Source organism: Carboxylicivirga fragile, from assembly GCF_050589805.1.
Lineage (GTDB): Bacteria > Bacteroidota > Bacteroidia > Bacteroidales > Marinilabiliaceae > Carboxylicivirga > Carboxylicivirga fragile.
The window spans coordinates 1-57,671 of the sequence record NZ_JBNGOY010000033.1; the positions used below are offsets into that span (position 1 = coordinate 1).

The window sequence follows — 57,671 nt, forward strand, 5'->3', positions numbered from 1 at the left end:
TAAAATGTTTCGCAAAATCAATTTACAACTTTGAGGGGAAACCTTTAGGGAGTACCCTCATTTTAAAAAATTAGTCGGTCACTAGTGATTGTTTTTATATAATAATCAAAAACAACAAGGAAACCAACTGCATTACTTTTGCCAAGGTATTTATTCTTAATATCAATAATATCAAAAGGTTTACCAATAGAAACAAGTTGATTATAAAAATCATTTAAGTCAGTGATAATTTTTTTAAGGCGTGTGTTGTAAGTCTTAGAAGAAGGAGTTTTCGAATCGATTTGTTGATTTATCTCATTCCAATCAAGCGGATCTATGCAAATTCCTGTTGACAATTCGACTCGTCTTTGATTCAATGTGACTCGGATGTACAAAGGACATGTACCGTCTTTTTTCACTTTGCTCTTCTTAATTGCATAATTTGTTATTAGTCTCATAATTAACAAGTTTTTTGATTGAAAATAGGTCTCGCTAACTTCTTCAAGTTAAGATGAGAAACTTTTACAACCAAGTTCAAATAATATCAATTTGAGTCAATTTGTATACTGGCAATCAGAGAGGTGCATTTTGCCGAGACCTATTTTATTTTTGAAACCATAGGTCTCGTTTTAGTCTCGTTTTTCTACTATTTCTTTGCTTTTTAATGAGTTTTCACAAAAATAAAAAAGCGCTTAAAACATTAGTTTTAAGCGCTTTTAGATCAATTTGATATATTGATCAGTACTCGAGGCGGGACTTGAACCCGCACGTCCAGATGGACACAAGATTTTAAGTCTTGCGTGTCTACCAATTCCACCACTCGAGCATCCTTGGAGCGAAAAACGGGATTCGAACCCGCGACCCCGACCTTGGCAAGGTCGTGCTCTACCACTGAGCTATTTTCGCGTTCAATACTTGCAATCATAAGCGCTTCGTGTAAGACTTATTTCCCGATTGCGGATGCAAATATAGACCTATTTTTGAAATCTCCAAAAGAAAAAAATACGATTTATTGAATATTTTTTACCCAACAAATCTATTTCACTCCTGTCCACCGCTTTATCTCATTTAATTTATTTAATGCTTCCACAGGAGTTAGGTTATTTACATCTATATTTAGTATTTCATCTCGAATTTGAGTCAGCACAGGATCGTCTAATTGGAAAAAACTTAACTGCATTCCTTCACGATTATTTGAAATATCGTCAATCGGTTTTGACAAATCCCCTCTTCGATTCGAGTTTTCTAATTCTCCCAGTATATCATTGGCCCTTTTCACCACGCTTTTGGGCATACCGGCCATACGCGCCACATGAATACCAAAACTATGGTTACTGCCTCCTGGAACAAGCTTACGCAGAAAAATCACCTTATTATCGACTTCCTTTACCGAGACATTATAATTCTTACAACGCTTATGCGTTTTCTCCATTTCGTTCAGCTCATGATAATGGGTTGCAAATAGCGTTTTGGCGCTTGCCCGCTTACTGTTATGAATGTGCTCAACAATGGACCAGGCAATGGAGATACCGTCGTAAGTACTAGTTCCACGTCCTAATTCATCGAACAACACCAAACTTCGTTTAGTTAAGTTATTCAAGATACTGGCCGCCTCGTTCATCTCAACCATAAAGGTTGATTCGCCCAAACTAATATTATCAGAAGCCCCAACGCGTGTAAAGATTTTATCCACCACCCCTATCGATGCTGATTCAGCTGGCACATAACAACCAATTTGCGCCATTAAAGTAATCAAGGCAGTTTGTCTTAGCAAAGCTGATTTACCTGCCATATTTGGCCCTGTTATGATGATTATTTGCTGTTTGTCATTATCCAGAAACACATCATTTGGCACATACTCTTCACCAATAGGCAATTGTTTCTCAATAACCGGATGACGACCTGCTTTTATATCAAGCTCCAAACCGTCGTGAATAACCGGCTGAACAAATTTAGAATCGATGGACAAAGTATTAAAAGCAGTCAAAACATCTATCTTGGCAAGCAAGTTGGCATTTAATTGAATGGCCGAAATAAATTCTGAAACAGCCAATACCAGTTCATTGTACAGCTTAGTTTCTATCCCTAATATTTTTTCTTCTGCCCCAAGAATTTTCGCTTCGTAATCCTTTAATTCTTCTGTAATATATCTTTCGGCGCTTACCAAGGTTTGTTTACGAATCCATTCTTCCGGCACTTTGTCCTTGTGTGTATTTCTAACTTCGATGTAGTAACCAAATACATTATTAAAGGCAATCTTGATGCTTGGAATATCCGTTTCTTCACCAAGACGCTGCTGCATATTGGCCAAATAATCTTTACCCGAAAATGCTATTTTGCGCAATTCATCCAGCTCTTCAGAAACCCCTTCGCTAATAACGCCTCCTTTCGAAATCAGCACTGGCGGTTCGCTCTGTATTTCGCCATGAATACGCTCACGAATGGTAATACAAGCATTAAGTTGATCACCAATATATTTCAAATGCTCGTTATCACTTGCCAAACAACCTTCCTTAATTGGATCAATGGCATATAAGGCCGTTTTTAATTGCAGTAATTCACGAGGTGTAATTCTGCCAGCAGCTACTTTTGCAACCAGTCGCTCCAAATCACCTATCGAATGAAGCGCTTCCGTAATAATATCCTTCAATTCAGGTTGCTTGAAAAAATGCTCAATCACACCCAAACGATCAACAATTGGTTTTACATCTTTCAATGGCAAAGCCAACCAACGTTTCAACATGCGCGAACCCATCGGACTTATGGTTCTATCAATCACATCAATTAATGATTTCCCTCCCTCATTTAACGAACCAAACAACTCAAGATTACGAATGGTAAACTTATCTAACCACACATATTTATCTTCGTCAATACGCCCAAGGCTAACAATGTGCTGAACTTTATGATGCTGGGTTAAATCGAGATAATGCATAATGGCACCAGCAGCAGTAATTCCGTAGCTCAGATTATGGACACCAAAACCCTTTAAGGAATTCGTCTCAAAATGCTTGAGCAAACGATCGTGTGCCGAATCAGGTGCAAAAGCCCAATCATCGTAGGCATATGTGTAAAATTTTGTTCCAAAAGCATCTTCAAAGATCTGGCGCTTGCCTTTTTCAAACAAAACTTCTTTTGGTTTGAAGTTGGTCAATAACTTCTCAACGTATTCGAACGAACCCTCCGAAGTTAAAAACTCACCAGTTGAAATATCCAAGAAAGCTACTCCAGCCACTTTTTTATCGAAATGAACACTCGCCAAAAAGTTATTTTCGCGATGCTCAAGTATATTATCATTAATTGCCACACCAGGTGTTACTAACTCCGTAACTCCTCGTTTGACAATTGTTTTTGTCATTTTAGGATCTTCCAGCTGATCACAAACAGCCACTCGCTCACCCGCTCGTACCAACTTTGGCAAATAAGTATCTAAGGCATGATGCGGAAAACCAGCCAACTCAACATACGAAGCCGCTCCATTGGCTCTACGTGTTAAAGTTATGCCTAATATCTCAGATGCCTTAATGGCGTCATCCGAGAATGTTTCATAAAAATCACCTACTCTAAATAGCAAAACAGCATCGGGATATTTTTCCTTAATGCTATAATATTGTTTCATCAATGGTGTTTGAACAACGCCTTTTTTTGCTTTTGCCAATGTATATCGTTTTTAACCTTCGTTCTAACTTAATTTATTCAAAACAAACAATTTCAAAAGGGATTATTCCAAATAGAAACCATTCAACTCAAACTCTGAAATGCAAAGATAAAAATATCAACAGGTCTTCGAAATGTTTCTTTACTTCACTTCAAATCCTATCAGAAACCATACTTTTCGTTAATCATCAATTTTTGATTTAGATCATTCTTTTGTATATTTAGACATACCTAAAAGAAAAATCTCTATGAATCAGTTTTTGAAAAATTTCGGAATTATCTTAATCATTATTGGCGTTGCCGTACTGGCTTTTTACACCATTAATAGCCCTGTAAGTAATACTCCATTGGTATTTGCCGGTATTTTAATGATTGGAGGAATCGCCGCTCACGTTATTCTTAACAAACTAATTAGTTAAAACATTTATGTCACAACAGGTCATTTGTACCTGTTGTGCATTTTATTGAATCACCTTCCCATATTGCCAAGATTGGTACCTGATCAATCTGAAAACAATAGTCTAAATCAGCTTCGTATCCTTTTTCTTTCAACACATTGTAATGGTAGCCACCAGATGCTATACTTATTAATTCTTGATGCGACACACTAGCCATTTGATGTAACATTAAAGCCGCATCGCTCAAATCGATATTATTGGAGATAGCCTTCAAACCCTCAATAATTTTACCAGCACATAAAGCATCCTCAATGGTAAACTTTCCATTGGTTCCTGAACAAACCAATACGACATCGTCTTTGCCATTCAAATATTTTACAAGGGCAGATAAATTTGAAAAAGCCCCAATTAAAAGCTCTTTGGCAGATAAAGAATTATTTATGGCAAGTGTTCCATTACTGGTAGTCATCACCAAGGTCTTTCCCTTAATGCCATGATGCATATATGAAAGCGGTGAATTTCCGAAATCGAAGCCAGATATGAGCTCTGCATTGCGCTCACCACCCAAAATTACATTACCCCCTCGTTTCAACTTCAATGCTATTGCCTCATCAGGAGTTAATACGGGTATAATATCCGACACACCAAATTTAAAGGCAGTTAACATCACAGATGTAGCTCGTAAAACATCAATTACCACTACCGTTTTACCTTGCACCTGTTCCTTCTCAACTTGCTGTGCCGTCAATACAACATCTATCTTCATCCTCGTAAAATATCTTAATTTACATTGTAATTTCTACGGTATAAAACTCTGAATCGCCAAAGTAAAAAAACGCCCGCAGAAGCCAAACCAACCAAATACCCAACCCAGATACCAAGCGGCCCCACATTAAACAAGAATGTTACAACATAACTAGACGGCACTGAAATTAACAAATAAGCTATTCCAGCTCCAATAACGGGAGCCACAACATCTTCCATTCCTCTTAATATGCCCAATGTAACCACTTGAATTCCATCAAATATCTGAAAGAGTCCGGCAATAAACATTAATCCAGCCGCAACTTTAATAACCTCAACATCATCAATAAATAAGGAGGGCAAGAAAAAGCGTAAAAGCAAGAATAAAATACCAGTTAATGTCATAAAGACAACGACTATATGCAAGGATGCAAAGGCCGTATTCTTTACTTCTGCAAAAAATTTCTTTCCTCGAAATATGCTCACTTTTATTGTTGTGGCTGAGGCCAAACCGGAGGACATCATATAGGTTATACTGGCCAAACTAAGAACAATCTGATGAGCCGCTAAACTAACCGCGCTGATCCACCCCATCATGATACTGCCAATACTAAATGCAAACACTTCTATAACAAACTGTAGACCAATAGGCAAACCTAAACTCCACATCTTCTTAAATGCTACCCAAGAAAAAGCATCATGATTTAATCCTCGAATCGTTTTATACAGCGACAACTTTGATGTTAAATAAGCAAAGGTCACAGCCATCATAACTCTTGAAACTAAAGTGCCAATACCAGCACCAACCAAGCCTAATTCAGGCGCACCAAAATGACCGTATATAAGAATGTAGTTTAGAATAACATTTAACACATTACCGCCAATGGTTATAACCATGGCTATTTTAGTATTACTAAGGCCTTCGGTAAATTGCTTATAAGCATTAAAAAGCTGAAATGGCAAAATTGAAAGAATTAGCAAAATATAGTATGGCTGTGCTTCTGTGGCCACATTTTCCTCTTGCCCCATATAGGGCATTAAAAAATAAATAGCTCCAGCCACCAAGGTAAGCAGAACACCAATAATTGCATTCGCAAATACCCCTTGCCTGAACCAGTATGCACACTTTTCTTTATCCCCACTACCAAAAGCCTTTCCAACCAAAGGCGTTAATGCAAACGATATTCCAACTCCGAAATAAAGCACATTAATGAAGATACTATTGGCAAAAGAAGCTGCTGCCAAAGGAGCTGTTCCCACCTGCCCCACCATCAGTGTATCAGCTAAGTTAACTAACATCTGACCAGCTTGGGCCAAAACAACTGGCGTAGCTAATTTAATATTAGGCCAATAATGTGCCGTATATCTATTGTGTAGGTTCATTTATTAAAAATTGAGCCACAAAACTACAAAGAATACAGCTATAAAAATCAGCTTCGCGTATGATGTTGAATCATTTCGTAGAAACGGCCTTTCTTTTCCAAAAGTTCATCATATGTGCCTGATTCTAAAATGTTGCCTTTTGAAAAAACATATAGATCGTCAGCTATGTCGATGGTACTTAATCGGTGTGCTACCATCACAACAGTCTTACCTTGCTCGCGAAGTTTTAATATTATATCTTTTACCTGCTGCTCGGTTCTATCATCTAAAAACGAGGTAGCTTCATCAAATACGTAGATTTCAGGATCGAGATACATAACTCTTGCAATTGCCAAACGTTGCCTCTGGCCACCCGATAACTGAATAGCATTTTCGCCAAGCCAAGTATATAAGCCCTCTGGCAAAGCATCAATGATATCATGTAAGTTTAAACGATCAATAATATCATTGAGTCGCTTCATGTTAGGCGAATAATCTCCCAAAGCAATGTTCTCAATAACATTACCCGCAAAAAGCTCAATGTTTTGAGGAACAACACCTACAACCTTTCTTAGTTGCGATAGTGGTACATAGCCCAAATCAACACTCCCAATTGTAATGCGACCAGAAGAAATAGGATATAAACCTTGTAATAAATAGCCAATGGTTGATTTTCCTGAACCGCTATCACCAAGCAATGCTGTAATACTGCCCTGTTTTATTACGAACGACAGATCCTTAAAAAGATCCTGTTCGAGTGTATACGAAAAGTCAACAGATTTAAAGGACACATCACCCTTTAGTATTAAAGCTTCGGTATTATCACCATCTGCTTCATGCTCACTCTTAAGATCCAATATTTCGAACAAACGATCCGAAGCAATCAATGCACCTTGCACCGTTTTATTCATGCCTAATAAACGCGCAATTGGGCCAGTAAAAAAGCTCGTGATTGCGAAAAAAGACATTAATTCACCTGGGGTTAATTTATTTTCGATTACAATGCCTGCGCCGATCCACAAAACAACAATGGTTAATAATCGATTTATCGTCAACATGGAAGAACCAGATAGAATATCAATTTTACCCGAACGATAAACTTCCTCCAGAACATTCATTAAACGATCCTCAGACTGCTCGGTAAAATACTTCTCTGCTCCCATTTGCTTAATGGTTCTACTAGCTCTAAGCGATTCCACCAATTGTATTTCAAGCTCGGCGGTTTTCTCCATTTTTTTTCGCTCAACCTTTCGGTTAACTCTATTGGTAACAAGAAAAACCAAAAGGTAAACAGGAATAACCAAACTTGTAAGTATAGCTAAATGCCAATTAACAACAAACATTACAAGAAAGGCAATCAGAACAATCAACACATCAACAACAGCCTCAACGGCAACTTGATTAATGAAATTCCGAATTTTAATAGCATCATTTACCCTTGAAATTAATTCTCCCACACGCATGCTGTCGAAAAAACGCTGAGGAAGCTTCATCAAATGCTCATAATAACTTGTTATTAAAGTTGTATCAATATTCTGACCAACTCGCAATACAAACCACGATTGCAGCATTCCAAGAACAACCTGAAATAAAACCAAGGCAACCATGATAACCCCCATTAAATTAAGAAGATTTTTGTTGTGTCCTACCAATACAAAATCAGTAATTTTCTGGATATAAATGGCTGTAGACACTCCAATAATTGAAAACGCCAATGCTCCAAAACCAGATTGCACAAAAACATGTCGATGTGGACGAACCAATGAATATAAGCGACGAGTAAGTCCCACTTTTTCATTACCTGCTGTAAAATTCAATGATGGAATCATAAGGATCGCTACACCTGTCCATTTTTCCTTGAAATCTGTCAAGCTAAGATGCAGCATCTTCCCCTCGGCTGGATCCATAACCTTAACAGCTCTCTTTCCAATTTTATATACAACTACAAAGTGATGTTGCCCATTTGATAGCTTTAGGTGAGCAATGGCAGGCAGCGGTATTTCAAAAAGTTCATCTGAGGTAATTTCAATTCCTTTGGCATCAAAGCCTAATTTCTCTGCTGCATGAATTAAACCATAGGCACTTGTCCCAATTCGATTAGTACCTGCTAATTGACGTATTTTCCAAACAGGTAATTTCAAACGATAATACCGGGCTATGGATGCCAAACAAGCTGCTCCACAATCCGTTTTGTCAAATTGTTGCACATTAAAACTCATGAAGCAGTTTTTGATTTTATTATTTTAGGATTTAGCCAATCATCTAGATTATCAAATATTAACTGAAACAAAGTACGCCTTGTAACCACAAAACGCCCAGTCAAGCTCATACCTTTTTTTACTTTCCCCTCCAGCCCATTACTTAATTTTAAATAAGATTCTGTCATTCTACTTCTTACAACATAAACGTAAACATCATTAACCTTAGTAACATCTTGCGCAATCTCAATGACCTCACCCATCATTAAACCCCATTGGTTATAATTAAAGGCATCAATCTGAAATCTAACTTCCATACCTTCATTAATTAATCCAATATCTGAAGAAGGTACGTAACTCTCAACTATTAGGTCATCCTCTGGGGATAAGTATGCGATGATATCATTTTCATTTACAAAACTTCCAATTGCCACTCCATTAAAGTCAATAATATGCCCATTATAAGGTGCGATTATGCAATGTTGCTGTTTTTCCTGCTGCAGTATTTTAAGGCGTGTAAGCACATCTTGACTCGAAACTGTATAGTTTCTTTTTTGCATTTCCCATTCTGCCTTAAGCTGTGAATCAAATGCCTTTAGCTCATCTTCCGATTCTTTTAAGTTAAAAGAATCCTCCTGCAATATAACTTCGGCCACCACCCCTTGCTCAAACAATAACTTTGTTCGATCAAAATCAACACGCAGCTTATTTATTTTACGTTGTAACTTGTTCGAATTAGCTTTAAAGTCAATATATTCCTTCTGATATAGCTTAGAACGAATTTGCTTATCTGCGCCAGGCCTTACCAGCTCCTCAATATCACGAATATATGTAGTATATAAATCTAATTGCTCTTGCTTTATACTTAGCTCACTTTCCAAACCACTTTGATCAAAAACAAGAAGTGTATCTTTTGCATTCACATACAAGTTCTCAGAGATTCTAACTTGTAAAACCTTTGCGGTAATAGGTACAGCTATCGGACTAATTTTATTAAATGTTTTAACCAGTCCTCTACTTTGAACGGTAACATCAACTTTAATAATAGCTAAGGATATAAATGAAACAAAGAATAAAAAAAGAAGTATCCAATACAATAAACTACCCCTGTAATGATAGTTTGAATAAGACACATGCTTACGGAAATTTAACTGCGGTATTTTAGTTTTGGGCATAGTGGTGTTTCAAAGCGCAATGAAATTACAACTTTTATATGAAACTGCCATGCGGAAGAATATTTCAAAAAGAAAGGGTGTTCTATGATAAAAAAAATAATTGTAGATAAACTAATCCTTTATCCACTTCAAACCATCTTTAAAATGGCCAAGATTGATGTATTCAAAAGAGGTTTCATCTTTAGAATAGGTAATTTGAGCCCCTAAAGATTTCATCATATCTAAATAAAAATAAAGCATACGAACCGACATGGATAATTTACCAGCCAGTTGTATTGGAGAACCTGTGCGTTTAAATCGGATTTCTTTATCAATCCAATCGATCGTTCGATTTATTTCAGTTATAGCCATATCACAAAATTTACCCGATTAATAAAAGTAGGAAAGAGAAGAAGAGGAGATTAAGAATCGGGAATCTTGGGGGCTCCTGCTTCTTCTTTTCACTAACAGCGGTACCTACGTTAAGATACCATTTCTGAATTGAGATATTTTCTAGCTCGTGCCTTAGCACCTATATCTTTATATTGAATCTGACTCGTCCAAAGTCCTTTTCAATTAAATGGATACTTATTAAATCTTAACCTTATTACTTTCATCTTTAGCAATTCCATCTCCACCTACAATCTTTTTTAAAAAATCGCTTTGTTTTGCGTCAAACTTGTTAAATTGATTGCGTTTTTTAATATTGTACTTGATTGCTTTCATCACACATTGTTTTAATTAGTTTACATGGGTTAATTGCAAAAAGATAGAATCGTAACACCTTTTTTTAATTTATTTTTAATTTATTTTTAAACTCATGCTTCAAATAAGGTTCATCATATTGATTATCTTGATATTAACCCTACCTAAAAACAATTCCGCACAAACAACTATCACTAACATAATAATAATTAAGAACGAATTCAACTCCCATTCTTACGAATCAGTTATTCAAAAAGGAAACGATTATTTTATAAGTAAGAACAAAACATTACTAGAGGATGAGGAATTACACGCGCTTGCCTGTGTTTTAAAATCATTCAACTATACAGAAAGAGCTAAAGAAGCTACAGATTTTCTAACCATTATAGAACAAAAACAAAAATCCGTTTTATTTGATAACTACATCCAACTCTATAAAGGCTCTTTTTATATCATATTAAATAAGAGAGAAGAGGCTATATCACTACTAGAAGATCTACTAAAAACAGGAGTTAAAGAATTCCTTGTAGACAGTGTTTTGACTAAAATCTACTCCAACCTTGGAACTATTCATAGTATTAATAAGGAGCACAAGAGTGCACTCGATTATTTTGAACAAGCATTCAATATTGACAAGAGATTACTTATTAAAACCGGAGATTATGAAAATTTTAATACAGGTGCAGCCAGTTACTTACAAAAATTGGGTAATGTATACTGTCAATATGAAAAGGTAATTGAGCAATATCATGAAATCTTTGCCTACCCTTTTAATCATGACATTGAAACCCATAATTATTATCTTTTCGCCACCTACATAACTGTCTGTAGTTATATAGGCAATGATGCTGATTTTGAGAAATACACTAATCGTCTCGAAAAATTTTACTTAGAACAATCACCAAACCTAAAGAGCGATCTGGCCTTCTTATATTTTAAAAAAGGAGATTATTTATTTATTCAAAAAAAATATACCGAAGCAAACTCCTACTATAAAAAAGCTATTTCACTTATGGTAGCAGAAGAATCCTACCATAACAAACGACCTAATTCTTTTAAATTATTGGCAATAAGCAACCTAAAACTTGGAAAAGAAAAATTGTCAATTTATTACGCCAAAGAAGCAATTAAAGAAAGTAAAATTCGTAATGGCAAACGAACCCATGAGTATTATGCAATTGCTGCACAGGTCAACGCATTTTTTAATAAACCAAGGATTGCCTTGGCTTATTTAGATTCTGCAATAATCTATAGGGATCATTTTACCAATTCTAAATACAAAAGTGATAAAAGATTTGAAGAACAATTAGCAAAGGTAAATATACACTTAAAGAATTATTCAAAAGCACTTTATCACTTCGAAGAACTAAATGAAATTTTAAACCATGATGCCAATTATGGACAGTTTGAGTTCTGGGAAAACAAAAATAACATTGCTCATTGCTACATTGGCATGGAGCAGTATGAAACAGCTATTTTACTTATAAAAGAATTACATGATGAAATCATTTCCCAATTTCAAAAAGATATCGAAACCAATCCTCAATCACACATCGCACGTTTATTTCGTCGAGCAAACTTAAATTTATCCAAAGCACTTTATCTATATTATAAAAAAACACAGAAGAAAGACGATCTGGAAGAAGCATATAAACACTTATCACAAGCCAATCAATCCATTGATTATTTACGTTCTCAACTAAATTTTGATAGTGACCAGATGGCTACAGGTGAATCATATGCCGAATACATTGAACTTGGAATGAAAATAAACAGTGACTTATATGCATTAACAAAAGACAAGACTTACTTAGAGTCAAGTTATGAATTTGTACAAAAAGGCAAATCGTACTCTCTTCTAATAGGCGTTAATGATAAACAATGGAAAATTAACGCTGGCCTACCAGCCGAACTAATCAAAGACGAAGGTTTCTTTAAAGGTCGGGTGCAATTTTATCAAAATGAATATGAAACGGAGAAATTTAGTTCGGAACCACGAGAAGATATTCTTAGTCACCTGGATGAACGCATGAGTTTTTATATGCAAAAGATGGATAGCATTAATGCAATTATCAAAACTAATTATCCCAGGTATTTCCAACTAAAATATGCCCCACAATACGCATCTATTGAAGACATCCAAAAACGACTTGGGGGCAACCATGTTCTATTGGACTATTACCTACTAAAAAATCAAATCCATACATACACTATAATACCCAATACTTTTCATCACCATATTTCCGAAGTTGACAGCAGCTTTCACCAAAACTTAAATCTTGTTATCAACGAAGTGGCTTCACCATTTATTGCAGCAGGAAATACGATACAACGAATACAAGAATTTGCCAAGGCATCACATCAACTCTACCATGCACTTTTTGAAAATAATCCTGTGGATTTAAAAAACAAAAACCTAATAGTTGTTCCACATCAAGAGTTGGCTTATTTACCTTTTGAAACTTTACTCACCAAAGATGTGTCAGAAGCTAAACCAGATTTTAGACGTTATCCTTGGTTATTGAATGAAAACACAATCTCTTATACTTATAATGCCTCATTGCTTCCTAAGCATTCAGAAAAAGCTATTACTTTTAATAAAGTTACGTCCTTCGCGCCTAAATACACAGGAAGTACTTCGCAACCTGATTCCATTTTAATAGCCATAAGAAGCACTTTAAACAATTTTTTAATGCCATTAAATGCAGCTCAGGAGGAAATACAAAACATTGACAAATTATTCAGGTCAGAAGTATACAATAACGAACAAGCAACAAAAGCTAATTTTTTAAATACCATTGACGAGAACAATGTGCTTCACTTGGCAATGCACTCTCTCAATGATGAAGTGCAACCTTTAAATTCTCAACTCGTTTTTTCAGCGAACAACGACACATCGGATGTATTAAAGGCATTTGAAATATACAACTACAACATAGAGTCACCAATGGTTGTACTAAGTGCCTGTAATACCGGGCGAGGCAAGAAGAAATCTGGAGAAGGACTTATTAGTTTGGCAAGGGCCTTTACATTTTCGGGTGTTCAAACTCAAATAATGACTTTATGGCCTGTACATGATAAATCAGGAGCCACCTTAACCGAACTCTTTTATAAAAACCTCAAGAATGATAACTTCAAGGATGTGGCCATGCAAAAAGCCAAACAAGATTTTATTGCTAACTCCGATGGTATTAGATCTCATCCATACTACTGGGCAAACTACGTAGTTTCGGGCAATACCAGTCCAATAAAGCAAGGCTCACATCTCATATGGTATTTATTAGCGAGTATCGGATTAATAAGCTTAATCACTGTTCTTTTAATTAAACTAAAAAAGCGCCATTGAAAAGAAATTCAATGACGCTCGACTCTTATTCTTATCTTCTATTATAAATCTAATTTCTTTAGTATTTCGGATGCTTTTGCTGAATATTGGTTATTACCTTTAACAACTTCATTCAATAACACCTCTGCCTTACTCTCATCATTATCTTTCAAATAACACAAGGCTAAATACCAGTTAATTTGATCGGAGTAGAATATTGCATCATTATTAATGCCATTTAATATCCCTTTGGCTTTGTCAAAATCACCCATCTCCATGTAACACAAAGCACTGAAAAAACCTGACAATTCAATATTTTCACGTTCTAGCCTTTCGAATTCACTTAATGCCAATGCCATATTACCATTCTGGTAAAAACCAATTGCCTTATCCAATTGATTAAAATGACCTTCACCGCGAACAACCATATCCGTTCCATAAGGCTCATAATATTCGCTAAATGCGTAACTACCCGAGTATTCTGAATTTTGGAAAAGCCCCAACAAACTAGCCAAACCCAACACCACCACAACTGAAGCCGCTGCCATCCATACTCCCGGATGTATTCGATGCCTCTTATCTTGTTCCTCTACAAATTCTTGACTAATATCTTTTAACTGCTGCCTGAAATCCATAGTATCATCGTCGCCATTCTCAATAGCAAACAATACTTCCTGCTGAAGTCTGATATCCTCAAGCAATTGTTCGTTATTATCAACATCAGCCTTAAGCTCATCTCTCTCGTCCTTGCTTAAGTCACCGGAAAACAACTCCAATATTTTATCGTTATAATCCATATTTCAATTCTTTAAATTGTGGATCAGCCTTTATCATCTCTATTAATTTCTTGTTACACATCGATCGGCGATTTTTCATGTATTGAACTGAACTAAATGCCAATTCAGATGTGATATCTTCATTTGAGAAACCAATTGAAACGAGGCGTAGTACATCCTGACAAACCTTTGTAATTTTCTTAAAATATTTCAAATAAAGCAAACGTCTTTTTTCGTAAAGCTTCTTTTCTTCAATTCCATCAGCCTCAATCAATACATTGTCACCAATACCATTTAGTATTTTTTGCTCACTCTTGCGCTTGCGTAGCTCATTCAACCATAAATTTTTACATATAGAATAAAAGTAAGTGCTGAATGCGCAAGTTAATTGAGGTTTCTCTGTTTTTGAATAAATAGCAACAAAGGCCTCATGAATTATATTCATGGCCTCATCCTTATTTCCACTGTTATCAGACACAAAGCTTTGAATAGGTCCCCAAACCATATTCATGATGTGTTTTATAATCTTTCCTTCACGATTATACACCCCTTCTAACAATTCGTTATCTGTATAACGCTCTTTCTTCATCACTAATCGATTTTACGTCCAAAATAACAAAAAATATATGTTAAACCAAATTCTTTTACAAATCTAAAAATTCAAATAAAATTCTTTCATTAGATTTTTAAAATCATCGGAATAAGCATGTCTTCCTTTGTCTTCAACAATTATGGTCCTTTCTTGCAAAGGCTTACCCTCACCCTTACAGAACTCCAACAACACTCTGGCAATTGGCTTCTTAGGTGTAGGTTTTACGTTTAATTTTCGAATAAGGTTATAGTTATAAGGATTTATTTGTTCCAAAAACTCTAATTCAAGATCAGCAGGTATAATAACGGCCAGTCTACCATTCGGACATGACAATTTATGCGCACAAGAAATTAATTGGTTAAATGGCAAAGCATCATTATGCCTTGCTAAATTTCGATTATCATTACTTGACTTAAGACTACTTTTAAAAAAAGGTGGATTACAAATGATTAAATCAAATTGTTTAGTGCTGCTTTTGGCATAGGCTTGCAAAGTGATATTATCAACCGATAAGCGAGATTCCCAAGGCGATAATTTGAAATTTTCATCCGCTTGCTGAACGGCTCCAGGTTCAATATCAATGGCTGAAACTTTAGCGTTCTGATTCCTTTGTGCCAACATCAATGCAAGCAAACCAGTTCCTGTACCAACATCAAGTATCTCTTCACAATTATCGACACTGACCCATGAACCCAAAAGCACACCATCGGTACCTACTTTCATGGCAGCCTTATCTTGATTTACTAAAAATTGTTTGAACTGAAAATAACTATTCGCCATACCTAAAATTTCTCATCAACACCTAAACCAAACAGGGCGAAATCATATTTCACCGGATCATTTATATCCAATTTCCGCAGAGTACGCATTACTTCATCCACAGCTTTTATATCGTTTTGCTTTCTATTTAAAATAGCAAGCTTACGAGTTACATTACCAGTATGAACATCCAATGGAAGTAACAAATCAGCTGGTGAAATACCTTTCCACAAACCAAAATCCACCCCTTTACTATCGCAACGCACCATCCATCTCAAATACATGTTTAATCGTTTCGCAGAGGCTCCTTTCTCGATATTGGCAACATGCTTAAAAGTCCTTTTTTCGGGATTGAAGCCCATAAAACAACTTCTAAACTGAATCAATGATTGTTTAATTCCTCCTTGAAGATAAGCTTGTGTAAATACTTTCTCTAAGCCACCATGATTGCTATATATTTCTTTCAAGGCACGAAGGAAATACAAGCAGTCAGCGGAAGAAAATGTGCGATAATAAAAACTTGCAAATCGATCCCAATCGCATTCATCAGCTTCCGTTAAAAATTGGTAGGGTTGATGCTCCAATAATTCCATTAATTTACATGCACTCTTCAATATTTGATCCCTTCGACCCCATGCAATTGTAGCGGTAAGAAAACCTGCGATTTCAATATCCTCTTTTACAGAGAAGCGATGCGGAATTTGAATCGGATCACTATCGATGAAATTTGGATTATTATACTTGTCCACCTTTTCATCAAGAAATAATTTTAATTCATCGATGTGCATGGTCTAATTACTAATTAAACCATCTTTAATTTCAATCACACGATCACACATCTCAGCTAAGTGATAGTCATGGGTTACCACAACAAAAGTATGATTAAACTCTGAACGCAGATCAAAAAATAATTTTTGCAATTCTTCCTGATTATGAGAATCAAGATTTCCCGAAGGCTCATCAGCGAATACAACGGCTGGTTCATTTACCAAAGCACGAGCTACGGCAACCCTTTGTTTCTCTCCACCACTTAATTCAGCCGGTTTATGCTCCAAACGATGATTGAGACTTAAAAATGAAAGTAATTCTTTCGCTTTCTTTTCAGCTTTCTTACGAGAATCGCCACGAATTAAAGAAGGTAAAATAGCATTCTCTAAGGCCGTAAATTCGGGTAATAATTGATGAAACTGAAATACGAAACCAATTTTTGTATTTCTGAATTGTGACAATTGTTTCTCATTCATCGCCAGCACATCACTACCATCAATGCTTATCTGACCAGAGCTGGGTTTATCTAGGGTTCCTAACAACTGCAATAAGGTAGTTTTTCCTGCTCCACTTGCCCCAACAATCGATACAACTTCACCGGCATCAATACTTAGATCAACTCCCTTAAGTACTTCCAGATTGCCATAACTCTTTCGTATATCAGTACAAGTAACCATAAATTAAATAAATAAGATATAAATATAAGTGACGTAGAGCAATAATAACATGACACCCTTCCAGCGCGAAATAACACCCTTTGAAAGTGGCAACAACAAAACTAGTAACAAAATGGCTATACCAACCATCCAACTATAATCGACTTTTATAAGCTCATTACTTACAGAAATTGGCTTAATAACAGATGTTAACCCTAATACAGCCCAAATATTAAAGATATTTGATCCAATAATATTACCAATAGAAATATCTGATTCCTTTTTAATAGCAGCTATTAACGAAGTTGCTAATTCAGGTACACTCGTTCCAAAAGCAACAACAGTAAGTCCAACAACTCGTTCACTAATACCAAAGTTGATAGCCAAATCTTTTGCACCTCGGATTAACCAGTCGGCACCAAAATACAAACCAATGGTAGATAGCAAAAAGAAACCGAAAGCCTTTAATAAACTAATATCGGGCTTCTGAATTTCTTCAGTATTTTCCTTTGTTTCCTTCCGGCTTTTCCACACCGAGAATAACAAATAAGAGCTTAATAAGACAAGAAATATAACACCTTCGACAAAGGACACCTTGTTATTTATACTCGCAATATAAAGGCCCACAGAAGCAACCATCATGACCAGCCAGTCAATCCAAACCGCTTTACGCTTCACTTTAACGGGGAAAACAATGGAAACAAGCCCAAGCACCAATGCTATATTAGCAATATTTGATCCAACCACATTTCCTATTGAAATATCAGAAGAATCACTAAAAACAGCTTTTAAGCTGACTAACAATTCGGGTGCTGAGGTACCAAAAGCAACAACGGTTACACCTATTACCAAGGTAGAAACATTAAAGTGACGTGCTAAATTAACACTTGCTTTAACCAACCAATCGCCACTAAAAAAAAGTATTACAAAACCAGCAATCAATAATAAAAAGGACATTTACGACAGTTTTAATCTTCAATTATATCTTCTCTTGAAATCGGACCGTCACCTTCAACTTTTTTATCATCTGCAGCTTCAGTTTTATTTTGCTTTTTGGTACTCGTTACTTCTGGTTTAGAATCATCATGCTCTTCGCCTTCATCTAACTTATATGGATCGTAATCATCGCCCAGTTCTGTATTAACCGTTTCCTTAGCCGATTCGATTTCCTTATTCACATAACTACGCGTTTCAGCAACATCTTTCTTTATATCGCTGGTATGCTCATTAAATTCACGCTTAATTTCATCAGAAGCCCTACGAAACTCATTCATTCCTTTACCTAATACACGAGCAATATCGGGTATACTCTTAGCTCCAAATAATAGCAATACAACTATGATTACGATAATAAATTCGCCACCTGATGGAAGAAATAATAAAGTCATACTTTTTCTTTTGATTGATCAAAGATAATAAAATAGAACGTCATCGCTAAAAAAAAGAAAAGCCCCAAGGCGAACCTTGGAGCTTTCTCTCTTAGTATATTTACTTATTTCTTTTTATTACGATTTAAGAAGAAATGTGAAACTGGTGTTGCGATAAATAATGATGAGTAAGTACCAACTACAATACCAATCATTAGTGCAAATACAAATCCGCGAATTGCCTCACCTCCAAACAAGAAGATAACCAACAATACTATAAATGTTGTTAACGATGTATTTACTGTACGACTAACCGTTGAGTTAAGAGCCGCATCAACAACATCACCTTGTTCGCGCTTAGGATAAAGACCAAAATACTCACGAATACGGTCAAACACAACTACCGTATCATTTATTGAGTAACCAATAACTGTAAGTATAGCTGCTATAAATGCCTGATCTATCTCCATTGAGAAAGGCATGATTGAATAAGTTATTGAGAAAATTCCCAATACAATCAGAACATCATGAACTAATGCTACCAAAGCACCTAGTCCAAATTGCCAATTACGGAAACGCATGATGATGTATAGGAATATTACAACCAAACTAAAGAAGATAGCATAACCTGCTTTTTCCTTAATATCACTTGCAATGGTTGGACCAACCTTTTGCGAACTCATTCTATGGTTTGACAAGAATTGCTCTTGTGTAACTCCAGCTTTAAGGTACGATTGCAAACCTTCGTAAAGCTTACCTTCTACCAAGTTATCTGTATCCTCATTGTTTACATCAACCATGTAATTGGTAGCAATGCGAACCTGGTTTCCTTCGTTACCAAACTGCTTCACCTCTACATTAGCTTCGTCAAATGCAGCTACTAATGATTTTTGAACATCAACAGATGATACATTCTCATCAAAACGAACTACAAAAGTACGTCCTCCTGAAAAGTCGATACCTAATTTTAACCCACGCGTTGCTAATGACCCAGCAGCAACAATAAGTAACACACCAGAAATTACGAAGAAAAGCTTTCTCTTTTCTAAGAAACGAATGTGTAGGTTCTTATATAAATTACGAGTAACGCTTGTATCAAATACTAATTTACGATCCTTACTCAACATCTGCTCTAGGATAAGACGTGTAATAAAGATAGCCGAGAAGAATGATGTAGCAATACCAATCATCAATGTTGTAGCAAAACCTTTAATTGGCCCTGTTCCGAATAAGAATAAGATTAATCCAGTTAAGAAAGTTGTTACGTTGGCATCAATAATGGCAGAATAAGCATTCTTATAACCATCCTGAATAGCTAAACGTACACCCTTACCAGATTTCAGCTCTTCCTTGATACGTTCATATATCAGTACGTTGGCATCAACCGACATACCGATTGTAAGCACAATACCGGCAATACCAGGTAATGTTAATACAGCTCCAAACGAAGCCAGAACACCCATGATGAAGAACATATTGGCAACCAAAGCAAAATCGGCAATCCAACCTGCACGGTAACCGTAGTATAATAACATATAAATAAGCACTACAATAAATGCCCAGATAAACGAACTTAAACCGCTATCAACAGCTTCTTGACCAAGAGATGGTCCAACAACAGTATCCTCAACAATACGAGCAGGAGCAGGTAATTTACCCGACTTCAAAATATTTGCTAAATCCTGAGACTCTTGTGGTGTAAAATTTCCTGTAATCTGGCTGCTACCTCCGTCAATTTTAGTATTAACAGTTGGGTAACTCTTAACATATCCATCTAAAACAATCGCTATACTACGACCAATGTTGGCTGCTGTTAAACGCGACCAGGTTTTAGAACCTTCAGCATTCATACTCATGCTAACCTCAAACTCACCTCGCTGGTTGGTTTGACTACGAGCAGAAGTAATAACATCACCTTCCAAAGGAGGACGGCCATCGAAAGTACTTACTTTTATAGCTACTAACTGGAACGCTCTTTCCTTTTCATTAATCTCCTCACCGAAACGAGCAACTAAACGATCCTTTTCAACCGGCTTATCCATCCAGTAAAAACGAACATCATTTGGAAATAAACTACGAATATTAGGATTTGCTATATAAGCGTTTACCTTAGCTGTGTCTCTTGATAATGCCATACCAACAATTGGACCTGGCTGCTGTGGGTGATTTGGCAGCAGAAATGAGAATAATGATTTAGCACCTGCATCTAAAGTATCAACAGATAAACTATCACTTTCTAATTGCCCCAACAAAGATAAGTCTTCAGCACCAGCTTCAGGCTTCTCTTCCGCTACTTCTTCCGAAGCAACAACAGCCTTTTTAGCTTCCTCTAACTCACGAACCTTAGCATCAGCTTGCATTAAGTTCTCGAATAATTCTGAGTTTTCATAGGTTTCCCAAAACTCAAGACTTGCTGTTCCTTGCAATAGCTTACGAACACGCTGCGGATCAGTAACACCTGGTAGTTCAACCAATACACGACCAGCTTTTTCTAATTTCTGGATATTAGGTTGGGTTACACCAAAACGGTCGATACGAGTACGAAGAATATTAAATGCATTATCAATCGCACTTGATGATTCTTCACGGATAACATCAAGAACTTCGGCATTTGTCGAGTTATAACTCACGCGCTCTTTTAGCTCAACGGTATTGAATATGGTTGACAATTGCGCATTTGGATCTATTTTTTCGAAAGCTTCACCAAATAAAGTAATGAAGTCGCTAGATGTATTTTTTTCACCTTCTTCGGCAGCTTTAAGCGCCTTAATGAAAGTTTCGTCGGTATTGTAGTTTGATAAAGCACGCACGATATCGGCAACTTTAACCTCTAATATAAGGTTCATACCACCTTTAAGGTCAAGTCCAAAATTTATCTCACGTTCTTTACACTCTTGATAAGAATAGTCTCTTAAGCCCCATAGAAAACTGTAAACAGTTTCATTTTTCATTGAGTCAAGATAGGTAAACTCAATATTTGAGTTACCATTGGCTATTTCTTTAGCCTCTGCTTCTACACCGCGTGTCTTAAAAGTAAAAAATAGTTGATATAAGCTGACTAAAGCCAATAAAATGGCAAAAAGTCTTATTGCTCCTTTGTTCTGCATTTGTTAGTAATTTTATATTATAAGTTTTGACACTTCACGTTACAATCGCGCAAATATATTGATTTTTTTGATATCCTCTATTCAATTATAGGAGCTAAATTAAAGCGAACACTATCATCATGAAAATCAGACAGTATTATTCTGGTTAAATTGATAAAATAAAGGAAACACAAAGATAGTAACGATTAATTAGGACTCAATCGGTCCATTGGACGCCATTTGGTAGGTCTGATAAAAAACAGAAATAAAGGCCAAACCAAGAACAGGAAGTGCCAACAATGGGAAATAATACAAATGAATAAAACTATAATATGAGTAACTTGCAATCCATGCTTTCAAGGCAATAAAAGCAGGTATAAATGCAATTACAACTCCCACAAAAACATAAACACTAAAGGCCGATAATACTTGCAGAATAACCGACTGCCTTGGGGCGCCCAGCAGTTTTTTAATGCCAATTGGTCTAGCTTTATACTCCATCATAAACGTAGCTAAAGCCACAATACCCATTATGGTCATGAATAAGGCTAAAATGGCAAAGACTGAAATTATTTTCACAATCCGCTTATCCTCATCATAAAGCTTATCTAAGCGCGATTTCATCATTGACCACACAAAAGGATCTCCATCCGAATGCTTGCTCCAAACATCTTCTATTTTACCTAAATCGGAGTTTGTATAATCATCATCAAGCTTCACCAAGATATAGTCAAAGCGCATTTTCTTACCTAACAACACCAAAGCTAATGGCCTTATATCTGCATAGTACGATTCGAAATGAAAATCTTTAACCACACCAACAACACTAAGTGCCCAATTCTTATTCCCCAATACCTCTATTGTTTGATTCAATGGCTTTTTGAGCGCATACTCTTCTACGGCAGTGGAATTAATGATTATTCCTAATGAATCATTCTTCTTATCAAAGAAACGACCATTCTTAAGCGTTACATTAAGTAATTCTAAATAATCCTCCTCTACATAATTTAAAGGCACCATAACCACTTTCTCTCCACCACCTGACTCTATCTTAAAGGTTCCATGAAAGTAATCATCCCCAGGCATGCTGCTACAAGCACTAACCAACTCAACTCCCGACAGCTGATTTACCTCCTCCTTAAATAAATCAAACTTTTCACCAACCGCATTACCTCGCTCAATAACCATTACTTTATCATAGGCAAAGCCAGGATCGTTATTTTTCACAAATTGAATTTGCCACCACATACCAGCTACAACAATTAACAAAAACATACTAACTGCAACCTGACAGCAAACCAATAGACCGCGAATTGTGATACCAATTTTTTTCACTTGATAATTTCCTACCATCACCTGCTCAGGCTTTAATCCGGCATAAAACATCGCAGGAAAACTACCGGATAAAATTCCGACTACAACAACAAGCAACAACACCCAGAAGAAATCTAACCAACCACTTAAAAGTGAAAACTCAAGATTAAGGTGAAAATAACTATTTAAAAATGGCAGCAAAAGCTCTAGCAATACCAATCCAAAGAAAGTGGCTCCAAAACTATAAACAACTGCTTCAGTTAGAAATTGAAATCCTAATTGACGGCGTGTTGCACCAATCAACTGACGCACACCAACTTCTTTGAAACGCCGATGCGACTTAGCCGTTGTTAGATTTATGAAATTAACACAGGTTGTAAGCAATATAAAAACCGCTATAAAAACAAAAAGCTTAACGTAAATAGGTTTAGAATTAACAGACAATTCGCCACTGAGGTGCGATGATAAATGAATGCTCGTAACAGCTTGCAGATAAAAATTCAATTCTATTTCATCAATGTCTATTTCCGAATTTAACATACCCGCAACTTGCTCTTGCAAGGCAAGTTCTTTATCCTGATTCAGCTTAACTTCATATTTGCCACTATCATAGCCTTCTTTCAACTTTACATAGGTATATCCATTGAGATACAACCAATCTGATTTCCAATTCTTAACATAGGCACTATCGCCCTTCTTCAACAAAATATTATCAATGGTTGAAATTGATGCCGCAAAACTAAAATTGAAATGAGTAGACGAAGGAAGATCCTCACAAACACCTGTTATAACATAATCAATGCCGGCTCTATTTATAGTTTGCCCCATTGCTTTAACATCACCAAAATATTTTCGTGCAACTTTTTTGGTCAGCACAATAGACTCCGGTTCAACTAAAGCTGTTTTTGAATCTCCCTCAATAAATGGAACATCAAATACCTGAAAAAAATTAAAAGGAACAAAACGAAACTCGTCTTCATTAAATTGTTTAGCTCCATTACTAACAACATTGTTAGCTCCAGGAATCATAAAAACGACCTCTTCCACTTCATCATATTTGCTAACAAATGAAGCCAGAGGCATAGGGCTAGAGGCACTATTAATAAAATTATTGCCCAACACCCCTTTGGTTGTATACCTATATATCCGCTGACTATCTGAGAAAGATTTATCAAAATTCAATTCATATTTTACCAGCAACAACACAAACAAACTCATAGTAACACCAATAGCCAAGCCCAAAACATTTAGCAAAGAATACATCCCCTGCTTTTTTATGTTTCGAATTGCAACTTTTATATGGTGCTTAATCATCATGTTTTATAAATCCCCTTTAATGCTATCAGTAATAATATGCCCATCATACAACTGCACTACCCTCTGAGTTTTTTGCGCTTCATAAGCTGAGTGAGTAGCCATAACGATAGTCGTTCCTTTTTCATGAAGCGAATATAATACTTCCATAAAACTACTTCCCTCATTCGAATTTAAACAGCCGGTTGGTTCATCAGCCAAGATTACGCTTGGATCAATTACTACAGCCCTGGCCAAGGCAACCAATTGTTTTTGCAAACCGGTTAAATGCTTTGGAAAAAAACCTTTAAGATGCGAGACACTCATTTGCTCAAGAATTGAATTTACTTTCATAACTCTATCCTTGCGCTTATATCCTAAATATTGAAGAGGTAATTCGATATTCTCAAAAACAGACAATTCCTCAATCAATCCAAAATCTTGAAAAACAAAACCGATACTTCCACGTCTTAAATTTACTCTTTGACGCTCCTTTAATCTGGTAATGTCGTGTCCCATAAACAACAACTCCCCCGATGTAGGAAGCTCAATTAAGCCAAACATATTCACCAAAGTTGACTTTCCTGAACCGGATGGACCAAGTAAACCAACAAAATCGCCAGCTTCAATATCAACATTGACATTCTGTAGGATTTTGCGCTCTACTCCACCATTACGATGGACCTTGGTTAAGTTACGTGTGTGAATCATGATAACTAATTGTGTCCGTTTATGGGATATTAGCGTCCGCTATCGTACACTAACATCTCCTTCATTCTTATAAATAACAACCCCATTGAGGAAGATAATCATACGCCTCCCAATCCCAAAAATAATCGTAACTAACTAATATTACGACCATTAATCAAATATTACTAATTCAATGAATAACCCAATACTACTACATTACGATTAATACTATGTCACTTTTTATGCCATTATCATTAAACCCTTATAATCAAGCTAATTACCAAAACGGCACTCTTTTTGATTATTCAAAAAACGTTCGTTAACGAACATTTTTTAGTTCCATTTACCTTTTAATGTGGTATATTTAAACAAAACTTTAACACATGACACAAAAATCGGGTCGAATATTAGCCATTGATGATAACGCGGATATCTTATTTGCTCTTAAACTTTTGCTGAAACCACATACTGAACATATAGTTACCTCAACAGATCCAACAAAAATACCAGCTTTAATGGCTGACGAAACCTTTGATGTTATTCTGCTTGATATGAATTTCACCAAAGATGCCATTAGTGGGCAAGAAGGTTTTAATTGGCTAGAGAAAATATTAGAAATTGATCCAACTGCAGTAGTATTATTTATTACTGCCTATGGCGACGTTGAAAAATCAGTTAAGGCAATTAAGGCCGGAGCTACTGATTTCATATTAAAGCCTTGGCAAAACGAAAAACTTCTTGCCACGGTGTCATCAGCCATCAAGCTGCGCCAATCTCGTCAAGAAGTTAAAGAGCTAAAGACTAAACAGCGCGAGATGAACACCATTCTCGACCAGCCTTTTGCCGATTTCATTGGTGTTTCACCGGGGATGCAAAATGTATTTACCACAATCAAAAAAGTAGCTCAAACAGATGCTAATGTACTTATACTTGGCGAAAACGGAACAGGTAAAGAATTAGTAGCACGTGCTTTACACCGTAATTCCTTAAGAAAAGACGAAACATTTATAAGTGTTGACCTTGGAGCTCTCAGCGAATCATTATTTGAGAGCGAATTATTTGGCCACGTAAAAGGTGCCTTTACAGATGCAAAAGCTGATCGCCCAGGACGATTTGAAATGGCATCGGGCGGTACATTATTTTTAGATGAAATTGGCAACCTTTCCCTACCTCTTCAAGCCAAGCTACTAACAGTGTTAGAACGTCGAGAAGTAACACGTGTAGGGGCAAATAAGCCAATCCCAATCGACATACGTTTAATTTGTGCGACTAACATGAATTTAAAACAAATGGCGAGTGAAGATACTTACAGACAAGATTTAATTTACCGCATAAATACAGTTGAAGTAGAACTGCCACCTTTGCGAGAACGTCCAGAAGATATTCCTGTTTTAGCAGATCACTTTTTATCAATATTCTCAAAAAAATACAAGAAAAAAGTTAACAAGCTTTCTTCAAAAATCATTAAAAAACTCACTAATTACCCATGGCCTGGTAACGTTCGTGAATTTCAGCACATCGTAGAACGCACAGTAATCATGAGTGATTCCGCCAACCTTGATGAGGCAGATTTTCAATTATCTTCTCTCCCAAGTAATTCGGAAGGTTTTGAATTTGACACCTACCATTTAGAGGATATTGAAAAACAAATCATTGAAAAAGTATTACGTTTAAACAGAGGAAACGTATCTAAAGCAGCTGCTGATTTGGGACTCACCAGAACTTCGCTTTATCGTAGATTGGAAAAACATGGTTTATAATAAGTTTCGAATTAATTTTATCATTAGAACCTTGCTTCTGGCGGGTTCTATTTTCGCTTTTTTCTATTTATATTTCACAACAGAACTAACGATGACTTTGGTTTTGATTGGCCTGCTTATTGCCTTTCAAATTTTCGCCATGATTCATTATGTAGATCGGACCAATCGCGTATTAAACAATTTTCTTGAATCCATTCGCTATTCCGATTTTACAAGAACTTTTCAGGTTGAAAGCTTAGACTCATCATTTGACAAACTTAAGAAGTCATTTAATGAAGTAATTAAAGATTTTCAAGAAGTAAGAGCTGAGAAGGAGGAAAACTATTACTATTTACAAACGGTTATTCAACACATTGGGATAGCACTAATTGCTTATAGCAAGGATGGAAAAGTAGAACTAATCAACAATGCCACCAAAAAGCTTTTTCAGGTTAGATCTCTTAACAACATCCAATCCTTAAAAGATTTTAGTCCTGAACTGGTTCAAAAACTATTGAGCATCAACCATGGCGAAAACACTCTTATTAGAGTCCAAGAGAAGGATGAGCTATTACAATTGGCCATTTATTCGACAGAGTTTAAAATTCACAATCGCACCATTCTTCTGACTTCCATAAAAAACATACAAGATGAACTGGAAGAAAAAGAAATGGAATCGTGGCAGAAACTGATTCGTGTTTTAACACACGAAATAATGAATTCAATCACACCTATTTCATCACTCTCATCAACCATTACTCTTATATTAAAGGATCTTTCAGAAAACCTTAAAGAGAAAGACATACCTAGTGATGATCTGGAAACCATTGATGAAATTAAGGGAGCACTTGAAACAATTCATAAGCGAACTGATGGTTTAATGCACTTTGTGAACACTTATCGCAACTTAACAAAGATACCAACACCAACTTTTTCGATATTCCCTATCAGCAGATTACTAAACAACATTAGGGGATTACATGCCGAAGATTTAAAATCGAAAAAGATTGATTGCAAGGTAATAATTGAGCCACAAACTTTGGAATTGTCCGCCGATGAAAAGTTGATTGAGCAAGTAATTATTAACCTGGTTAAAAATGCTATTCAAGCGCTAAGCGAACAAGAGAATGCGGAAATCATATTAAAAGCATTCCTCAACAAACGTGGACGCATCACCATTCAAGTGATTGACAATGGACAGGGAATACTACCAAATGTACTCGATAAAATATTTATCCCTTTCTTCACCACCAAACCTCAAGGATCGGGCATTGGCTTAAGTTTATCGAAACAAATATTAAGGCTGCATGGCGGAAACATCACAGCCTATTCGGAGGTAGAGAAAGAAACTAAATTTACTTTAACGTTTTAGCCGTTTGACTTCAAACGGTTAAACATAACCGCCAAGTGCGCATATAGTGATGTATTTTGAACAACTACATCTTCACTTACCTTTATACGAACTGGAGTAAAATTCCATAATGCTTTTATACCAACATCAACCAAGCGCATAGCAACATCCTGAGCTTTATCTACTGGCACAGTCAAGATACCAATTCGAACACCTTGATTCTGCATGCGACTCAATTCATCGAAATGATATATAGGAACACCTTCAATGGTTTTACCAACCACTTCAGGGTCGACATCAAACGCTGCCACAACCTTTAAACCAAATTGCTTTAAGCCATGATCGTGCAGTAAGGCTTTACCCAAACTACCAACACCAAACAGATAAGCCTCATCAATAACCGTAAAGCCCAAAAACTCCTCAAGTACATCAATCAATAGATCAACCTCATAACCAACACGCGTTTTACCAACAATTGTAGTATAAGATAAATCTTTTGTTACTTGTGTTGGATCAACTCCCATATCACGAGCAATCAATGTTGAAGAGATATGTTTTAAACCATCTCTTTGAGCCAATTTAAGATATGCCAAATAACATGGCATTCGACGAAGAGCTGGCTCAGGAACCAAATTGTTTTTTTTGCGATTTACTGATGGCATGGTGTTAATTTTCTGATTTAATTAATACAAATGTAAAGTAAGTTTTTGAATGAGTAAGTGACTACTGCATAAAACTTCCCTAATTTACTTTATTTAATTAAGAATCCTAGAGGGGTAAATACAAAAAGCTTCCAAAACATGGAAGCTTTTATTAAAGTGGGCGATGAGGGAGTCGAACCCCCGACCCCTTGGGTGTAAACCAAGTGCTCTAAACCAACTGAGCTAATCGCCCTGATTTATTATCAGGTAATAATCCAATAATAACGTATAAAACAATTTTAATAAATTGTTAGTGGGCGATGAGGGAGTCGAACCCCCGACCCCTTGGGTGTAAACCAAGTGCTCTAAACCAACTGAGCTAATCGCCCTGATTTATTATCAGGTTATATTCCAATAATTACTTTTAAAAAACAATTTCATCAAATTGCTAGTGGGCGATGAGGGAGTCGAACCCCCGACCCCTTGGGTGTAAACCAAGTGCTCTAAACCAACTGAGCTAATCGCCCTTTTCTAAGATTTCTCCTGAAAAGCGATGCAAATGTATATCTCTTTTTTATCTCCTGCAAATATTAATTGCAGTTTTCTAATACATCAGCCACAATAAAAGTACTACCACCGATGAATATCAAATCATTAAAGCCAGCATTTTTTCGAGCAGCACCCAATGCTTCCAAAGGATTTAAATAAATATCGCCCATTAATCCATATTCTTTGGCCATTATAGCTAATTTATCAGGCTTCATACTTCGAGGAATCGCTGCTTTTGTAAAATAATATTTAGCTCCATCTGGTAAAAGACTCATAACAGCGGCATGGTCTTTATCGTCAACCATTCCTATCACAATGTGCAGTTGCTTATGAGGTGTTAACTTAAGCTGATCCACAATTTGCTTAACACCTTCCGCGTTATGACCTGTATCACAAACGATCAACGGATTATTATCCAATATTTGCCAACGCCCAAGCAAACCTGTTGATCCAACAACATTATTCAAGCCTTCATACAAATGCTTTTTACTAATTGCAAAACCACCCTCATTAAGAAGATTAATGGCAGACAATACGGTTACCACATTTTTTTGCTGATAAATGCCTAACAAGTCAAGTTTCAGGTTTTCATAAACAACTTCTCCATTCTCATATACTTGAAACACCTGACGGTTATCGATTGAATTGGTAGCATAAGGAATTTCGTAAACTTTATCAGCAAAATACAAGTTTGCACCCTTTTCTTTGGCTATGGCCTCAAAAACCTCCTTTGATTCAGGATGCGTTTCCCCAATAACCACAGGAATTTCTGACTTAATAATTCCTGCCTTTTCACCAGCTATTGATGTTATATCTGTTCCTAAAAAGCCTGTATGATCAAGACCAATATTAGTAATAATTGATAATTCTGGCTGAATAATATTGGTCGAATCTAAGCGTCCTCCCATCCCAACTTCCACAACTGCCACATCAACTTTCTCTTCCTTGAAATATTGCAAGGCCATTGCTACTGACATCTCAAAAAATGAAGGCTCTAATTCTTCAATAATTGATTGATGATCATTCACAAAACCTACCACAGCCTCTTCAGTGATCATTTGTCCATCAACCCTAATACGCTCTCTAAAATCCTTTAAATGAGGCGATGTATACAAACCTACTTTATAACCGGCCTTCTGCAAAACGGAAGCTAAACAATGCGACACTGAACCTTTACCATTTGTTCCTGCTACATGAATTGTTTTATAGCTTGTATGGGGATGCCTAAAATAACGATCAAGCTCCTGAGTTGTGAACAAATCTGCCTTATACGCAGCTTTTCCTACTCGCTGATACATTGGCAACTGCCCAAATAAAAAATCCAAAGTTTCTTTATACCCCTTCATTTCTTTCTAAAATTATCAATGACATCGGTACTTTCAAGGCTTTTTTTATGTATCTTTAGTTAAACACATAACCTTACTAATATGGCTAAAAAGATTTTTATCCTCGACACCAATGTTCTTTTACATGACCACAAATGTATATACAACTTTCAGGAAAATGATGTTATAATTCCAATAGTTGTTCTTGAAGAACTAGATAAATTCAAAAAAGGAAATGATTTAATTAACTTTCAAGCCCGAGAATTTGCACGCGATCTTGACAAATTAGCTGGCGAAAAGTTATTTAATGAAGGTATTAAATTAGGAAGTGGGCTAGGTAAACTATTTGTAACAACAGGCAAACCAAGCCCCGAAGTAATGAAGGAATCGTTCAGTGAAAACACAGCAGATCATCGAATCCTCGCCATCACACTTCATGTAAAATCAAAATTCCCAAGACGCCAAACAACACTAATAACGAAGGACATTAACCTTCGTCTTAAAGCAAAATCGCTAGGCCTAAATTCGGAGGATTACGAAAACGATAAGGTCAAAGACATCGATGTACTAAGCCATGGTGTTGCCATTCATGAAGACTTTGACAAGCAACTAATCGAAGCCCTTTATCAGCATCAGGGCATACCTGTTACAGAGTTTCCTTCCGATGAGGATTTACCACCCAATCAATACTTTGTTTTAAGAAATGGTAACCAAAGCGTTCTTGCATTTAACGATGTTGCCAGCGGCTTAATAAAACGCGTAGAGAAACACAGCGCCTATGGAATAGAACCTCGCAACGCAGAACAAACCTTCTCATTGGATGCTTTGTTAAATCCGGAAATCCGCCTTGTTTCCTTATCGGGAAAGGCCGGTACCGGAAAAACATTATTGGCACTTGCCGCGGCCTTGCAACAAAATAAAATGTATAGCCAGATACTTTTGGCTCGACCAATTGTACCGCTTGCCAACAAGGACTTAGGTTTCCTACCTGGTGATGTAAACGACAAAATTGGCCCATACATGCAACCGCTATTCGATAATTTGGGAGTAATTAAAAGTCGATTTAAATCATCGAGCAAAGAAATAAACCGTTTAGATGAAATGCTTAAAAACGAGCAATTACTCATTACGCCCTTAGCTTATATTCGTGGGCGAAGCCTTTCCGATGCTTTTTTCATTGTGGATGAAGCTCAAAACCTAACACCCCATGAAGTAAAAACAATAATTACACGTGCTGGAGAAGGCACTAAGATGATATTCACTGGCGATGTTCAACAAATTGATTCTCCATATCTGGACATGACATCTAACGGGCTTGCCTATCTGACCGATAAGATGCGAGGGCAGGATATTTTTGCACATATTAATCTGGTCAAAGGCGAAAGAAGTTATTTAGCAGAATTAGCGTCCAATTTATTATAAAACACTAAGCTCGAGCTTAGATATCCTTTTCTAAGCTCGATTATTCCCTTCTCTCATCATATTTCAACGACTTTTTCCTAATTTTGCAGCCTTAAATAATTTGGTGCATGATTGATCAGTCGGTATTTGAAAACAAGAAAGTTGCGTTCCACACATTTGGTTGTAAATTAAATTTTAGCGAAACATCAACGGTTGCTAGATCGATGATGGAAGCTGGATTTACGAAAGTCAACCTTTCTGAATCGGCCGATGTCTATGTCTTTAACACCTGCTCAGTTACCGAACTAGCTGATAAAAAATGCAAACAAGTCATTAAAAAAGCCATCCGCCAAAACCCAGATGCCTTTATTGTGGTGACCGGCTGTTTTGCTCAGTTAAAACCCGAAGATGTTTCAAATATAGAAGGCGTTGACCTGGTGCTTGGTTCAAATGAAAAATTTGACATCCTTGAGTTCATGAACAGTTGTGACAAGCAAAATCAACCACAAATTCATGCTGGAGAAATAAGAACCAATAAAAACTTTCAACCATCTTATTCATTTGGCGACCGAACAAGATGTTTCTTGAAAGTTCAGGATGGTTGTGATTATTATTGCTCCTATTGCACCATTCCATTTGCGCGTGGCAGGAGCCGTAGCGACACAATTGAAAACACGCTAAAACAGGCGCAACAAGCAGCTAATGCAGGTGCTAAAGAAATTATCTTAACAGGTGTAAATATTGGCGATTTTGGTAAAGAAAACAAGGAATCATTTCTCGACTTAATTAAAGAGTTGGATAAAATAGAAACCATCGAACGCTTCCGAATTTCATCCATCGAGCCCAATTTATTAACGGATGAAATAATTGAATTTGTTGCCCAATCAAAGCGTTTCATGCCACATTTTCACATTCCGCTCCAATCAGGATCTGATAAGATACTAAAACTTATGAAGCGCAAATATGACACACAACTCTTTAAATCAAAGATAAATACCATTAAGCAAATAATTCCATCTGCATTTATTGGAGTTGATGTAATAGTTGGGGTGCGCGGTGAGTCAAACAAAGACTTTGAAACAACAAAACTCTTATTAAAAAATTTGGACATCACTCAACTACACGTCTTTACCTACTCGGAGCGCCCCAACACACAAGCTTTAAAAATTGATGATGTCGTTCCCATTGGAGTTCGAAAAGAGAGAAGTAAAATTTTACACCAGCTATCCGACAAAAAAACAAAGGCTTTTTATAAAAAGCACATTGGGCAAGAAGCTACTATTCTTTTCGAAAAAGCCGAAAACAATGGCTATATGTCAGGCTATTCATCCAACTACATTAAAGCTGAAATTAAATACGATGAAGCATTGGTGAACAAGCTGGTAACAGTCAAATTTAAAAATCTGTCTCTCGACGATATGTGCATCACCTCAACCCCGCTAGAAATCTAAGTATGAATTACGAAGAAATTTGTCAAGAAGTCTGTCGCATTGCCAAAACCACAGGAGGCTTCATCAAGCAAGAACGCGAAAAAGCTCAACTTAATATTGAAACAAAAGGGCTAAATGATTTTGTTACTCATGTAGACAAGGCTTCGGAAGAACTGATCGTAGAACAGCTACAAGCTTTATTGCCAGATGCAGGTTTTATAGTTGAAGAAGGAACTAAAACACAAAAAGGCGACACATATAATTGGATAGTTGATCCCATCGATGGCACTACCAATTTCATTCATGGTTTGGCACCATTTGCAATTAGTATTGCTCTGCAAGAAAAGGGTGAAACGGTTGTTGGCGTGGTGTATGAAATGGGACTCAACGAATGTTTCTATTCCTGGAAGGGAGGCAATGCCTATTTAAACAAAAGTCGAATAAAGGTATCAAATGCAAAAACCGTTTCCGACAGCCTGATTGCTACCGGATTTCCCTACAGTAACTATTCGCGCATGGAAGCTTTTCTGAAATCGCTCACCTACTTCATGGAAAACTCACACGGCATACGACGACTAGGCTCAGCAGCAACCGATTTAGCATACGTTGCTTGTGGCCGACTCGATTCCTTTTACGAATACGACCTTAAACCATGGGATGTGGCAGCAGGAGCATTTCTTGTGCAACAAGCCGGTGGCCAGGTATGTGATTTCACAAAAGAAAATAATTACCTCTTCGGCAAAGAAATTGTTGCTTCAAATAATGCTACCTTTGAAGAATTTAGTACAATAGTGAATCAAATAATGACAAAATAATGCAAGCGATCTTTAATTATATAATAATTGGACTTCTCTGGCTAGTAAGCTTACTTCCATTAAGAGTATTATACATTTTTTCCAATTTATTCTGCCACATCATTCGATTGATAGGCTACAGAAGAACTGTTATCAATGAAAACCTTCGCTACTCATTCCCTGATAAAAGCGCGGAGGAAATCAGGTCAATTAGACTGAAGTTTTATAGCCATTTATGCGACTTATTCTTCGAAACCATCAAAATTCAAAACATGTCGGAGAAAGAAATGCGTCGACGGGTAAAACTAAATAATTTTGAGTACGTCCATCAATGTTACGATAATGGCAAAGACATAATTGGAGTAACAGCGCATTATGGCAATTGGGAATGGTTCCCTAGCATGAAATTACACATTAAAGCAACAGGTGTAAATGTTTATCGTCCGCTTAAAAATAAGTATTTTGATAGATACATGCTCCGCCTAAGAAGCAAATGGGGCACGGTTAATTTCAATATGAGATCAACCTTTAAAGAGGTTATCAAATTAAAAAGAAAAAACGAACGTTTTTTTATAGGTTTGGTTGCGGATCAGTCCCCAGGACTACCTGAAATTCAATATTGGACCCAATTCCTTAACCAGAATACAGCCGTATTAACAGGCCCTGAAAAAATGGCAAAACTGACGAAATCGCCTGTTGTATATGTAAACATGAGAAAAATAAAAAGGGGCTATTACGAAATTGATATTATCCCTTTAATGGAAGACAGTGCTTCCTCCGCTGAAAATGAAATAACTGATCTATACATTAAACACCTTGAGTCTGTTATTATTGACAAGCCAGAGTATTGGCTCTGGTCGCATAAGCGATGGAAATATTCAAAACAAAGAGTAATAAAAACTGACGCTAACAATTAAATGCATGAGCAAAACAGCTGTAGTTATACTTAACTGGAATGGGCGTCATTTATTGGAAGAATTCCTTCCTGTTGTAATACAAAATTCCAGTCATTCAGATGTTGAAATTATCGTAGCTGATAATGCTTCAAGCGACGACAGCTTGGCATTTATTAATGACGTATTCCCTTTTATCAGAACCATTACCTTAGATAAAAACTACGGTTTTGCTGGCGGCTATAACAAAGCACTTAAAGAAATTGATGCTGATTATTTCCTCTTGCTAAATAGTGATATTGCACCTGAGAAAGGCTGGTTATTACCATTAATATCCGCAATGGACTCTGATGAAAAACTTGCAGCTTGCATGCCCAAAATCAGAGCTCAGAAACAACCCACTATGTTTGAATACGCAGGAGCATCAGGAGGATACATTGATCTCTTTGGATACCCCTTTTGCCGTGGTCGCATTCTTAATGAAATTGAAGAAGACAAGGGACAGTACAATGAGGAGCTACCCGTTTTTTGGGCTACTGGAGCAGCACTTATGATTCGAGCTAAACTATACCATGAAGTTGGCGGTTTAGACGAATCGTTTTTTGCTCACATGGAAGAAATTGATCTTTGCTGGCGCATCAAAAATAGGGGTTATGATATCAAAGTGTGCCCCAAGTCTGAAGTCCTGCATGTTGGGGGTGCTACACTCGACATGCAACACCCCCGAAAAACATTTCTGAATTTCAGAAATAATTTAGTGATGCTTGTTAAAAACCTACCATCCTGGAAATTATTCACCATATTATTTCTAAGAATGATATTGGATGGAGTTGCTGCCTTACACTTTTTAATAAAAGGCGAATTCAGACACTTTAAAGCCGTTTTTTCAGCTCACATGTCATTCTATTCACGATTACCTCAAAGCATTAAAAAAAGACGCAGTCTAAAGCCTTTGCGCACACATAATAATCACAAAGAAATCTACCCTCAAAGTATTATTTGGGCATTTTACCTAAAGAAATTAAGACGCTTCAGTGAACTTAAACACTTTCACCTGAAATAGCTATTTTTACAGATATGGAAGAATCTCTTCTAATTTATTACTTCTCGATCCTTTAATAAGAATATAGGAATCGCTTAACTTCTCGCTCTGCAAACTTAAAATCAGACTCTTATTATCTGGAAACAACCTCATATTTGGAGTTAATGCATTATCATTAAACTCTTCACCAATTAAGATTACTTTCTCATAATTACCAGATTGAATCAAAGAAAGCAATTTCGCATGTTCAGCATTGGAATCCTCCCCCATCTCTTTCATTCCACCAATCACAATCACCTTATTCGCTTCTTCAATTTCATTAAAATTTTCTAATGCCACTTCCATACTTGATGGGTTGGCATTATAGGCATCCATAATAATTCGATTATTTTTAGTCTTAATAAATTGCGAACGATTATTGCTTGGTGTATAATCAGCTATAGCTTTATTAATCTCATATTTCTCCACCTTAAAATAAGATCCTACAGCTATCGCAGCCAAAATATTCTCCAGATTATAACCACCAATAAGTTTCGTATCAACATTACTTAGCAAGCCCTCATCCTCAAGCTCCCAATCGAGTGAAACAAATGGATTAACTGCAGTAAGCGATGCTTGCACAATACCATTTTTGCCATAGTAAAAACGCCGATCAACCTCTTCAGCCATCTCCATTAAATACGCATTACCTCGATTTATGAAAATTAAACCATTCTTTGAAGCTATGTAATCATACATCTCTCCCTTGGCTTTGCGAACCCCTTCAAACGAACCAAAACCTTCAAGGTGTGCTTTACCCACATTAGTTATCAAACCATAATTTGGCTCAGCAATCTCACACAACAAGTCTATTTCATTCACATGATTGGCTCCCATTTCAACGACTCCAAGCTCCACATTTTCATCCATTGATAACAATGTTAAAGGAACTCCGATGTGATTATTAAAATTACCAGCCGTTGCCTTAATTCTATATTTCTTAGATAATACGGCAGCCAACAGTTCTTTGGTCGTTGTTTTTCCATTGGTTCCTGTAATAGCAATGATAGGAATATTTAATTTTCGCCTATGGTGATTTGCCAAGGCTTGAAGTGTTTCGAGGGTATCATCAACCACAAATACATTATCCATACCAACAAGTGATTGGTCACTAGCAATGGCAAATGCAGCACCCTTAGCGAGTACATCCTTCACATATTTATTACCATCAAAGCGATCTCCTTTAAGTGCCACAAACATGGAATTTTTCTCGCATTTACGACTATCTGTAGATATGCTGGAACTCTGTAAAAATGCCTTATAAATATCTTCGAGCTGACTCATTTGACTTGTTTTGGTATTAACTATAAAAAAACAAAAATAAAAAAAGAGGTTGACTTATAAAGTCAACCTCTCATTATATTGAAATATTAAATTCCTTACTATTTACCTTTGCCTTGCATAGGACTTCCAACGCGCGTCATTGCACATCTGAAACCTAAATCATCGCGACTTTCTCTTTCATCAAGGAAACGACGAGCACCAGGTGCTAACCAATACGCACGGTCTCTCCAACCTCCACCTTTATAAACTCGAGATCTATCAGTAACTAAACTTCCTAAGCTACTATTTTTAGCTCCCGAATACATAGCTGATGTATTAGATTCTGAAGTTGTCCAATCTGAACCACTTTCTGAGATATTGGTAATCGCATCACCATCTTGATAGTTTCTATTGTCAGCCGTACGGTAATTCTTACGACTCATAATATCTTTATCTTCTTCGGTTCTGTAACGAATACGTCCTAAACTATCTTTCTCTACAATATAACCTTCTTCGTCAAGTACTTTTTGTTGAAATACATTACCGCGATATGGGCTAAATTCATCCATTTCATCAAAAGACAATGAACGATAAACATCAGCAACCCACTCATTAACATTACCAGCCATACAGTATAAACCATAATCGTTGGCATAATATGAACGAACATCAACAGTTACATCACCACCATCATTTAAGTCACCGGCCATACCCATCATATCACCACTACCTCTTACGAAGTTGGCCATCATCTTACCGCGCTCTTTCTTATCAGCATTACGTGTAATATGACCATCCCAAGGATAGATACGACGATTCGTCATACGCTCATCATAGGAGTTACCAATCAAACCTAAGGCAGCATATTCCCACTCAGCTTCAGTTGGTAGTCGGTACTTAGGTAATAATAGACCATCATCCCAACGAACTCTACGAGTCTCGTTATTTGGATTTAAGTCTTCCATTGGATCTTTACCGGGTATACCTTCGTACTGTCCGTATAAATAAGCCTCGGTATTAAAGTTATTTTCGTTTTGTTGATTAACGTCTAATTCTAAAATGCCTTGTTCAACCAATATCATTTCATTAACACGGTCGGTACGCCATTTACAATAATCCTGAGCTTGAATGTGATTAACACCTACTACCGGATATTCTGAATACGCAGGGTGGCGTAAGTAATTTTCTACCAAAGGCTCATTGTAGGCCATTGGACGGCGCCAAACAAGTGTATCAGGCAATGCCTTACGATAAACCTCAGGATAATCCATGAACACACGAGTAATCCAAAATAAATACTCACGATAATCAACATTTCTAACCTCAGTTTCATCCATATAGAATGAAGGCACAGTAACACGGCGAGGTGCATTGTTCCATTCATAAAGAACGTCTTGTTCTACACGTCCCATAATGAAGGTACCACCCTCAACAAAAACCAATCCTGGTCCTGTTTCCTGTTCGTAACCTGCGTTGTACTCAAAACCACCATTATCAGTAGTATTGTATTCCCAACCTGTTGTTGATGATGCTGACTTGTTTCCTCCCTTACTACCACCACATGATGATAAGGACAATAAACTTATTGCAAAAACAGCCAGTAAAATTCCGGTATTAAATCTCATAGCGTTATGGTATTGTAATCTATATTTCAATTATTTAGCTTTAATGATGCAACCATTAAACAGGAGTGCAACTGCATTCGTTATACTGCAAAAATAAAAAAAGGTTATACGAAAGTCGCCTTTTTCATTCTATTTTTTTCTTTATTCGCAAATCCATTCAAATGTGCAATTTTTACACATTTAAAACGTTAAAGATAAAAATTTCTTGTACTGAATGAGTTATTTTTCCGTTTTTTACAGAGAAAGATAAGTGAAGTTGCAACAATTAAACGCGAAAACACACTGATAGTAAACTATTCACAAGTTTTGACGTTAGTTATAAACAGTAAAAAAACATGAGCAAATTATTATATATATTATCTTTTTTAATCCTTTCAATAAACATTGGTGAGGCTCAAGTTCACCATATTAATGAAACCATTGATTGGAAAGCCATAAGTCAAACTAATAATTCAGAGTTTCCCGTACGTCTTGAATTTGATCAGCAATCGGGTTGGAACGGCAACACTCAATTGCCTGTCATCACTTATCAGATTCCACTAAATGATTACTCTGGCAACATCGACAGCATCAAAATTGATTTGAGAATTAATAATAGTTCTTTGTTCAACCCTTTTGAACAAGACATTATCAATTCTGCAATTAACTATTCGTTCAATAACATTACTAAATACAAGGTTCAAGATCGCAAATCGACCTCACTTGAAATAGAATTAACGCCAATATCTTTTGATGAGAAGTTGCAACTCTTAAAAAAAATAACTCAATATTCTTTACATGTTACCATACCTCCTAGCGAGTCTTCAAAATCGAACTTCAAAAGTAAAAAATCATCAAAAACGATAGAAAACTCAATTCTTGCTCAAGGCAAGTGGATAAAAATATCTATTGACAAATCGGGCATTTATACAATCCCATACTCTGTTTTAAATTCCTGGGGATTTAGTGATGGAAGTAAGGTTAATGTATTTGGGAATGGCGGAAATATGCTTCCTAAATCAAACAGCATTGAAAGGCTTGAAGATCTAACCGAGAATGCAACGCTTCACGAAAATAATGCTATCTACTTTTATGCCCAGGGTCCAATTACATGGGAGTACAATCAATCCAACGACATGTTTCAACACCAACTTCATGACTATGTAGATGAAGCTTATTACTACCTTTCTGATGATAATGGCGTTGGCATACGTGTGGAAGCAAGTAGTGAATCTCATGACTCATTTACCCACGAGACATCCGAATTTGATAGCTATGACTATTATGAATTAGAAGCCCGCAACCTCTTACACTCGGGTCGAACTTGGTATGGCCTGGATCTATACCCGGCACAAGAGCGTGAGTATAATTTCAAATTCGATAATATTATTACAAGTAAACCTGTTAAAATACTTACGAGTGTAATAGGCCATTCGAATCAAAGTTCACATTTTGAAACGCACGCTAATGGCACACCAATCCAGAGCATCAGCATACCGCCAGTTCGTTACGAAGATTCGACTGGTAGCATAGCACATGCAGGCACCAATAAAACTGAATTCGATTCAAATGATAAAAACATCAACATAAAACTAAGTTACCATACAATGGCCTCGGGTGCCTTTGGAAACTTAAATTTCATCACTCTTAACTCTAAAGAAAACCTTCAAAACACGGGTAATTTATTATTTCGCAACAATGATCTTACTGGCCTAGGTAACATTTCGCGTTTTTATATAGAACAACTTTCTAACAAATCAGTTGTTTGGGACATTAGCAATCATGTCTCTCCTATTAAGTTAAAAGTAGAAACGTATTCTGACAGAAAAGGCATTACAACGGAAACATCCAACTTAAAAGAATTTGCTGTTTTTAACACTGACGCAAGCCTTCCTCAACCAACATTTGTAAAAAACATTAGTAATCAAAATCTGCGTGGCAACGCGGTACCTGAAATGCTGATAGTTTCGCACCCTATCTTTCTTGGTCAAGCAGAACGCCTTGCTGAATTACACCAACGAAAAACTGGCCTTAAAACATTAATTGTGACGCCTGAACAGGTTTATAATGAATTTTCATCTGGACAAGCTGATGTAAGCGCTATTCGTGATTTTGCACGTTTCCTTTACAACAAAGACAATGAACAATTTAAATATCTTTTATTGTTTGGTGATGGCTCCTACGACAATCGCGACTACAGTGAATCAAACTCAAATTTCATTCTAACTTATCAATCTGTTAATTCGATCAATATCTCTGCTACTTATTGCTCCGATGATTACTATGGATTCCTTGATAATGATGAAGGAGAAAATATTCTTACTAACAAACTTGACATTGGAATTGGAAGACTTCCAGTTGGTACAGTTGAAGAAGCAACTACTGTAGTTGATAAAATTGAAACATACTTATTCAGCAATTATCTAGGTTCATGGAAGTCAAAAATTATGTTTGTTGCAGATGATGGGGATAACAATCTCCACATGCGAGATGCTGATCGTTTAACACAAAAAGTTGCATCTAACTACCCACAGTTCAGCACCGAGAAAATATATTCTGACGCTTACAAAAAAAACATTACTGCATCAGGAGATAGGTATCCTGATGTTAATGCAGCTATCCAACACAACTTTTCGGATGGGGCATTAATTTTCAATTACACAGGTCATGGAGGTGAAAAAGTATTGGCGCATGAACACATCCTAACAATTCCTGAAATTGTTTCCATGTCCAATTTTGATCGCTTACCTATCTTTGTTACTGCAACCTGCGAGTTCAGCCGTTATGACGACAAAAACTATGAAGATGGAACAGCTGGTGAGATTGTTTTAAAAACCCCTAATGGAGGAGGAATTGCCCTTTTCACTACAACAAGAATAGCATGGTCAAACTCTAATTATAACATCAATAATAATTTATACGATTTCATATTTGAACATGACGAAGAAGGAAACAAGTTACGCCTTGGAGATATTATTCGTCAAACTAAAAACAAATCACTAAGTTCAGTAAACAAAGTTCAATTCACTCTACTTGGCGATCCTGCTTTACAACTAGCTTATCCATCCGAAGAAATTAGAAACTTAAAGATTAACGGTGAAATAGACTCTGAAAAACAAGATACGCTTAAAGCCTTTACTAAAAATACGGTTGAAGGAGTAATTGGTGACGGCAATCAAGTGTTTAGTGATGGGACCGTTGAAATAAGTGTATTTGACAAGCCTGTAATGGTTAAGACGCTGGGCAATGGCGGCGCAACTCCATTCGAGTATGAAGTCTATCAAAATAGAATATTCAAAGGCCAGGTTGATGCTCAAAACAATAGTTTTGAAACATCGTTTATCATACCCAAGGATATTCGATTCAATGTTGATTTCGGAAGGATTAGTTATTATGCATCTGATAAAAATGGTATTGAAGCATTTGGTGCTAACAATCAAATAAAAGTTGGTGGTATATCCTCAAATCCTCCAAATGACACCAAAGGGCCAGAAATAAACATGTGGTTAAATAATCCCTCATTTAGCTCAGGAGGAACAACAGGCACCAATCCTATTCTACACATTGAGTTGGAAGACGAAAGTGGGATCAATACAAGTGGTGTAGGTATTGGACATGATCTTTCATTAATAATTAATGGCGACAGATCAAAAACCATTAACTTAAATTCATTCTACATTTCTGAAAAGAACGACTACAAAAAAGGAAGTCTCAAATACCAGTTACCAAAAATGGAAGAGGGAAGGCATATAATTGAGCATAAAGCCTGGGATAACTTAAACAATTCATCAACAAAAGAAATTGTTTTCAACGTTGAAGCAAGCAGCACTTTAAACATTGAAAAAATATCATTACGTCCTAATCCGGTTAAAATTGGGAATACCTTAGAAATATATTTTGAGCATGATGCTCCAAATTCAATGTTACGAACAACAACATCGCTGTACACATTGGATGGCAGAATCATCAGCTCCATTGACAAACAAGTGCCTTCATTTGGCAATTCGATTACTCCAATACAAATTCAACTTCCCAAGCAAATCATTAATGGTTTATATATCCTTACTTGTGATGTTACCGCTGAAGATGGACAAATTGGAAGATTATCTGAAAAAATCCTGATTATTAAATAATATTTATCAATTTTTGCAGTTCCTTATATAGTTTTTATGAAAACTACGTAACTTGTAAAGTTTACATTTTATATTATCTGGGATAATAAAATTCATCAAGTGACGTTTTAAGGAGTTTAGACAACTAAAATTATCGCTAATACAACCCAAATCTGTATTACAACAAGAACAACTAAATTTGAAAACAAAAAAACTATTGAATATGAAGAAGAGTATAGGATTGAAAGTTGGGGCACTACTCTTAAGCTTATTTTTAAGTCAACTTTCTCTGTTGGCACAAGATGATGGACAAGTGGTTAATACGGCAGCTCCATTTTTAAATATTATGCCGGAGTCAAGAGCAGGAGGTATGGGAGATGCTGGTGTTGCAACATCACCTGACATGAATTCTCAAGCCCTAAACCCAGCTAAATACGCGTTTATAGATAGCGACATGGGCGTATCACTTTCATTTACTCCTTGGCTCAGAAAGTTGGTGAACGACATCAACATGTATTATACCTCATTCTATTATCGAATTGATAAAATGTCAACAGTGAGTGCTTCATTACGCTATTTCTCGATGGGGAGCATTACTTTTAATGATGAACAAGGAAATACACTTGCTACTGGTAACCCTAATGAATTTGCCTTGGATGCAGCCTACTCAAGAGCGCTGTCAAAAAAACTATCTGGTGCTGTTGCTTTCAGGTATATTCGTTCTGACATTTCTAATGGATATTCTGACGGTGGTAACATTCAAGCTGGAGATGCTTTTGCTGCTGATGTTGCATTCTATTTTAAAACACCTGTTAAAATCGATCGCAACGATGCTGAATTTTCTGCAGGTATTAATTTGTCCAACTTAGGCTCAAAGATGAGTTACGACGGAGTCAATAAAATGTCGTTACCAACCAATCTTAAATTGGGTGTTGGTTGGTTCATGGAATTAGATAAATACAACTCCGTAAGTTTTGCTTTAGACGGAAATAGGCTTTTAACTCCCGCAATTGAAAACATTAACGAAGATGGCACAGAAGGTGAAAAGGCAAGTGAACTTAACAAAATAACCTTTTCATTAGGTGCTGAATATTGGTACGACAAGCAATTTGCCATTAGAGCTGGTTACTTCCATGAAGATGAAAGCCTTGGAAACCGCAAGTTTGCTTCAGCAGGTGCTGGTTTAAAATTTAACATGTTTCAATTAGATGCATCGTATATTATTCCTTTGGTACAAAATAACCCTTTGGCTAATACAATGCGTTTCACCCTTTCTTTCGACCTAAGCGAAATGAGTGGAGGAAGAAAACGTCGTTAAGAAAAAACAATAATTACCAATGAATATACGAGTTGGTTTTGGCTACGATGTCCATAAACTTGGAGAAGGAGAAGAGTTATGGATTGGCGGCATAAAAATAGAACATCATAAAGGAAGCATAGGACATTCAGATGGCGATGTGTTAATACACGCCATCTGTGATGCCTTACTTGGTGCAGCAAACATACGCGACATTGGCTTCCATTTTCCTGACAATGATCCAACATTGAAAGGAATCGACAGCAAGATTCTTTTAGCTAAAACCATTGCTTTACTTAGAGATAAAGGTTTTGAGGTGGGTAACATTGATTCCACCATTGCCTTGCAGCAACCCAAACTAAAAGATCTAATACCTGCAATGCAAACAACATTGGCAGAAACAATGAACATTGCCATTGAAGACATTGCCATCAAAGCTACCACAACTGAAAAATTAGGATTCGTAGGCACCGAAGCTGGAATATCTGCCTATGCAACAGTACTCATTTCAAAAACCTAGATAAGATGAATCCAAATGAGTTAACAAACAATTCTGATGCTGTCATCCTGTATTTTTCGCACGATGCTTGTAATGTTTGCAAAGTACTACTCCCCAAGATTAAACAATTGGTGAGTGACAAATTCCCAAAAGTTGAACTAAAATTTGTCGATACTAAGAACGAACAAGAAGTAGCTGCTCAGTTCCAAATATTCACCGTGCCATCCATCCTTATCTTTTTCGAAGGAAAAGAATATCAGCGTTTCAGTCGTAACATAGGTCTTAATCAACTCGAGGAGGCTATTTCAAGACCTTACCAACTATTATTTGACCTATAAAAATCGGACATCTCCCCTGAAAAATGGGGCGAACTATAAAACCCACGAGGCAAGTCTCGAGGAATTTATCTGATTAAAGTCGTATTGCTTTACCCTGACATTCTGCCAAAACACTTTCAAACTAACTTGCCGCATCGAAGACATTTCGCAATAAAAATATAAACCTGTTCGAAAACAATACACGACTACTTTCAACGTTTCTTTCTAAAGAATTATTATTTGTTTATTTTTGGTTCCTTAAAACGTTGAACCTGATGCCCATTTATAAAATAGCCTTTCTTAAAATAGTCTTACCCATCATTCTCTTGTCATTATTAACAATGGGATGCGGAGGGGGCAGTAAATTCAGCAATGCCAACAAGGCCTACTTAATTGGCGAATACGACAGAGCAGCCAAGCAATTCAAAAAAGCTTACAAGAAAGAAAAAAATCGTTACACCAAAGGTGAAATCGCCTTCTATTTGGGCGAATGCTACCGCATCACCAACAAACCTAAGAAGGCAGCAGGATACTATTCGAAAAGTGTACGCTACAAATATGAGGTAATTGAGGCTGAATTATACTATGCCGACACCCAACTTGCATCCGGCAAGTACGAAGAAGCCATTGAGGCCTACCAAAGTTATTTAGAGAAAAAAGCTCTCGACAGAAGAGCCCAAAACGGCATTGCATCCTATGCCCTCATCTTGAATGACTCCTTAAAAACACGCTATCAGGTTGAAAAGGTAAAAGGACTCAGCAATACACGTTACAGTGATTTTTCACCCGGATATGCCAGTTCCGATTACGATCAGGTTTACTTCTCATCCATGCGAACCGAAAAAAAATCAAGAAAAAGAAATCGTGTTACAGGGCAAGGAGGATCAAACATATACGTCTCGCGCATCGATGCCAAGGGAAAATGGACAGATGCCGAACCTCTGGCCGAAACAATCAATACTACCTTTGACGAAGGAAGTGCTACCATGTCGGACGATGGCAAAGAAATGTATTTTACTCGCTGCCCCTACGACAATGAAAAGCCACTTAGCGCGGAGATATACATGGTTAGCCGATCAGGCGGAAAATGGGGAGAACCCAGCCAGATAAGTATTGGAGGCGACAGCTTGCTACTTGCACACCCGGCAATATCACCTGATGGCAACACCTTATATTTTGTAAGTGATATGCCAGGCGGTGAGGGAGGTAAGGATATTTGGAAAGCTGAGAAGGGTGGCGAAAGCGGATGGGGCGAACCGATCAATATGGGCAATCTTATTAATACACCTGGAGACGAAATGTTTCCATATGTTCGCACAGATGGCACCTTATATTTTGCTTCAAATGCCCACGTTGGTTATGGTGGTTTAGATATATATCGAGCTGTATTCGATGAAGAAGTTGGCTACCATAGAGTCCATAACCTTGGTAAACCAATCAATAGTGAGAGTGACGATTTTGGCATCGCTTTTAAAGGAATGGAAGAAGAAGGCCTGTTTAGTTCATCACGAGGAAGTTCAAAAGGCGTCGACAACATCTATTCTTTTATTCTTCCAAAATTAGAATTTAGCATGAAGGGCGAAGTTATAAGTCAATCTGAAGAAACGCCCATAGCCGATGCCTACATACGATTGATTGGTACAGATGGAACAAACGTTAAATTAAACATCCGTAGCGATGGCACCTTTGGAGCTAAATTAGCCAAACAAACCGACTATGTGTTTATGGTGGCCAGCAAAGGCTATTTTAACCATAAACAAAAACTAAGCACCGTTGGACTAAGCGACAATAAAGAATTTGATTTTGAAATTTCGTTAATGAAAATGGAAGATGCCATTGTCTTTCAAAACATCCATTTTACGAAAAATAAATTTGAATTGAATGACGATTCAAAACAAGAATTAGACCGCCTTGCAGCTATCCTGGATATTAACCAAAGTATTGTTTTGGAGATAGCAGCCCATGCTTCTGACGAAGGGGATGATACCGAAGCCATTGTTTTGTCGCAGCAACGTGCCGAGCAAGTAATGGAATACCTGTTATCAAAGGGAGTTAAAACCGAACGTCTATCGGCTAGAGGATATGGAAACTCACAACCCATAACTGTAACTAAAAGAATGGCTCGCAAAAACGACTTTCTTCAGGAAGGAACAGTGTTAAACGACAATATGATTAGGCGAATAAGAGGCAATAGCAACAAACGTAAAGCCCATGAACTTAATCGCCGCATCGAATTCAAAGTTAAAAAAGAGGAGAAAGAATCTTAAAAAAGGCCTTTAATTAATTCTACTATTGGGCTTGCCAAAAAAGAAATAAAGAACGACCACAAGACAATTCCTAAAAGTAGATACATTAAGAAACGCTTGGTTTCTTTAAGAATCATCATACCAATTAATAAAGAAATAATGGGTCCTAGCAAGCCAGTAACCATCAAGCCTAATCCGGCTACACCATAACGATCCATCCACTTTGTGAACTTCTCTTTTTTACCAGTTAAGGTTTTATTACCATATTTATTAGTTAACCACAGCCGAAACTTATCGCCTGCAAAATAAAGTATCAGAATAAACGAGATGGACCCAAGTGCAGTAAACAGTGCGGTACTAAAAGCCGATAAACCCATGGCAATTCCAAGCGGAATACCTTTATATATTCCCATTGCCCCAGCCAAATAAACCGCTAAATACTTACTCAATTCGCCCATATATTTTTAAAAAGTTTGCAATGATACAAAGAAATAAAGTCTATTCATTCCTTTTGGCCATCTTCTGCGCGATAAAACTAATTACAATTAACTGCAAGGCGTGATACAACATAATTGGCAACAAAAACAAACCCTGTCCTGCCATTCCTTCGAATAATACTTTCGACATCACCGATCCATGAACCAATGATTTCTTTGATCCACAAAATAAAGCAGTTATTTTATCGGCTTGATTAAAATTAAATCGAGTTGCCAGAAGGAGAACAATAAAGTAAATGAGAATAAACAAAACAACAACTGCAATAAACAATACACTAAGCTCCCCAATACTAACACTCTGAAAAATGCCAGCCTCAAAAGAATGCGCAAAACTCTTATAAACAATTATTAAAATGATAGCCTTATCAAACAAAGCTAATTTTTTTGAGTGTTGTTTTGCCCAAATTCCCCAATAGCGATGAAAGAACAAACCGAATACAACAGGCAATAATATTTTAAGAATCAAACTAAGCATCACACCTGTAAAATCAAAAGAAGCATCGCCACCTGCTAAAAACAAACCCATCCAAAGGGGCGTTACCACAATACCAATTAAGCCCGAAATACTTGCATTAAAGATGGCACCAGCCACATTTCCTTTGGCTAAAACAACCATCACCACCGACGATGATACGGTTGAAGGAAGTGCTGCCAAAAAGAACATGGCCAACCATAAGAGCTGTCCATCCTCTCCCTTAATAAATGGATAAGCCAACAATACCAAAACTGGGAAGAGTAAAAAAGTAGTGCACTGCACCAAAATATGTAAGCGATAATTACTTAAACCCTCCTTCATTTGGCGCGGACTTAATTTCAAACCATAAAAGAAGAAAATTAAAGAAATACCAATATCAGCAATTACCTCTAATGATAAAAAACCTCCCCCATTGGCCAACTCGGGAATAAACCAAGCCAGCACAATCATTAATAATAAGCCAATAATAAAACCATCAAGCCTTTTAAGCATCGTAGAAATTTTCGGTAAAAATAAGCATTTCAAGCCAAGTATACACCGTAAACAAGCTAGTTCAATTAAGTTCACATTCGAACTAAAACCCGATTTATCTCACATATTAGCAGCTTCCTTTGACGATGCCGAAAGATTGTATTATTTTTGCATCCCGAAATAGGGTAAAAACCTGATAAATTATTATTTGTGAGTTCAGATTCGAGATACAACCAACGCGGTGTTTCAGCATCAAAAGAAGACGTACATAATGCCATCAAGAATATTGACAAAGGCGTTTTTCCTCAAGCATTCTGTAAAATTGTTCCTGATATACTAGGTGGAGATCCAGAGTATTGCAACATCATGCATGCCGATGGGGCTGGCACTAAGTCATCATTGGCCTATATGTACTGGAAAGAAACAGGTGATGTTTCTGTATGGAAAGGCATAGCTCAGGATGCTATCATCATGAATGTTGACGATCTGCTTTGTGTAGGTGCTACCGAAAACATTTTGGTTTCATCAACCATTGGGCGTAATAAGAATCTTATTCCTGGCGAAGTGCTTTCGGCCATTATTAATAGCACCGATGAACTTCTGGCTGAATTGCGTGAGATGGGCATTAGCATCTTCCCTACTGGTGGCGAAACAGCTGACGTGGGAGATTTGGTTAAAACCATCATTGTTGACAGTACAGTTACATGTCGCATGAAACGCGAAGATGTCATCTCAAACCACACAATTCAGGATGGTGATGTAATTGTTGGTTTATCCTCATCGGGACAGGCTACCTACGAAACTGAATACAATGGTGGAATGGGCAGCAATGGCTTAACATCCGCTCGTCATGATGTATTTAACAAGTATTTAGCAGAAAAATACCCTGAAAGTTTTGATGGCTCAGTTCCGGCTGACTTGGTTTATTCAGGAAACTACAAATTAACTCAAGATATAAAAGGCGTTGAGTTGGATGCCGGTAAACTAGTCCTATCGCCAACCAGAACTTACGCCCCTGTTGTGAAGAAAATATTGGACGAAATGCGTCAGGACATTCACGGCATGGTACATTGCTCGGGTGGTGCGCAAACTAAAGTACTTCATTTTGTAGAAGATGTACATGTGATAAAAGATAATTTATTTGATGTGCCTCCTTTATTCAAAATAATTCAGGAAGAATCAGGTACCGATTGGAAAGAGATGTACAAAGTCTTTAACATGGGGCACCGTTACGAAATTTACCTGTCGCCTGAAAAAGCAGATCAGATTATCGAGATTGCTAAATCATTTAACATCGATGCACAGGTAGTTGGTCGCGTTGAAGCAAATCAAGGCAAAAAGCTAACCATCGAAAGTGAGTTTGGTACTTTTGAGTACTAGAACTTATTTTAATTACGGGATGTTACTTTATCATCCCAACATTGTTTAACAGATCATTATCGAAAATAGATATGGCTCAAGAGCATCAATTACTCGAAAAACTGGAAGGTATCCGCATCCGCTTCATTGAAGTGAGCGAACAGATTACCGATCCTGAGGTGATTTCTGACACTAAGAAATACATCAAGTTAAATAAAGAATATAAAGAACTGGAACGCATTGAAACAGTTCGTCTGGAATTTAAAAACACCGTTGACAACATCGATTCAGCTCGTGAGATGCTGAAAGAAGAGACCGATCCTGAAATGAAGGAGATGGCTAAGATGGAGTTGGATGAATTGGAAGCCAAACTTCCTGTGATGGAAGAGGAAATTAAGTTATTACTTATACCTGCTGATCCGCAAGATGGTAAAAATGCTGTGTTGGAAATTCGTGCTGGAACAGGTGGCGATGAAGCAAGTATTTTTACAGGTGACCTTTTCCGCATGTACACCAAATTTTGTGAAAGCAAAAAGTGGAAAGTTAGCGTTACACATAGCAGCGAAGGTACATCTGGTGGATTTAAGGAAGTTGTAATGAACGTTACAGGCGATGGCGTTTATGGAATCCTTAAATACGAATCTGGTGTTCACCGTGTACAACGTGTACCACAAACCGAAACACAGGGGCGTGTGCATACTTCGGCAGCAACAGTTGCTGTATTACCCGAAGCTGAAGAATTTGACATTGAATTACGTAAAGAAGATATACGTAAGGATACCTACTGTTCGTCGGGACCTGGTGGGCAGAGTGTGAATACAACCTATTCTGCTATTCGATTAACTCACATTCCGAGTGGAATTGTAGTGACTTGTCAGGATCAGAAATCGCAGCTTAAGAACTTGGATAAAGCCATGGTTGAATTGCGTACTAGACTTTATAATCTGGAGTATCAAAAGTATCTGGATGAGATTTCGTCGCAACGTAAAACAATGGTATCTTCAGGTGACCGTTCGGCTAAGATTCGTACCTACAATTACCCACAAGGGCGTATGACGGATCACCGCATTGGATTTACCTTATACAATTTACCAGCGATTATGGATGGTGACATCATGCCAATCATTGATAAACTAATTATTGAGGAAAATTCGGAGCGATTGAAATTAAGTGAAATGTAAAAATGCGAAAGCACTTTTACAGCTGATAGCTATTAGCTAATGGCTGATAGCTTCAAAATAACATATACTATTAAAACCGCTGTCAGCTAAAAGCTGTTAGCCATAAGCTATTAAGTATGACTTCGCAAGAGCTTTTTGAAAACATTAAGAAGAAAAAGAGTTTTTTATGTGTTGGATTAGATACCGACATCAATAAAATTCCACGTGAACTTTTGGACACTACTGATCCTATTTTTGCTTTCAACAAGCAAATAATCGATGCTACTCAAGAATTCACTGTTGCCTATAAACCAAACTTAGCTTTTTACGAAAGCCTTGGTGTTAATGGCTGGAACTCTTTGGAGAAAACGGTTAATTACTTAAAATATAATTACCCTGATATTTTCATTATTGCCGATGCTAAGCGTGGTGATATTGGTAATACATCTGCCATGTATGCAAAAGCATTTTTCGATCACATGGAGTTTGACTCGGTGACAGTTGCGCCGTACATGGGCGAAGATTCAGTAAAACCATTCTTGACCTACGTTGATAAATGGGTGATTCTTTTAGCACTTACTTCTAACAAAGGCGCATTTGACTTCCAATTCATGGAAGAGAATGACGAGAAGCTTTACGAAAAGGTGATTAAAACCAGTGCTACCTGGGGAACGGAAGAGAACTTAATGTATGTGGTTGGTGCTACCAAAGCAGAAATGCTAGCTGATATTCGTAAGCATATCCCTAATCATTTCTTATTGGTTCCAGGTGTTGGGGCTCAAGGAGGAAGTCTTCAGGAGGTTGCTAAAAACGGAATGAATAGCAAATGTGGTTTATTGGTTAATTCAAGCCGTGGTATCATATATGCCAGCAACGGAGCTGACTTTGCTGAGAAAGCCGGACAAGCGGCCAAAGAGGTTCAGGAAGAAATGGCTACACTATTAAAGGAACATGGTTTAGTATAATAATACTCCACTATAAAACATTGAAGCGGATCTCATTATTTGGGATCCGCTTTTTTTATGATTACGGATGACATCTTTTAGACATTTTTTGCATAAAGATGTCATCCGTAAAATAAACTTACAAATATTCATTATGATCAACCTTGATTAACTACACTTTTTAAAGTAATTTGGGTTTACCCAAATCTACATTATCATGCACGAAGAATTTCTACATTTTATATGGCAGCATAAACTTTACCTGGCAGATAAACTAATTACATCAAATGGAGAAACAATTGAAGTAATCCATCCTGGCCATATTAATACGGATGCAGGCCCGGATTTTTTCAATGCTAAAATTCGCATTAATAATACACTCTGGGCAGGAAATGTCGAAATCCACCTGAGCGAAGATGACTGGTTGAATCACCAACATCACACGAACCCAGCCTACGACAATGTTATTCTTCACGTCGTTAACTCACTTGGTTCGGGCACAAAAAATTCAAAAGGAAATACAGTACCCGTTTGTCGAATACAATTTCAAGCGCAAATTTTAACACGCTACAATAATCTAATTCTTAATAAAGAGTGGATACCATGCCAATCCGTCATTTCTAAAGTTGATCCCTTTATTCTTGAACAGTGGTTAGAGCGTTTACTCATTGAAAAATTGGAGGAAAAAAGTGAACTCATCAAACAACTTTTACGATCAAACAACAACGATTGGGATCAGGTGTTTTTTATTCTATTAGCACGAAGCTTTGGCTTTAGCACCAATGGAGCACCTTTCGAAATGATGGCTCGCCAAACCCCATTAAAAACATTATTGAAGCATGCTGATAATAGTTTTCAGTTAGAAGCAATACTATTCGGACAAGGTGGTTTTCTGAACCAGAAATTCGAAGGCAATGATTATTTCACAAAACTGAAGAAGGAATACAGTTTCCTTTCTACAAAATATAAACTTAAGTCCATACAATATCACCTGTGGAAATTTCTTCGCCTTCGCCCCTCCAATTTCCCAACAATACGAATATCCCAGTTGGCCAATCTAATCTATCAAACCAAGGGCCAATTCTCCGAGTTATTAGATATGGATGAATTAATACGCTTTGAAAAAAAACGTATTATCGCTTCAAACTATTGGGATACACACTACACTTTTGGAAAGAGCACAAAAAAAACGGAAGCTAAAAGCCTAGGCTCATTTTCGAAAAAGCGCATTTTATTTAATACCATCCTGCCCTATCAATTCGTTTATGCCTCCTACCATAAGCAAGATAAACTCAAAGAAAAAATCATTGAACTTTTCCACAAACTACCATCCGAAAGAAACAGACTACTAAGCAACTGGAAAGAAATCGGCATTAACATAGAACACCAAGCGCATGCCCAATCACTTATTTTTTTGAAAAACCACTATTGTAGTCATAAAAAGTGTTTAAATTGCCACATCGGACACAACGTTTTAAGTAAAAGTGAAGAATAACCAATCGCTATATCACGAAACCATTAAAGCTCTACTCATATCGGCAGGGCTTCTAATATTGACTATTTCAGCTGGATCAGCTGGATTTACGCTCATTGAAGGCTATCGTTTATTAGATGCTATCTACATGACTGTCATCACAATGGCAACAGTTGGATTTAGCGAAGTTGTACCTTTATCGGATACAGGTAAGATATTTACCATTTTTCTTATTATTTTTAGCTTAGGAATTTTCGGTTACGTAATCACGCAAATTACGCGTGTTATTTTTGAAGGGGTATTACACCAATCATATAAAGCATACCAGTTGAGGAAGAAAATTGTAAAATTAGAGGATCATATAATTGTTTGTGGCTATGGACGAAATGGCTATCAAGCCAGTGTTGAATTGGCCGAACATAACGAGCAGTATGTAATTGTTGAAAAACGCGATCACGTCATTACCCGTATTCTTGAAAATCCTGACAACTTATATGTACAAGGTGATGCGAGCTCAGAAGAAGTATTAGAAGCAGCCCAAATTCGTAAAGCGAAGGCTTTAATAACAGCTCTTCCGAACGATGCTGATAACATGTTTGTGGTACTGACCGCTAGCGAAATGAACCCGGCTTTAAAAATAATTAGCCGGGCAAGTGATTTTAGATCAGACACAAAACTAAAGAGAGCAGGTGCTACTAACGTTATAATGCCTGATAGAATTGGTGGCCAACGAATGGCAAAATTGGTAACCCAGCCCGATGTTGTTGAGTTTATTGAATACATACTTTTACAAAGTGCGAAGGATGTTCAACTAATGGAAATTAGCTGCAGTAAATTAGCAGTAAGTAATTATAAAAAGACAATTCGGGAACTCAAATTGCGCGAAAAATCTGGAGCTAATCTTGTTGGTATAAAAACGGCTGAAGGAGCCTATATTTTCAATCCTTCACCTGACATTGAAATTACACCAGCAGATAAGTTATTTGTACTAGGTGCTCCTGGACAGATAAGTAAATTCGAACATTTGTTATACGATAACGAACGTCAAGTAACAGACATTGATAAAATAGTTTAAGCAACAATATTAAATAAATCACGTACATTTATTGATCAAATTACACAGTGTGTTTTAGACAAAAATACAAGTTTTAATAAATTTTTGATTTTTTGGTTCGCTTTTTGCAGAACTTCAATCGGATTTAAAAACCCAAATACTTAAATTATGAAAACAAAAAGATTTTTAGGAATAGGTATCGTAGCACTATCGCTTGTTGTAGCAATGGGCAGCTGTAAGTCAAAGGAAAAAGTTAGTACAAACAGTGAAGTTGGAACTATCTTGGAAAATATGCCTTGCGAAGATGAGGGCGAATCGGATAAGAATTACTTCCGCGCAAGTGGAATGGCTACAAGTTCAGACCTAAGCTTAGCTAAGGAAAAAGCTTTATTAAATGCCAAGCAACGCATTGTTACTTTGATTAACTCAAACACCAAATCGGTAACGGATCGCTATGTAAATGAGCGCGAATTTGGTGATGCCTCTGAATTTGAAGCCAAATTTGAAAACCTAACTCGCGAAGTAGCTGATGAGACTATTTCGAACATTGTTGTTGCTTGCGAAAAGGCAAGTGTACTAGCTAATGGCAAATACCGCGGTTTCATTGCAATTGAAGTGAGCAAAGAAGAAATCATGAACGGCATTGACAACAAACTTTCGCAAAATCAAAAATTACAAGTTGACTACGATAAAAAGAAGTTTGAAGAAATATTCAATCAAGAAATGGAAAAAATGGCAGCCGAAAAAGGTTTGTAATTCCTAAACAAAAACATTTGAAACCCTGGCAGATTAACTTCCGGGGTTTCTTATTTTTATATCAACATGTCGAGTACTACGCATTCACTTAAACCTATCTCAGAAAACTAATTAAGAAGGACTTGTCAGCATAAATAATTTACTTATCTTTGCACCCTCAAATTATATACTAAATATAGTAACATGTATTTAACAGCTGAAAAAAAGCAAGAGATCTTCGAGAAGTACGGAAAATCGAATTCTGATACTGGTTCTTCAGAAAGCCAGATCGCATTATTTACTTTCCGTATCTCGCATTTAACTGAACATTTAAAGTTAAATCGTAAAGATCATAGTACAGAACACGCGCTAATTAAATTAGTAGGTAAACGTCGTAGCTTACTTGACTATTTGAAGAAAAAAGATATCGTTAGATATCGCGCGATTATTGCAGAACTTGGATTACGTAAGTAAGCAATAATTTAAAAAGACTAAAGCAGCTTTCGAAAGAAAGTTGCTTTTTTTTTTGCGTCTTGGCACTTTCAAATATCAAAGTATCACATCCGCTTTACATCGAATTAACGAATCATTTAACCATTATCTCGCAAACACCATTCAGTAAGTTAATTTTTATGTGAGTTATAGAACCAAACTACCGCAATCCTAAAAAAGAATCCCTTTTTATTCATTATCTGAGGATATTGCATATCTTTGGCGGTGATATAGACGGATAAAAAAAGATAAGAAAATTATCATGATTAAACCATTAGAAAAAGTCATTGAACTAGGTGATGGCAGAACAATTACCATTGAAACTGGCAAACTAGCAAAACAAGCAGACGGCTCGGTAGTCGTTAAAATGGGTAACACCTATTTATTGGCCGCAGTAACATCTGCCAAAGACGCCAAACCCGATGTTGATTTCATGCCCTTAACGGTAGAATACAAAGAAAAATATGCATCTGTAGGACGCTTTCCTGGAGGGTTCCAAAAACGTGAAGCGCGTCCATCAGATTATGAAATATTAGTATCACGATTAATTGACCGTGCTCTACGCCCATTATTCCCTGAAGATTATCATGCAGACACTTTTGTGACTGTAAACTTGATTTCGGCAGATGGTGAAACTTCACCTGATTGCTTAGCAGGACTTGCTGCCTCTGCAGCACTTGCTGTTTCAGATATACCGTTTCAAACACCAATTTCTGAAGTACGAGTTGCTCGCATTGATGGCGAAATGAAAGTAAACCCAAATGTTTCGGAATTAGAAACAGCAGATATGGACATTATCGTTGCTGCTACCCTTGATAACATCATGATGGTAGAAGGCGAAATGTCAGAAGTTTCTGAAGCAGACCTATTAGAAGGAATGAAAGTTGCTCACGAAGCAATTAAAGTTCAGTGTCAAGCTCAGATTGAGATGATGGAAGCGCTTGGAAAAACAGAAAAGCGCGAATATTGTCACGAGGATAATGATGAAGAATTACGTGAGAAAGTTTGGAAAGCAACTTACGACAAAGCATACATTGTAGCAAAAGCGGCAAATCCTAACAAGCACGAACGCATTGAGGCCTTTGGTGCTGTTTGCGAAGAGTTCATCGCTGATAATTACTCTGAGGAAGATGAAGTTCCGAAGGGCTTAATTAAAAAATATTACCACGACGTTGAGAAAGAAGCTGTTCGCAGAGTCGTTTTAGATACAAAAATTCGTTTAGATGGTCGCCAGACAGACGAAATTCGTCCTATCTGGAGTGAAATCGATTACCTTCCGGGACCTCACGGTTCAGCGGTATTTACACGAGGTGAAACTCAATCACTTACGACTGTAACTCTAGGTACTAAGATGGATGAGAAATTAATCGATGATGTAATGTTCAAAGGGTACGATCGTTTCCTATTACACTACAACTTCCCTTCTTTCTCTACCGGCGATGCACGACCTAATCGTGGCACTAGCCGTCGTGAAGTTGGTCATGGTAACTTAGCACTTCGTGCACTTAAGCGCATGATGCCTGAAGATTATGCTTACACTGTACGTATTGTATCTGACATATTGGAATCAAATGGTTCGTCATCAATGGCAACTGTTTGTGCTGGAACATTAGCACTTATGGATGCTGGTGTACCAATCAAGAAA

At 36.9% G+C, this 57,671-nt stretch carries 46 protein-coding genes and 5 tRNA genes (1 of these 51 running past the window's edge); 22 read left to right on the top strand and 29 right to left on the bottom strand.

What is annotated here, in order from left to right; translation table 11 throughout:
• Nucleotides 1–62: 62 nt before the first annotated feature.
• The 4 genes from ACRD7B_RS14720 to mutS all read right to left on the bottom strand — a co-directional run bounded on the left by ACRD7B_RS14720 (nucleotide 63) and on the right by mutS (nucleotide 3,637).
• Nucleotides 63–437 (bottom strand): Arm DNA-binding domain-containing protein, encoded by a 375-nt coding sequence (locus ACRD7B_RS14720; protein ID WP_430825337.1) that lies wholly within the window; start codon nucleotides 435–437, stop codon nucleotides 63–65.
• A gap of 284 nt (nucleotides 438–721) precedes the next feature.
• A tRNA-Leu gene (locus tag ACRD7B_RS14725) sits at nucleotides 722–805 on the bottom strand.
• A 5-nt stretch (nucleotides 806–810) separates the two neighbouring features.
• Nucleotides 811–885, bottom strand: a tRNA-Gly gene (locus ACRD7B_RS14730).
• A gap of 130 nt (nucleotides 886–1,015) precedes the next feature.
• Nucleotides 1,016–3,637, bottom strand: coding sequence for a DNA mismatch repair protein MutS (mutS, locus tag ACRD7B_RS14735; RefSeq protein WP_430825338.1), 2,622 nt, complete (start codon nucleotides 3,635–3,637; stop codon nucleotides 1,016–1,018).
• A gap of 247 nt (nucleotides 3,638–3,884) precedes the next feature.
• Between mutS and ACRD7B_RS14740 the strand changes: the two genes are divergently transcribed.
• Complete coding sequence (locus ACRD7B_RS14740; protein ID WP_430825339.1) at nucleotides 3,885–4,055, top strand: hypothetical protein; 171 nt, start codon at nucleotides 3,885–3,887, stop codon at nucleotides 4,053–4,055.
• Between the two features lie 10 nt (nucleotides 4,056–4,065).
• Here the strand turns inward: ACRD7B_RS14740 and ACRD7B_RS14745 are convergent, their stop codons facing one another.
• From ACRD7B_RS14745 to ACRD7B_RS14770, 6 genes are all read right to left on the bottom strand, one after another.
• Nucleotides 4,066–4,800, bottom strand: a complete 735-nt coding sequence (locus tag ACRD7B_RS14745; protein ID WP_430825340.1) for a 2-phosphosulfolactate phosphatase — start codon at nucleotides 4,798–4,800, stop codon at nucleotides 4,066–4,068.
• A 14-nt stretch (nucleotides 4,801–4,814) separates the two neighbouring features.
• Nucleotides 4,815–6,161 carry an MATE family efflux transporter gene (locus ACRD7B_RS14750; RefSeq protein WP_430825341.1) on the bottom strand — a complete coding sequence of 449 codons (1,347 nt, stop codon included), beginning with the start codon at nucleotides 6,159–6,161 and terminating at the stop codon, nucleotides 4,815–4,817.
• A gap of 47 nt (nucleotides 6,162–6,208) precedes the next feature.
• Nucleotides 6,209–8,359 (bottom strand): peptidase domain-containing ABC transporter, encoded by a 2,151-nt coding sequence (locus ACRD7B_RS14755; RefSeq protein ID WP_430825342.1) that lies wholly within the window; start codon nucleotides 8,357–8,359, stop codon nucleotides 6,209–6,211.
• On the bottom strand, nucleotides 8,356–9,513 hold the full coding sequence (locus tag ACRD7B_RS14760; protein WP_430825343.1) for an HlyD family secretion protein: 1,158 nt from the start codon (nucleotides 9,511–9,513) through the stop codon (nucleotides 8,356–8,358). The genes ACRD7B_RS14755 and ACRD7B_RS14760 overlap by 4 nt, the downstream gene beginning before the upstream one ends.
• A gap of 111 nt (nucleotides 9,514–9,624) precedes the next feature.
• On the bottom strand, nucleotides 9,625–9,864 hold the full coding sequence (locus tag ACRD7B_RS14765) for a hypothetical protein (RefSeq protein WP_430825344.1): 240 nt from the start codon (nucleotides 9,862–9,864) through the stop codon (nucleotides 9,625–9,627).
• Nucleotides 9,865–10,083: 219 nt separating this feature from the next.
• Nucleotides 10,084–10,218, bottom strand: coding sequence for a hypothetical protein (locus ACRD7B_RS14770; RefSeq protein WP_430825345.1), 135 nt, complete (start codon nucleotides 10,216–10,218; stop codon nucleotides 10,084–10,086).
• A 94-nt stretch (nucleotides 10,219–10,312) separates the two neighbouring features.
• Between ACRD7B_RS14770 and ACRD7B_RS14775 the strand changes: the two genes are divergently transcribed.
• Entirely contained in the window at nucleotides 10,313–13,543 is a 3,231-nt protein-coding gene (locus ACRD7B_RS14775) for a CHAT domain-containing protein (protein WP_430825346.1), read from the top strand.
• A gap of 41 nt (nucleotides 13,544–13,584) precedes the next feature.
• On the opposite strand, the gene ACRD7B_RS14780 is transcribed toward ACRD7B_RS14775, so the two are convergent.
• The 10 genes from ACRD7B_RS14780 to ACRD7B_RS14825 all read right to left on the bottom strand — a co-directional run bounded on the left by ACRD7B_RS14780 (nucleotide 13,585) and on the right by ACRD7B_RS14825 (nucleotide 24,844).
• Nucleotides 13,585–14,319, bottom strand: a complete 735-nt coding sequence (locus tag ACRD7B_RS14780) for a tetratricopeptide repeat protein (RefSeq protein WP_430825347.1) — start codon at nucleotides 14,317–14,319, stop codon at nucleotides 13,585–13,587.
• Complete coding sequence (locus tag ACRD7B_RS14785; RefSeq protein WP_430825348.1) at nucleotides 14,309–14,887, bottom strand: RNA polymerase sigma factor; 579 nt, start codon at nucleotides 14,885–14,887, stop codon at nucleotides 14,309–14,311. Before ACRD7B_RS14785 ends, ACRD7B_RS14780 begins: the two co-directional genes overlap by 11 nt.
• 63 nt (nucleotides 14,888–14,950) lie before the next feature.
• On the bottom strand, nucleotides 14,951–15,670 hold the full coding sequence (locus ACRD7B_RS14790) for a tRNA1(Val) (adenine(37)-N6)-methyltransferase (protein ID WP_430825349.1): 720 nt from the start codon (nucleotides 15,668–15,670) through the stop codon (nucleotides 14,951–14,953).
• 2 nt (nucleotides 15,671–15,672) lie between these two features.
• The gene (locus ACRD7B_RS14795) at nucleotides 15,673–16,437 is read right to left on the bottom strand and encodes a TIGR02757 family protein (RefSeq protein WP_430825350.1); all 765 of its coding nucleotides are present in this window, start codon (nucleotides 16,435–16,437) and stop codon (nucleotides 15,673–15,675) included.
• A gap of 3 nt (nucleotides 16,438–16,440) precedes the next feature.
• Entirely contained in the window at nucleotides 16,441–17,094 is a 654-nt protein-coding gene (locus ACRD7B_RS14800; protein WP_430825351.1) for an ABC transporter ATP-binding protein, read from the bottom strand.
• A gap of 3 nt (nucleotides 17,095–17,097) precedes the next feature.
• Nucleotides 17,098–18,030, bottom strand: a complete 933-nt coding sequence (locus tag ACRD7B_RS14805; protein ID WP_430825352.1) for a calcium/sodium antiporter — start codon at nucleotides 18,028–18,030, stop codon at nucleotides 17,098–17,100.
• Nucleotides 18,031–18,041: 11 nt separating this feature from the next.
• Nucleotides 18,042–18,461 (bottom strand): twin-arginine translocase TatA/TatE family subunit, encoded by a 420-nt coding sequence (locus ACRD7B_RS14810; RefSeq protein WP_430825353.1) that lies wholly within the window; start codon nucleotides 18,459–18,461, stop codon nucleotides 18,042–18,044.
• A gap of 104 nt (nucleotides 18,462–18,565) precedes the next feature.
• Nucleotides 18,566–21,547, bottom strand: a complete 2,982-nt coding sequence (gene secDF, locus ACRD7B_RS14815; RefSeq protein WP_430825354.1) for a protein translocase subunit SecDF — start codon at nucleotides 21,545–21,547, stop codon at nucleotides 18,566–18,568.
• 189 nt (nucleotides 21,548–21,736) lie between these two features.
• Complete coding sequence (locus ACRD7B_RS14820) at nucleotides 21,737–24,157, bottom strand: ABC transporter permease (RefSeq protein WP_430825355.1); 2,421 nt, start codon at nucleotides 24,155–24,157, stop codon at nucleotides 21,737–21,739.
• 3 nt (nucleotides 24,158–24,160) lie between these two features.
• Complete coding sequence (locus tag ACRD7B_RS14825) at nucleotides 24,161–24,844, bottom strand: ABC transporter ATP-binding protein (protein ID WP_430825356.1); 684 nt, start codon at nucleotides 24,842–24,844, stop codon at nucleotides 24,161–24,163.
• A 362-nt stretch (nucleotides 24,845–25,206) separates the two neighbouring features.
• Here ACRD7B_RS14825 and ACRD7B_RS14830 point away from each other — a divergent pair, with 362 nt between their 5' ends.
• The gene (locus tag ACRD7B_RS14830) at nucleotides 25,207–26,583 is read left to right on the top strand and encodes a sigma-54-dependent transcriptional regulator (protein WP_430825357.1); all 1,377 of its coding nucleotides are present in this window, start codon (nucleotides 25,207–25,209) and stop codon (nucleotides 26,581–26,583) included.
• A complete protein-coding gene (locus ACRD7B_RS14835; RefSeq protein ID WP_430825359.1) occupies nucleotides 26,573–27,934 on the top strand; it encodes a sensor histidine kinase in 1,362 nt (453 codons plus the stop codon). The genes ACRD7B_RS14830 and ACRD7B_RS14835 overlap by 11 nt, the downstream gene beginning before the upstream one ends.
• On the opposite strand, the gene ACRD7B_RS14840 is transcribed toward ACRD7B_RS14835, so the two are convergent.
• From ACRD7B_RS14840 to ACRD7B_RS14860, 5 genes are all read right to left on the bottom strand, one after another.
• A complete protein-coding gene (locus tag ACRD7B_RS14840) occupies nucleotides 27,931–28,575 on the bottom strand; it encodes a redox-sensing transcriptional repressor Rex (RefSeq protein WP_430825360.1) in 645 nt (214 codons plus the stop codon). The two genes, ACRD7B_RS14835 and ACRD7B_RS14840, sit on opposite strands and share 4 nt — an antisense overlap.
• Nucleotides 28,576–28,732: 157 nt before the next feature.
• Nucleotides 28,733–28,807 (bottom strand) — tRNA-Val (locus ACRD7B_RS14845).
• A gap of 61 nt (nucleotides 28,808–28,868) precedes the next feature.
• Nucleotides 28,869–28,943 (bottom strand) — tRNA-Val (locus tag ACRD7B_RS14850).
• Nucleotides 28,944–29,006: 63 nt separating this feature from the next.
• Nucleotides 29,007–29,081, bottom strand: a tRNA-Val gene (locus ACRD7B_RS14855).
• Nucleotides 29,082–29,144: 63 nt separating this feature from the next.
• Nucleotides 29,145–30,449, bottom strand: a complete 1,305-nt coding sequence (locus tag ACRD7B_RS14860; RefSeq protein ID WP_430825361.1) for a bifunctional folylpolyglutamate synthase/dihydrofolate synthase — start codon at nucleotides 30,447–30,449, stop codon at nucleotides 29,145–29,147.
• A gap of 81 nt (nucleotides 30,450–30,530) precedes the next feature.
• Here ACRD7B_RS14860 and ACRD7B_RS14865 point away from each other — a divergent pair, with 81 nt between their 5' ends.
• From ACRD7B_RS14865 to ACRD7B_RS14885, 5 genes are all read left to right on the top strand, one after another.
• A complete protein-coding gene (locus ACRD7B_RS14865; RefSeq protein WP_430825362.1) occupies nucleotides 30,531–31,850 on the top strand; it encodes a PhoH family protein in 1,320 nt (439 codons plus the stop codon).
• A gap of 107 nt (nucleotides 31,851–31,957) precedes the next feature.
• Complete coding sequence (gene mtaB, locus ACRD7B_RS14870) at nucleotides 31,958–33,280, top strand: tRNA (N(6)-L-threonylcarbamoyladenosine(37)-C(2))-methylthiotransferase MtaB (protein ID WP_430825363.1); 1,323 nt, start codon at nucleotides 31,958–31,960, stop codon at nucleotides 33,278–33,280.
• A 2-nt stretch (nucleotides 33,281–33,282) separates the two neighbouring features.
• On the top strand, nucleotides 33,283–34,074 hold the full coding sequence (locus ACRD7B_RS14875; RefSeq protein ID WP_430825364.1) for an inositol monophosphatase family protein: 792 nt from the start codon (nucleotides 33,283–33,285) through the stop codon (nucleotides 34,072–34,074).
• On the top strand, nucleotides 34,074–34,970 hold the full coding sequence (locus ACRD7B_RS14880) for a lysophospholipid acyltransferase family protein (RefSeq protein ID WP_430825365.1): 897 nt from the start codon (nucleotides 34,074–34,076) through the stop codon (nucleotides 34,968–34,970). Before ACRD7B_RS14875 ends, ACRD7B_RS14880 begins: the two co-directional genes overlap by 1 nt.
• Nucleotides 34,971–34,974: 4 nt before the next feature.
• On the top strand, nucleotides 34,975–36,009 hold the full coding sequence (locus tag ACRD7B_RS14885) for a glycosyltransferase family 2 protein (protein ID WP_430825366.1): 1,035 nt from the start codon (nucleotides 34,975–34,977) through the stop codon (nucleotides 36,007–36,009).
• Nucleotides 36,010–36,015: 6 nt separating this feature from the next.
• Here ACRD7B_RS14885 and ACRD7B_RS14890 read toward each other — a convergent pair whose 3' ends face one another.
• Both ACRD7B_RS14890 and ACRD7B_RS14895 read right to left on the bottom strand, forming a co-directional pair.
• Nucleotides 36,016–37,311, bottom strand: a complete 1,296-nt coding sequence (locus ACRD7B_RS14890) for a UDP-N-acetylmuramoyl-tripeptide--D-alanyl-D-alanine ligase (RefSeq protein WP_430825367.1) — start codon at nucleotides 37,309–37,311, stop codon at nucleotides 36,016–36,018.
• 98 nt (nucleotides 37,312–37,409) lie between these two features.
• Entirely contained in the window at nucleotides 37,410–38,915 is a 1,506-nt protein-coding gene (locus tag ACRD7B_RS14895; protein ID WP_430825369.1) for an SUMF1/EgtB/PvdO family nonheme iron enzyme, read from the bottom strand.
• A 335-nt stretch (nucleotides 38,916–39,250) separates the two neighbouring features.
• Here ACRD7B_RS14895 and porU point away from each other — a divergent pair, with 335 nt between their 5' ends.
• The 5 genes from porU (at nucleotide 39,251) to porE (ending at nucleotide 47,386) form a co-directional block, all read left to right on the top strand.
• Nucleotides 39,251–43,027 carry a type IX secretion system sortase PorU gene (gene porU / locus ACRD7B_RS14900; protein WP_430825370.1) on the top strand — a complete coding sequence of 1,259 codons (3,777 nt, stop codon included), beginning with the start codon at nucleotides 39,251–39,253 and terminating at the stop codon, nucleotides 43,025–43,027.
• Between the two features lie 202 nt (nucleotides 43,028–43,229).
• Complete coding sequence (porV, locus tag ACRD7B_RS14905; RefSeq protein ID WP_430825371.1) at nucleotides 43,230–44,324, top strand: type IX secretion system outer membrane channel protein PorV; 1,095 nt, start codon at nucleotides 43,230–43,232, stop codon at nucleotides 44,322–44,324.
• Nucleotides 44,325–44,343: 19 nt separating this feature from the next.
• Entirely contained in the window at nucleotides 44,344–44,823 is a 480-nt protein-coding gene (ispF, locus tag ACRD7B_RS14910) for a 2-C-methyl-D-erythritol 2,4-cyclodiphosphate synthase (protein WP_430825372.1), read from the top strand.
• Between the two features lie 5 nt (nucleotides 44,824–44,828).
• Complete coding sequence (locus ACRD7B_RS14915; protein ID WP_430825373.1) at nucleotides 44,829–45,140, top strand: thioredoxin family protein; 312 nt, start codon at nucleotides 44,829–44,831, stop codon at nucleotides 45,138–45,140.
• Nucleotides 45,141–45,394: 254 nt separating this feature from the next.
• Nucleotides 45,395–47,386 carry a PorE family type IX secretion system protein gene (gene porE, locus ACRD7B_RS14920; RefSeq protein ID WP_430825374.1) on the top strand — a complete coding sequence of 664 codons (1,992 nt, stop codon included), beginning with the start codon at nucleotides 45,395–45,397 and terminating at the stop codon, nucleotides 47,384–47,386.
• On the opposite strand, the gene ACRD7B_RS14925 is transcribed toward porE, so the two are convergent.
• Entirely contained in the window at nucleotides 47,383–47,823 is a 441-nt protein-coding gene (locus tag ACRD7B_RS14925; protein ID WP_430825375.1) for a hypothetical protein, read from the bottom strand. The genes porE and ACRD7B_RS14925 overlap by 4 nt on opposite strands.
• 40 nt (nucleotides 47,824–47,863) lie before the next feature.
• Nucleotides 47,864–48,829, bottom strand: coding sequence for a bile acid:sodium symporter family protein (locus tag ACRD7B_RS14930; protein WP_430825376.1), 966 nt, complete (start codon nucleotides 48,827–48,829; stop codon nucleotides 47,864–47,866).
• Between the two features lie 189 nt (nucleotides 48,830–49,018).
• Here ACRD7B_RS14930 and ACRD7B_RS14935 point away from each other — a divergent pair, with 189 nt between their 5' ends.
• The 8 genes from ACRD7B_RS14935 to pnp form a co-directional block, all read left to right on the top strand.
• Nucleotides 49,019–50,188 carry an AIR synthase related protein gene (locus tag ACRD7B_RS14935; protein WP_430825377.1) on the top strand — a complete coding sequence of 390 codons (1,170 nt, stop codon included), beginning with the start codon at nucleotides 49,019–49,021 and terminating at the stop codon, nucleotides 50,186–50,188.
• A 71-nt stretch (nucleotides 50,189–50,259) separates the two neighbouring features.
• Complete coding sequence (prfA, locus tag ACRD7B_RS14940) at nucleotides 50,260–51,348, top strand: peptide chain release factor 1 (protein ID WP_430825378.1); 1,089 nt, start codon at nucleotides 50,260–50,262, stop codon at nucleotides 51,346–51,348.
• 116 nt (nucleotides 51,349–51,464) lie between these two features.
• Nucleotides 51,465–52,292, top strand: coding sequence for an orotidine-5'-phosphate decarboxylase (gene pyrF, locus ACRD7B_RS14945; protein ID WP_430825379.1), 828 nt, complete (start codon nucleotides 51,465–51,467; stop codon nucleotides 52,290–52,292).
• 196 nt (nucleotides 52,293–52,488) lie between these two features.
• Complete coding sequence (locus ACRD7B_RS14950; protein WP_430825380.1) at nucleotides 52,489–53,766, top strand: DUF2851 family protein; 1,278 nt, start codon at nucleotides 52,489–52,491, stop codon at nucleotides 53,764–53,766.
• Complete coding sequence (locus tag ACRD7B_RS14955; protein WP_430825381.1) at nucleotides 53,756–54,820, top strand: potassium channel family protein; 1,065 nt, start codon at nucleotides 53,756–53,758, stop codon at nucleotides 54,818–54,820. The genes ACRD7B_RS14950 and ACRD7B_RS14955 overlap by 11 nt, the downstream gene beginning before the upstream one ends.
• Nucleotides 54,821–54,967: 147 nt before the next feature.
• On the top strand, nucleotides 54,968–55,555 hold the full coding sequence (locus ACRD7B_RS14960; protein ID WP_430825382.1) for a hypothetical protein: 588 nt from the start codon (nucleotides 54,968–54,970) through the stop codon (nucleotides 55,553–55,555).
• Nucleotides 55,556–55,738: 183 nt separating this feature from the next.
• Nucleotides 55,739–56,008, top strand: coding sequence for a 30S ribosomal protein S15 (gene rpsO, locus ACRD7B_RS14965; RefSeq protein ID WP_430825383.1), 270 nt, complete (start codon nucleotides 55,739–55,741; stop codon nucleotides 56,006–56,008).
• Between the two features lie 280 nt (nucleotides 56,009–56,288).
• Nucleotides 56,289–57,671, top strand: the 5' portion of a protein-coding gene (pnp, locus tag ACRD7B_RS14970) for a polyribonucleotide nucleotidyltransferase (RefSeq protein WP_430825384.1). The gene runs 759 nt beyond the window's last position; the window shows 1,383 of its 2,142 coding nt (coding positions 1–1,383); it begins with the start codon at nucleotides 56,289–56,291; its stop codon lies beyond the right edge, outside the window.

Coding starts and splice junctions, on each gene's coding strand:
- ACRD7B_RS14720 (WP_430825337.1), bottom strand. CDS start 437: ATGAGACTAATAACAAATTATGCAATTAAGAAGAGCAAAGTGAAAAAA.
- ACRD7B_RS14740 (WP_430825339.1), top strand. CDS start 3,885: ATGAATCAGTTTTTGAAAAATTTCGGAATTATCTTAATCATTATTGGC.
- ACRD7B_RS14745 (WP_430825340.1), bottom strand. CDS start 4,800: ATGAAGATAGATGTTGTATTGACGGCACAGCAAGTTGAGAAGGAACAG.
- ACRD7B_RS14750 (WP_430825341.1), bottom strand. CDS start 6,161: ATGAACCTACACAATAGATATACGGCACATTATTGGCCTAATATTAAA.
- ACRD7B_RS14755 (WP_430825342.1), bottom strand. CDS start 8,359: ATGAGTTTTAATGTGCAACAATTTGACAAAACGGATTGTGGAGCAGCT.
- ACRD7B_RS14760 (WP_430825343.1), bottom strand. CDS start 9,513: ATGCCCAAAACTAAAATACCGCAGTTAAATTTCCGTAAGCATGTGTCT.
- ACRD7B_RS14765 (WP_430825344.1), bottom strand. CDS start 9,864: ATGGCTATAACTGAAATAAATCGAACGATCGATTGGATTGATAAAGAA.
- ACRD7B_RS14770 (WP_430825345.1), bottom strand. CDS start 10,218: ATGAAAGCAATCAAGTACAATATTAAAAAACGCAATCAATTTAACAAG.
- ACRD7B_RS14775 (WP_430825346.1), top strand. CDS start 10,313: ATGCTTCAAATAAGGTTCATCATATTGATTATCTTGATATTAACCCTA.
- ACRD7B_RS14780 (WP_430825347.1), bottom strand. CDS start 14,319: ATGGATTATAACGATAAAATATTGGAGTTGTTTTCCGGTGACTTAAGC.
- ACRD7B_RS14785 (WP_430825348.1), bottom strand. CDS start 14,887: ATGAAGAAAGAGCGTTATACAGATAACGAATTGTTAGAAGGGGTGTAT.
- ACRD7B_RS14790 (WP_430825349.1), bottom strand. CDS start 15,670: ATGGCGAATAGTTATTTTCAGTTCAAACAATTTTTAGTAAATCAAGAT.
- ACRD7B_RS14795 (WP_430825350.1), bottom strand. CDS start 16,437: ATGCACATCGATGAATTAAAATTATTTCTTGATGAAAAGGTGGACAAG.
- ACRD7B_RS14800 (WP_430825351.1), bottom strand. CDS start 17,094: ATGGTTACTTGTACTGATATACGAAAGAGTTATGGCAATCTGGAAGTA.
- ACRD7B_RS14805 (WP_430825352.1), bottom strand. CDS start 18,030: ATGTCCTTTTTATTATTGATTGCTGGTTTTGTAATACTTTTTTTTAGT.
- ACRD7B_RS14810 (WP_430825353.1), bottom strand. CDS start 18,461: ATGACTTTATTATTTCTTCCATCAGGTGGCGAATTTATTATCGTAATC.
- secDF (WP_430825354.1), bottom strand. CDS start 21,547: ATGCAGAACAAAGGAGCAATAAGACTTTTTGCCATTTTATTGGCTTTA.
- ACRD7B_RS14820 (WP_430825355.1), bottom strand. CDS start 24,157: ATGATGATTAAGCACCATATAAAAGTTGCAATTCGAAACATAAAAAAG.
- ACRD7B_RS14825 (WP_430825356.1), bottom strand. CDS start 24,844: ATGATTCACACACGTAACTTAACCAAGGTCCATCGTAATGGTGGAGTA.
- ACRD7B_RS14830 (WP_430825357.1), top strand. CDS start 25,207: ATGACACAAAAATCGGGTCGAATATTAGCCATTGATGATAACGCGGAT.
- ACRD7B_RS14835 (WP_430825359.1), top strand. CDS start 26,573: ATGGTTTATAATAAGTTTCGAATTAATTTTATCATTAGAACCTTGCTT.
- ACRD7B_RS14840 (WP_430825360.1), bottom strand. CDS start 28,575: ATGCCATCAGTAAATCGCAAAAAAAACAATTTGGTTCCTGAGCCAGCT.
- ACRD7B_RS14860 (WP_430825361.1), bottom strand. CDS start 30,449: ATGAAGGGGTATAAAGAAACTTTGGATTTTTTATTTGGGCAGTTGCCA.
- ACRD7B_RS14865 (WP_430825362.1), top strand. CDS start 30,531: ATGGCTAAAAAGATTTTTATCCTCGACACCAATGTTCTTTTACATGAC.
- mtaB (WP_430825363.1), top strand. CDS start 31,958: ATGATTGATCAGTCGGTATTTGAAAACAAGAAAGTTGCGTTCCACACA.
- ACRD7B_RS14875 (WP_430825364.1), top strand. CDS start 33,283: ATGAATTACGAAGAAATTTGTCAAGAAGTCTGTCGCATTGCCAAAACC.
- ACRD7B_RS14880 (WP_430825365.1), top strand. CDS start 34,074: ATGCAAGCGATCTTTAATTATATAATAATTGGACTTCTCTGGCTAGTA.
- ACRD7B_RS14885 (WP_430825366.1), top strand. CDS start 34,975: ATGAGCAAAACAGCTGTAGTTATACTTAACTGGAATGGGCGTCATTTA.
- ACRD7B_RS14890 (WP_430825367.1), bottom strand. CDS start 37,311: ATGAGTCAGCTCGAAGATATTTATAAGGCATTTTTACAGAGTTCCAGC.
- ACRD7B_RS14895 (WP_430825369.1), bottom strand. CDS start 38,915: ATGAGATTTAATACCGGAATTTTACTGGCTGTTTTTGCAATAAGTTTA.
- porU (WP_430825370.1), top strand. CDS start 39,251: ATGAGCAAATTATTATATATATTATCTTTTTTAATCCTTTCAATAAAC.
- porV (WP_430825371.1), top strand. CDS start 43,230: ATGAAGAAGAGTATAGGATTGAAAGTTGGGGCACTACTCTTAAGCTTA.
- ispF (WP_430825372.1), top strand. CDS start 44,344: ATGAATATACGAGTTGGTTTTGGCTACGATGTCCATAAACTTGGAGAA.
- ACRD7B_RS14915 (WP_430825373.1), top strand. CDS start 44,829: ATGAATCCAAATGAGTTAACAAACAATTCTGATGCTGTCATCCTGTAT.
- porE (WP_430825374.1), top strand. CDS start 45,395: ATGCCCATTTATAAAATAGCCTTTCTTAAAATAGTCTTACCCATCATT.
- ACRD7B_RS14925 (WP_430825375.1), bottom strand. CDS start 47,823: ATGGGCGAATTGAGTAAGTATTTAGCGGTTTATTTGGCTGGGGCAATG.
- ACRD7B_RS14930 (WP_430825376.1), bottom strand. CDS start 48,829: ATGCTTAAAAGGCTTGATGGTTTTATTATTGGCTTATTATTAATGATT.
- prfA (WP_430825378.1), top strand. CDS start 50,260: ATGGCTCAAGAGCATCAATTACTCGAAAAACTGGAAGGTATCCGCATC.
- pyrF (WP_430825379.1), top strand. CDS start 51,465: ATGACTTCGCAAGAGCTTTTTGAAAACATTAAGAAGAAAAAGAGTTTT.
- ACRD7B_RS14950 (WP_430825380.1), top strand. CDS start 52,489: ATGCACGAAGAATTTCTACATTTTATATGGCAGCATAAACTTTACCTG.
- ACRD7B_RS14960 (WP_430825382.1), top strand. CDS start 54,968: ATGAAAACAAAAAGATTTTTAGGAATAGGTATCGTAGCACTATCGCTT.
- rpsO (WP_430825383.1), top strand. CDS start 55,739: ATGTATTTAACAGCTGAAAAAAAGCAAGAGATCTTCGAGAAGTACGGA.